55 protein-coding genes and 1 tRNA gene (2 of these 56 running past the window's edge) are annotated in these 57671 nt (G+C 58.0%); 23 read left to right on the plus strand and 33 right to left on the minus strand.

Annotation, left to right across the window (positions count from 1 at the left end; all coding sequences use genetic code 11):
- Positions 1-494: the 5' portion of an acyl-homoserine-lactone synthase gene (locus ACR0MS_RS04050; protein ID WP_480568872.1), read on the minus strand. 256 nt of this gene lie to the left of the window's left edge; 494 of the gene's 750 nt are visible here — the first part of the coding sequence; its start codon is at positions 492-494; its stop codon lies off the left edge, out of view.
- Between the two features lie 561 nt (positions 495-1055).
- On the opposite strand from ACR0MS_RS04050, the gene ACR0MS_RS04055 reads away from it, so the two are divergent.
- The 5 genes from ACR0MS_RS04055 to ACR0MS_RS04075 all read left to right on the plus strand — a co-directional run bounded on the left by ACR0MS_RS04055 (position 1056) and on the right by ACR0MS_RS04075 (position 8815).
- The gene (locus ACR0MS_RS04055) at positions 1056-1997 is read left to right on the plus strand and encodes a response regulator (RefSeq protein WP_480568869.1); all 942 of its coding nucleotides are present in this window, start codon (positions 1056-1058) and stop codon (positions 1995-1997) included.
- A gap of 212 nt (positions 1998-2209) precedes the next feature.
- Positions 2210-4132 (plus strand): DUF3604 domain-containing protein, encoded by a 1923-nt coding sequence (locus tag ACR0MS_RS04060; RefSeq protein WP_480568866.1) that lies wholly within the window; start codon positions 2210-2212, stop codon positions 4130-4132.
- 100 nt (positions 4133-4232) lie between these two features.
- Entirely contained in the window at positions 4233-5063 is an 831-nt protein-coding gene (locus ACR0MS_RS04065) for a peptidyl-prolyl cis-trans isomerase (protein ID WP_480568863.1), read from the plus strand.
- Positions 5060-6061 (plus strand): HupE/UreJ family protein, encoded by a 1002-nt coding sequence (locus tag ACR0MS_RS04070; protein WP_480568861.1) that lies wholly within the window; start codon positions 5060-5062, stop codon positions 6059-6061. Before ACR0MS_RS04065 ends, ACR0MS_RS04070 begins: the two co-directional genes overlap by 4 nt.
- A gap of 111 nt (positions 6062-6172) precedes the next feature.
- The gene (locus tag ACR0MS_RS04075; RefSeq protein WP_480568858.1) at positions 6173-8815 is read left to right on the plus strand and encodes an AsmA family protein; all 2643 of its coding nucleotides are present in this window, start codon (positions 6173-6175) and stop codon (positions 8813-8815) included.
- 35 nt (positions 8816-8850) lie between these two features.
- Here the strand turns inward: ACR0MS_RS04075 and ACR0MS_RS04080 are convergent, their stop codons facing one another.
- From ACR0MS_RS04080 to ACR0MS_RS04105, 6 genes are all read right to left on the minus strand, one after another.
- The gene (locus tag ACR0MS_RS04080) at positions 8851-9771 is read right to left on the minus strand and encodes a hypothetical protein (RefSeq protein WP_480568856.1); all 921 of its coding nucleotides are present in this window, start codon (positions 9769-9771) and stop codon (positions 8851-8853) included.
- 6 nt (positions 9772-9777) lie between these two features.
- Positions 9778-11091, minus strand: a complete 1314-nt coding sequence (locus tag ACR0MS_RS04085; RefSeq protein WP_480568853.1) for a TRAP transporter large permease — start codon at positions 11089-11091, stop codon at positions 9778-9780.
- A gap of 4 nt (positions 11092-11095) precedes the next feature.
- The gene (locus tag ACR0MS_RS04090) at positions 11096-11629 is read right to left on the minus strand and encodes a TRAP transporter small permease (protein WP_480568850.1); all 534 of its coding nucleotides are present in this window, start codon (positions 11627-11629) and stop codon (positions 11096-11098) included.
- 68 nt (positions 11630-11697) lie between these two features.
- Positions 11698-12672 (minus strand): TRAP transporter substrate-binding protein, encoded by a 975-nt coding sequence (locus tag ACR0MS_RS04095; protein ID WP_480568847.1) that lies wholly within the window; start codon positions 12670-12672, stop codon positions 11698-11700.
- A 47-nt stretch (positions 12673-12719) separates the two neighbouring features.
- Positions 12720-13973, minus strand: coding sequence for an NAD(P)/FAD-dependent oxidoreductase (locus tag ACR0MS_RS04100; protein ID WP_480568844.1), 1254 nt, complete (start codon positions 13971-13973; stop codon positions 12720-12722).
- On the minus strand, positions 13970-15103 hold the full coding sequence (locus ACR0MS_RS04105) for an enolase C-terminal domain-like protein (protein ID WP_480568841.1): 1134 nt from the start codon (positions 15101-15103) through the stop codon (positions 13970-13972). Before ACR0MS_RS04105 ends, ACR0MS_RS04100 begins: the two co-directional genes overlap by 4 nt.
- A gap of 97 nt (positions 15104-15200) precedes the next feature.
- Here ACR0MS_RS04105 and ACR0MS_RS04110 point away from each other — a divergent pair, with 97 nt between their 5' ends.
- Complete coding sequence (locus ACR0MS_RS04110) at positions 15201-16121, plus strand: LysR family transcriptional regulator (protein WP_480568838.1); 921 nt, start codon at positions 15201-15203, stop codon at positions 16119-16121.
- Here the strand turns inward: ACR0MS_RS04110 and ACR0MS_RS04115 are convergent.
- Positions 16082-17776 (minus strand): thiamine pyrophosphate-binding protein, encoded by a 1695-nt coding sequence (locus ACR0MS_RS04115; protein ID WP_480568835.1) that lies wholly within the window; start codon positions 17774-17776, stop codon positions 16082-16084. The two genes, ACR0MS_RS04110 and ACR0MS_RS04115, sit on opposite strands and share 40 nt — an antisense overlap.
- A 105-nt stretch (positions 17777-17881) precedes the next feature.
- On the opposite strand from ACR0MS_RS04115, the gene ACR0MS_RS04120 reads away from it, so the two are divergent.
- The 6 genes from ACR0MS_RS04120 to ACR0MS_RS04145 all read left to right on the plus strand — a co-directional run bounded on the left by ACR0MS_RS04120 (position 17882) and on the right by ACR0MS_RS04145 (position 25054).
- Entirely contained in the window at positions 17882-18580 is a 699-nt protein-coding gene (locus tag ACR0MS_RS04120; protein ID WP_480568832.1) for a GntR family transcriptional regulator, read from the plus strand.
- Between the two features lie 3 nt (positions 18581-18583).
- A complete protein-coding gene (locus ACR0MS_RS04125) occupies positions 18584-19294 on the plus strand; it encodes an aspartate/glutamate racemase family protein (protein WP_480568829.1) in 711 nt (236 codons plus the stop codon).
- 225 nt (positions 19295-19519) lie between these two features.
- Entirely contained in the window at positions 19520-21610 is a 2091-nt protein-coding gene (locus tag ACR0MS_RS04130; RefSeq protein ID WP_480568826.1) for a hydantoinase/oxoprolinase family protein, read from the plus strand.
- Positions 21610-23256 (plus strand): hydantoinase B/oxoprolinase family protein, encoded by a 1647-nt coding sequence (locus ACR0MS_RS04135; protein WP_480568823.1) that lies wholly within the window; start codon positions 21610-21612, stop codon positions 23254-23256. Before ACR0MS_RS04130 ends, ACR0MS_RS04135 begins: the two co-directional genes overlap by 1 nt.
- The gene (locus tag ACR0MS_RS04140) at positions 23253-24320 is read left to right on the plus strand and encodes a pyridoxal phosphate-dependent aminotransferase (RefSeq protein ID WP_480568820.1); all 1068 of its coding nucleotides are present in this window, start codon (positions 23253-23255) and stop codon (positions 24318-24320) included. Before ACR0MS_RS04135 ends, ACR0MS_RS04140 begins: the two co-directional genes overlap by 4 nt.
- Entirely contained in the window at positions 24317-25054 is a 738-nt protein-coding gene (locus tag ACR0MS_RS04145) for a maleate cis-trans isomerase family protein (RefSeq protein WP_480568817.1), read from the plus strand. Before ACR0MS_RS04140 ends, ACR0MS_RS04145 begins: the two co-directional genes overlap by 4 nt.
- 29 nt (positions 25055-25083) lie before the next feature.
- On the opposite strand, the gene ACR0MS_RS04150 is transcribed toward ACR0MS_RS04145, so the two are convergent.
- The gene (locus tag ACR0MS_RS04150; protein ID WP_480568814.1) at positions 25084-25803 is read right to left on the minus strand and encodes a hypothetical protein; all 720 of its coding nucleotides are present in this window, start codon (positions 25801-25803) and stop codon (positions 25084-25086) included.
- 294 nt (positions 25804-26097) lie between these two features.
- Positions 26098-26187: transfer RNA gene (locus tag ACR0MS_RS04155), tRNA-Ser, on the minus strand.
- Between the two features lie 199 nt (positions 26188-26386).
- Here ACR0MS_RS04155 and ACR0MS_RS04160 point away from each other — a divergent pair.
- The 8 genes from ACR0MS_RS04160 to ACR0MS_RS04195 all read left to right on the plus strand — a co-directional run bounded on the left by ACR0MS_RS04160 (position 26387) and on the right by ACR0MS_RS04195 (position 33864).
- Positions 26387-27559, plus strand: coding sequence for an SPOR domain-containing protein (locus tag ACR0MS_RS04160; RefSeq protein ID WP_480568811.1), 1173 nt, complete (start codon positions 26387-26389; stop codon positions 27557-27559).
- Positions 27560-27575: 16 nt separating this feature from the next.
- Positions 27576-28751: a D-alanyl-D-alanine carboxypeptidase family protein gene (locus ACR0MS_RS04165; RefSeq protein ID WP_480568808.1), complete on the plus strand. Its 1176-nt coding sequence runs from the start codon at positions 27576-27578 to the stop codon at positions 28749-28751.
- A complete protein-coding gene (tmk, locus tag ACR0MS_RS04170) occupies positions 28748-29374 on the plus strand; it encodes a dTMP kinase (protein WP_480568805.1) in 627 nt (208 codons plus the stop codon). Before ACR0MS_RS04165 ends, tmk begins: the two co-directional genes overlap by 4 nt.
- 7 nt (positions 29375-29381) lie before the next feature.
- Complete coding sequence (locus ACR0MS_RS04175) at positions 29382-30503, plus strand: DNA polymerase III subunit delta' (RefSeq protein ID WP_480568801.1); 1122 nt, start codon at positions 29382-29384, stop codon at positions 30501-30503.
- Positions 30500-31306: a TatD family hydrolase gene (locus ACR0MS_RS04180; protein ID WP_480568798.1), complete on the plus strand. Its 807-nt coding sequence runs from the start codon at positions 30500-30502 to the stop codon at positions 31304-31306. The genes ACR0MS_RS04175 and ACR0MS_RS04180 overlap by 4 nt, the downstream gene beginning before the upstream one ends.
- On the plus strand, positions 31303-32100 hold the full coding sequence (locus ACR0MS_RS04185; protein ID WP_480568795.1) for an MBL fold metallo-hydrolase: 798 nt from the start codon (positions 31303-31305) through the stop codon (positions 32098-32100). Before ACR0MS_RS04180 ends, ACR0MS_RS04185 begins: the two co-directional genes overlap by 4 nt.
- Positions 32101-32161: 61 nt before the next feature.
- Entirely contained in the window at positions 32162-33094 is a 933-nt protein-coding gene (locus ACR0MS_RS04190) for an AEC family transporter (RefSeq protein ID WP_480568792.1), read from the plus strand.
- 71 nt (positions 33095-33165) lie between these two features.
- A complete protein-coding gene (locus ACR0MS_RS04195; RefSeq protein ID WP_480568790.1) occupies positions 33166-33864 on the plus strand; it encodes a sirohydrochlorin chelatase in 699 nt (232 codons plus the stop codon).
- Positions 33865-33869: 5 nt separating this feature from the next.
- Here ACR0MS_RS04195 and ACR0MS_RS04200 read toward each other — a convergent pair whose 3' ends face one another.
- The 5 genes from ACR0MS_RS04200 to ACR0MS_RS04220 all read right to left on the minus strand — a co-directional run bounded on the left by ACR0MS_RS04200 (position 33870) and on the right by ACR0MS_RS04220 (position 38300).
- On the minus strand, positions 33870-34865 hold the full coding sequence (locus ACR0MS_RS04200; protein ID WP_480568787.1) for a diguanylate cyclase: 996 nt from the start codon (positions 34863-34865) through the stop codon (positions 33870-33872).
- A gap of 47 nt (positions 34866-34912) precedes the next feature.
- A complete protein-coding gene (locus ACR0MS_RS04205; RefSeq protein WP_480568784.1) occupies positions 34913-35497 on the minus strand; it encodes a heme NO-binding domain-containing protein in 585 nt (194 codons plus the stop codon).
- Between the two features lie 120 nt (positions 35498-35617).
- The gene (locus ACR0MS_RS04210; RefSeq protein WP_480568781.1) at positions 35618-37177 is read right to left on the minus strand and encodes a trimethylamine methyltransferase family protein; all 1560 of its coding nucleotides are present in this window, start codon (positions 37175-37177) and stop codon (positions 35618-35620) included.
- A 121-nt stretch (positions 37178-37298) separates the two neighbouring features.
- Positions 37299-37991, minus strand: a complete 693-nt coding sequence (locus tag ACR0MS_RS04215) for an HAD family hydrolase (RefSeq protein WP_480568778.1) — start codon at positions 37989-37991, stop codon at positions 37299-37301.
- Positions 37992-38015: 24 nt separating this feature from the next.
- Positions 38016-38300: a DUF3572 domain-containing protein gene (locus tag ACR0MS_RS04220; RefSeq protein ID WP_480568775.1), complete on the minus strand. Its 285-nt coding sequence runs from the start codon at positions 38298-38300 to the stop codon at positions 38016-38018.
- 87 nt (positions 38301-38387) lie between these two features.
- Between ACR0MS_RS04220 and ACR0MS_RS04225 the strand changes: the two genes are divergently transcribed.
- Positions 38388-39770, plus strand: coding sequence for a diguanylate cyclase (locus ACR0MS_RS04225; protein WP_480568772.1), 1383 nt, complete (start codon positions 38388-38390; stop codon positions 39768-39770).
- 5 nt (positions 39771-39775) lie between these two features.
- On the opposite strand, the gene ACR0MS_RS04230 is transcribed toward ACR0MS_RS04225, so the two are convergent.
- From ACR0MS_RS04230 to ACR0MS_RS04245, 4 genes are read right to left on the minus strand one after another with little or no spacing between them, the layout of a single operon-like run.
- On the minus strand, positions 39776-40249 hold the full coding sequence (locus ACR0MS_RS04230) for a periplasmic heavy metal sensor (RefSeq protein ID WP_480568769.1): 474 nt from the start codon (positions 40247-40249) through the stop codon (positions 39776-39778).
- Positions 40246-40593 carry a hypothetical protein gene (locus tag ACR0MS_RS04235; protein ID WP_480568766.1) on the minus strand — a complete coding sequence of 116 codons (348 nt, stop codon included), beginning with the start codon at positions 40591-40593 and terminating at the stop codon, positions 40246-40248. The genes ACR0MS_RS04230 and ACR0MS_RS04235 overlap by 4 nt, the downstream gene beginning before the upstream one ends.
- The gene (locus tag ACR0MS_RS04240) at positions 40586-41200 is read right to left on the minus strand and encodes an RNA polymerase sigma factor (protein ID WP_480568763.1); all 615 of its coding nucleotides are present in this window, start codon (positions 41198-41200) and stop codon (positions 40586-40588) included. Before ACR0MS_RS04240 ends, ACR0MS_RS04235 begins: the two co-directional genes overlap by 8 nt.
- Before the next feature lie 6 nt (positions 41201-41206).
- A complete protein-coding gene (locus ACR0MS_RS04245) occupies positions 41207-41674 on the minus strand; it encodes an EF-hand domain-containing protein (RefSeq protein WP_480568759.1) in 468 nt (155 codons plus the stop codon).
- A gap of 191 nt (positions 41675-41865) precedes the next feature.
- On the opposite strand from ACR0MS_RS04245, the gene ACR0MS_RS04250 reads away from it, so the two are divergent.
- Complete coding sequence (locus tag ACR0MS_RS04250; protein ID WP_480568756.1) at positions 41866-42264, plus strand: DUF983 domain-containing protein; 399 nt, start codon at positions 41866-41868, stop codon at positions 42262-42264.
- Between the two features lie 25 nt (positions 42265-42289).
- Positions 42290-42982, plus strand: coding sequence for an NUDIX hydrolase (locus tag ACR0MS_RS04255; RefSeq protein WP_480568753.1), 693 nt, complete (start codon positions 42290-42292; stop codon positions 42980-42982).
- A gap of 16 nt (positions 42983-42998) precedes the next feature.
- Here the strand turns inward: ACR0MS_RS04255 and ACR0MS_RS04260 are convergent, their stop codons facing one another.
- The 14 genes from ACR0MS_RS04260 to ACR0MS_RS04325 all read right to left on the minus strand — a co-directional run.
- On the minus strand, positions 42999-44666 hold the full coding sequence (locus ACR0MS_RS04260) for a ribonuclease J (protein WP_480568750.1): 1668 nt from the start codon (positions 44664-44666) through the stop codon (positions 42999-43001).
- A complete protein-coding gene (locus ACR0MS_RS04265; RefSeq protein WP_480568747.1) occupies positions 44663-45442 on the minus strand; it encodes a type III pantothenate kinase in 780 nt (259 codons plus the stop codon). Before ACR0MS_RS04265 ends, ACR0MS_RS04260 begins: the two co-directional genes overlap by 4 nt.
- A gap of 11 nt (positions 45443-45453) precedes the next feature.
- The gene (locus tag ACR0MS_RS04270; RefSeq protein WP_480568744.1) at positions 45454-46203 is read right to left on the minus strand and encodes a biotin--[acetyl-CoA-carboxylase] ligase; all 750 of its coding nucleotides are present in this window, start codon (positions 46201-46203) and stop codon (positions 45454-45456) included.
- Positions 46204-46257: 54 nt separating this feature from the next.
- Entirely contained in the window at positions 46258-47700 is a 1443-nt protein-coding gene (gene nuoN / locus ACR0MS_RS04275) for an NADH-quinone oxidoreductase subunit NuoN (RefSeq protein ID WP_480568741.1), read from the minus strand.
- 15 nt (positions 47701-47715) lie between these two features.
- Entirely contained in the window at positions 47716-49260 is a 1545-nt protein-coding gene (locus tag ACR0MS_RS04280; protein WP_480568738.1) for an NADH-quinone oxidoreductase subunit M, read from the minus strand.
- Positions 49260-51401, minus strand: a complete 2142-nt coding sequence (nuoL, locus tag ACR0MS_RS04285; protein WP_480568735.1) for an NADH-quinone oxidoreductase subunit L — start codon at positions 51399-51401, stop codon at positions 49260-49262. Before nuoL ends, ACR0MS_RS04280 begins: the two co-directional genes overlap by 1 nt.
- A 7-nt stretch (positions 51402-51408) precedes the next feature.
- Positions 51409-51714: an NADH-quinone oxidoreductase subunit NuoK gene (gene nuoK, locus ACR0MS_RS04290; protein ID WP_005984024.1), complete on the minus strand. Its 306-nt coding sequence runs from the start codon at positions 51712-51714 to the stop codon at positions 51409-51411.
- A gap of 565 nt (positions 51715-52279) precedes the next feature.
- On the minus strand, positions 52280-52882 hold the full coding sequence (locus ACR0MS_RS04295; protein WP_008755476.1) for an NADH-quinone oxidoreductase subunit J: 603 nt from the start codon (positions 52880-52882) through the stop codon (positions 52280-52282).
- Entirely contained in the window at positions 52879-53289 is a 411-nt protein-coding gene (locus ACR0MS_RS04300; RefSeq protein ID WP_480568732.1) for a carboxymuconolactone decarboxylase family protein, read from the minus strand. The genes ACR0MS_RS04295 and ACR0MS_RS04300 overlap by 4 nt, the downstream gene beginning before the upstream one ends.
- On the minus strand, positions 53286-53780 hold the full coding sequence (nuoI, locus tag ACR0MS_RS04305) for an NADH-quinone oxidoreductase subunit NuoI (RefSeq protein WP_170331439.1): 495 nt from the start codon (positions 53778-53780) through the stop codon (positions 53286-53288). The genes ACR0MS_RS04300 and nuoI overlap by 4 nt, the downstream gene beginning before the upstream one ends.
- Before the next feature lies 1 nt (position 53781).
- Positions 53782-54819 carry an NADH-quinone oxidoreductase subunit NuoH gene (gene nuoH / locus ACR0MS_RS04310; RefSeq protein ID WP_480568729.1) on the minus strand — a complete coding sequence of 346 codons (1038 nt, stop codon included), beginning with the start codon at positions 54817-54819 and terminating at the stop codon, positions 53782-53784.
- A gap of 204 nt (positions 54820-55023) precedes the next feature.
- The gene (gene nuoG / locus ACR0MS_RS04315; protein WP_480568725.1) at positions 55024-57045 is read right to left on the minus strand and encodes an NADH-quinone oxidoreductase subunit NuoG; all 2022 of its coding nucleotides are present in this window, start codon (positions 57043-57045) and stop codon (positions 55024-55026) included.
- A gap of 3 nt (positions 57046-57048) precedes the next feature.
- Positions 57049-57528 (minus strand): DUF5333 domain-containing protein, encoded by a 480-nt coding sequence (locus ACR0MS_RS04320; RefSeq protein WP_480568722.1) that lies wholly within the window; start codon positions 57526-57528, stop codon positions 57049-57051.
- A protein-coding gene (locus tag ACR0MS_RS04325; RefSeq protein ID WP_480568720.1) for a hypothetical protein crosses the window boundary here: on the minus strand, positions 57525-57671 show its 3' portion. 249 nt of this gene lie beyond the right edge of the window; the window shows 147 of its 396 coding nt (coding positions 250-396); its start codon lies off the right edge, out of view; its stop codon occupies positions 57525-57527. The genes ACR0MS_RS04320 and ACR0MS_RS04325 overlap by 4 nt, the downstream gene beginning before the upstream one ends.

A 57671-nucleotide genomic window follows, 5' to 3' on the forward strand; every position in this document is an offset into this window, starting at 1 on the left:
CACACCTTCGGATTTACCGGAGCCTCAAAAAACAGAACGTCTGTAGGCATGCCCGGAAGGATGCCCTTCTGCGCGTCCCGCAACATATACGTGTACATGCCACAGCGCGCCGATGTCGGCAGCAAGCGCACCCCGCCGATCACCTCGCCAAATTCGTGCAGGATGACCCAGCGGCAGGCCGGAGTATCGTACTGATCAAACTCCATCCCGTCGACTTCACCGATCTGCCATTTCAGGCGGTCTATGAAAATCGCCTTTCTGGTCTCAAGGTACTTTGCAAGCAGAGTGCCGTGCTCGTGCATGTTGCGAAAGTTCAACGTGGTTGCACGAATGCTTCCGAGCTTGCTTTGACGCTCGGACAATCCACGCTTGAGCGCGAACATCTTCTGCCGCGCCGAAACTTTCGGCCCAGCCGGTATATCATTGGCAGGTTCTAGGTCCGGAAGAACGTGTGATGCCGGAATTGCCTGCTCGTACCTGAGTGGTCGGTCCATATTTTACTCTTAATTTTGCCACACTTATGCCAAGAAGCTGAACGGCAAGTCTATGGTTTAGTGCAGCTCTCCTTATGATTGTAGAGCATGTGTGACCAAATCTCCTCCCATACCTTGGGTTGAGCAGACCCAAGATACCTATATGTATTTTTGCCTGAGCATTTTGCGCTCTAGGACCGTGTTTTTAGGACATGATCAGTCTCGCAAGGGATTGACATTCATCCCGTTTTCTTCGGAACGGCCAATTTCAACGTGATTTTCAGGAAACATTAAGGAATACGTCAGAGTCTTGGGGTACGAGGGTACATCATACACAACCTGGAATGCCTGGCTTTGGCGTGGTCAGGCATCCCAAAAGCAACCTGAGGGCATTTTTCGCGTGCTGAAGTGCAACACAGAAAAAATGTAAGGTGAGACACATGCGCGCCTTTCAAGTGTCAATGTTTTGCCGTTTTTGTCCGACAGGCTGTCAGAACCTAAATAATCCACTCGCCAACCGATCTTTGCCAGACGTCTGCAATGCCCAAAGGTCGGTTCGGTGGCAAAACCTGGTGAATAGTTATGCGCATACTTGCTGTAGACGACGATCCAAGCATTCTGGAACTGCTAATTTGCGTTCTGGGTGCGTTTGGCTACGAAGATGTTGTGACGGCGCACAGCGGTCACGAAGCAATTCGAATTTTGTCAGAAGCTGATCAGCCGTTCGACTGCCTGCTGCTTGACGTGCAAATGCCCGAGATGAACGGCATTACATTGTGCGAAGAAGCGCGCAAGTTGCCCGATTACAAGTTTACGCCGATCATCATGGTAACTGCCATGGTTCAAAAGCAGTATATCGACGAGGCATTTGAAGTCGGTGCAACCGATTATGTGACCAAACCCTTCGAATTCGCCGATCTGAAGCAACGGCTTTCCGATGCCTACAGGCTGGCGGCGGAACGACGCGCAGCGATCGAAGTGTTGGAAGCGGATATTTACGCGAACAACGACTCGGAAGTTAACCCGAATTTCAGCCTGACGGACCCGCTCTATTTCGGGGACCTCACAGGCTGCATCGGATTGGCCGAGTTTGAAAACTATGTTGTGCAACTGGCCACGATGCATTCCAGAACCTCCAAGATCGTGGCCATAAAGGTCGCAGATGTAGAAGAGATTTTTGCGTCGAGCCCCTCCAGCGAGTTCCGGGAATTCCTGGCGTCGGCAGGGTCGTCGCTTTTGTCTGTCACACAGGAAGGGCGCAACTTTGCCACCTACTGGGGCAACGGGGTATTCCTTCTTATTCATGACAAGAAAAAGGGAATGGGCGCGCAGCAACTGACGCACCGGCTGTCTCAGCTTCCGGCAGGTGAACCCATGAGCGTGCATTCGCCCACTAACTTCTCGTTCCATGTTGGTGATGACGTCTCTTTGCAGGCCCATTCCAAGATGGAGGCGCTGTTCCTGATCGACAAAGCCGTGGAACTGGCTGACATCCCGCAAGGTCCGATTGCGCGGTTCGGCTAAGCCTAATACACGATCAAAAATCAGGTGCGTTCAGGGTAACTGAGCGCACCTTTTTTGTTCGCAGCGAACATCGCAGCTGCGCGGTTCTGGTTCCGCGCCTCCACCCGTCGCGCCCAAACAAGAATTCATTCGGATATATTAGAAAAATAGAATATCCTTAGGAGAAGGCTGAATCGCCTGTCTTTTTTGACTTTTTTACTGGGGAGATTTCGATGGTCAGACTGCGTTCATGTTTGGTGGCTTTTATTTCGTTGCCCGCTATCTCATTTGCTGATGCTGTTCCAAGCAAGCAAGCCGCCGAAGGCACGTTTGCGGAACGCCCCTTTTCACCCTACGCCAACCGAACGTTTCCCGAGCGCCCCTTGTGGGGGGATACCCATCTTCACACCGGGCTGTCACTGGATGCTGGCGCATTCGGAAACACCCTGCTGCCCGACGAGGCCTGGCGATTTGCAAAAGGAGAGCAGGTCATTTCCTCCACCGGACAACCCGTCCGACTGGCACGGCCCTTGGATTGGATGGTCCTGACCGATCATACTGACCTGATGGGGTTTGCACCCGACCTGCAAGCCGGGAAACCCGGTGTTCTGTCCGATCCGAAAGGGCTGGAATGGTACGAAGGGTACAAGGCAGGTGGTGAGGATGCGGCCAAGGCCGCCTTCGACATCATTACGAATTTTTCGCAGATGACCTTGCCGGAGATCCTGCTTGAATCCTACAGCCCCGGTGCGGATGCCTTTGCATTCACCTGGGAACAGATCGTTTTGGCGGCCGAGCGCCATAATGATCCGGGAAAGTTCACTGCGTTCATAGGCTTTGAATGGACCTCGGTTCCGAAAGGGTTCAACCTGCATCGGAACGTGATGCTGCGCGACGGCCCGATCCGCGCGCTGCAAATGGTCCCGCCGGTTACACAACCGCCCTATGGGGATACCGACCCCAAGGCCTTGTACGCCTGGCTGGAAGAGTATCAGGAAAAAACCGGCGGGCGGGCCGTTGCCTTTGCCCATAACGGAAACCTGTCCAACGGCTGGATGTTCCCGACCGAAGATACCTACCACGGCGGCAAAGTGGACGAAGAATACGTTCAAAACCGCGCAAAGTGGGAACCGCATTACGAAGTCACGCAGATCAAAGGCGATGGCGAGGCGCACCCCTATCTCAGCCCCGATGATCCTTTTGCTGACTATGAAAACTGGGATGTCGGCAATCTGGACATCACCGAACTCAAGACCGAAGACATGCTGGCCGGTGAATACGCGCGCGAGGCGTTGAAGCGCGGCTTGGCACTTGAGGAAAAGTTCGGCGTGAACCCATACAAGTTCGGCATGGGCGGTGCCACGGACAGCCACACCTCACTGACGACGGCGGAAGAGGAAAACTACTTTGGCAAGTCGGTCAGCGCAGAACCTTCGGCGACACGCGTGTTGCATCCCTTTGTGGAAAGTGAGCTGGGCGCATTTGAAGGGCACACCCTTGTCGCGTCCGGGTACACGGCGGTTTGGGCGTCCGATAACACCCGCGCGGCTATTTTTGACGCCTTCAAGCGCCGGGAAACCTATGCCACGACCGGACCGCGCATCGGCCTGCGCTTTTTCGGCGGCTGGGATTTTCAGGACGACGACCTGCTGACGCGGCTGGTCGCGGATGTTGGTTACACCAAGGGCGTGCCCATGGGCAGCGACTTGCGCCCGCGTGAGGGCGACGGCGCGCCGTCTTTCCTGATTGGCGCTCTGCGCGACCCGATCGGCGCAAATCTGGACCGGGTACAGGTCGTAAAGGGCTGGCTGGATGCTGAAGGTGAGCTTCAGGAGAAAGTGTTCAATGTCGCCTGGTCCGGCGATCGCGCATTGGATGCGAATGGCCAGTTGCCTGACGTTGGCAATACCGTCGATCTCGATACCGCGAGCTGGAGCAACACGATCGGGACATCTGAACTTCTGACTGTGTGGACCGACCCCGAGTTCGATCCGAGCCAAAGAGCGTTCTACTATGTCCGGGTGTTGGAAATCCCGACCCCGCGCTGGGTGCTATATGACAAGCTGCGCTTTGGCATTGATCTGCCAGAGGAAGCCCAGTTGGTCCATCAGGAACGCGCCTATTCCTCGCCTATCTGGTACACCCCAAGCGAGTAATGCGCGGGCCGAAGCCGTCAACCGATCAACACCATCAAGTCACCGGAAACAGAGCCGCTGGTCAGCAATGACCACGGCCTCCGCTTCCGAGAAAGAACCCATGCGTATATTGAAAGACCCCCTGCTCCACTTCCTCTTAATCGGGTGCGGAATATTTGGATGGTTCTTCCTTGTTGCCCCGGAGGGTGAAATTGCCCCGCCAGCAGAAACGATAATTGTCGATCAGGATGATGTGGACCTGCTGGTTGCACGTTTCACCGACAGTTGGAAACGGCCACCGACAGACACCGAACGACAGGCGTTGATCGAAGCCCTGATCCGCGAAGAAATCCTTGTCCGCGAGGCGCGCAAACTGGGGCTGGACCGTGGTGATCAGGTGATCCGGGCGCGGCTGGCGCAAAAGATGGATTTTCTAACAGACGCAATCGCGTCGTCGGTAGAGCCGGAAAGCGACGTGCTGCAAGCCTATCTGGAAGAGAACGCAGAACGCTTCACAACACCTCCGCTAATCGCATTGGATCATGTGTTCCTGGGAGAATCTCCGACACAAGCTGACATAGACACCGCGCGCGCGCGGCTAACAGCAGGCGAAGACTGGACCGGCGTCGGAGCGCGCACTTTATTGCCGTTGTCCCTGCCCTTATCGGCGTTACGCTCGGTCGATGCGACCTTTGGATACGGATTCTCCGGAGCTGTAAATCAATTGAACCCCGGTGCGTGGGAAGGCCCCGTTCAATCGGGTTACGGGCTGCATCTGGTTCGGATCACCGACACGCAACCCGCCAAACTGCCCGAATTGGAAGATATCCATGATGCGGTTTTGCTGGAATGGCGGCGGGACACGGGTGAAGAACTCGCGCAGGCGCAGTTCGAGGATTTGGCCGCAACCTATCAGATCATCACTCCGGAAACCGAAAAGGCGCAGGAATGAAGGCTGCGCTGTTTGTGTTGCTGTCCGCTTGGGTCGCGCTTTTGGGCGCGCCTGCGCAAGCCCATGCCTTGGACCCGGGGTATCTGGAGCTGAGGCAATTGGCCCAGAACACATGGCAAGTGCTGTGGCGAAAGCCTGATGTGACAGGCCGACCCATGACGATTGATGCGGTCTTGCCAGAGTCCTGCACGCCCGCGCGCGGACCTGAACCAACCTCTGACGGCGTTGCATGGGTATCGGTCTGGATCGCTGAATGCGCAACCGGCCTTGGGGGAAAACCCGTCAGAATTGATGGGCTGGAAACACAAAGAAATGACGTTCTTTTGCGGCTTCAACCCCTTGATGCACCGACAACAACTCTCAGGTTCACTCCTGACACTGTAGAACTGGAAATTCCCCGGCAACCAACGACGTGGACCGTTTTCTCAAGCTATTTTCGCTTGGGCTTCGAACACATTCTGGAAGGTTGGGATCACTTACTTTTCGTTTTCGCCCTGTTCCTTCTGGTACGTGACAAATGGCGTCTGGTCGGCGCGGTGACTGCGTTTACAGTTGCCCATTCGATCACTCTGGCCCTTGCTACACTGGGCGTGCTGAACGTCCCCGGCCCGCCTGTGGAAGCTGTGATTGCCCTGTCGATCGTTTTCCTCGCGCTCGAGATTCTACGCCGAGAGGACGGGCAATTGCGGTTGTCTGAACAATACCCTTGGGTCGTGTGCTTTTGCTTTGGGCTGCTGCACGGCCTGGGGTTTGCCGGGGCATTGGCCGACATCGGTATCCCGCCTCAGGACGTTTTCACCGCCTTGCTGTCTTTCAATCTGGGTGTTGAAGCGGGTCAGCTTCTGTTTATCGCGGCCCTGTCAGCGGTTTTGATGGCATGGCGTTTCATGACGCCCGCTGGATCGGGGCGACTTGCGACCTATTCCATGCCAGTCGCAGGCTACGCGATCGGTTGCGTGTCGATATATTGGTTGGTTGAGCGCGTCAGCGGGTTTTGATGCTATGGTGCATGCGATGGATCGGATAGATTCCAGCCATTAACACTTGGTCTGGAAGAAGCTTTGTGAACCAAGCAAAAGTGTCTGCGAAAGTGATGGAAAGGGGCTAAAGTGCGAGTTCTGCTACGAGGCGCGCTGATAATCGGCGCAATTATCCTTTTCGTCGTTGCCGCCGCATGGCTGTTGCTGTCATCCCCGTTTCTGTCCGCCCCACGCACCGCCATGGCCCAGCAGGTCCTGACCAGCAAACTTGGCCAGCAAGTGGTTATCAACGACAGCATAAGTGTGGGGCTCGGCTCGCAATTGTCAGTAACGGCCACTGGTGTCGTGCTGCCTTCGGCGTCGCTGGAGGGTACCGATCTCGTCAGGATAGATACGCTCACACTCGAGGCACCCGCCGCCGATCTCGTGAAAGGAAAGCTGTCGATCAGTAAATTGATAGTGGACGGACTCCACCTGAACCTGATTGAAACCGAAAGCGGCGTGGCAAGCTGGTCGAGCGATCGAGAGGAAGGCGGCGCAAGTGCCTCAAAACCAACGAAAAACGCTTTGTCGGAGGTCTTTGCAGACCGCGCCCCCAGCCTAACCAACATCACGGTCCTGTATCAGAGCGCCAAGACCGGTCTCGACTTGGATTTACGCCTACCGGAACTGTCGTTGGCCCGTGGCGACGAGGTCGCGGCTGCTTTGGCCAAGGCACACGGGACATTGAATGGGCAGGCATTTGACCTCAGCGCCCGATTCCCGGGACAGGACCCATTTCAGATAACGGCCGAGTTCGATCAGGTTTCACTTGCCGCAAACGAGGTTCAGGCCGATGCGGGCTTGGCGATTGCAACAACCGCAACGATTGATGAACTTGGACAACTGCTCGACATTCTCAAGCTGAACCGGGTTCTTGAAGGTTCTGGGAGGGCGGAAGCGGTATTGAAGGTCTCGGATGGCGTGTCACGTCTGGACGACCTGAACATACAGGCGCAGTTGGAAGGCGGGCAGAGCCTGGAACTCACCGGTCAGATCGGAGAGCTTGGCAATCCGGAAGATGTGTCCCTGACGACCCGGATTCGATTGTACCCTGTTGGGGCAGAGCCCGCCCCGGCTGCATCGCGTTATGACCTAAAACTGATTTCGGTCGACATGGTCATGGACAGCGTGCCCGGTGAAGTACCGCAGCGGCAGATGGTCATTGAAACCAATGGTTTCACGCTGGACACATCAGGCGAAGGTCCGCCCCCGGTGAAATTCTCGGAAGTGTCCAGAACGCCCGATGGGAAACTGCGGGTCGGCAATGTGAACCTGCGGATCGGTGACCCCGCGAACCCGTTTGTCATTCTAAACGGATCGGTCGGAGACGCGCTGCAGTTGCAGGAGGTCTCAGGCGAAGGCATTCTTGAAATCCCGGCAAGCAGTTTGATTTCCCCCGAACTGTTGGGCGAAGATGATCAACTTGGAAAGTTCTCTGGCGCGTTTTCCCTGACCGGCAGTATCGAGCAGCTTACGCTCTCGGATCTGAACGGAAGCACGAGCGAGACAGATGTCTGGTCACTGGACGTTCATGGCTCTGTCGAGAATGTTCTGAGGTTCGAGAATCTGGACCTTGGTATCGAAATTGACGTCCCATCCGGTGCCGACCTTTTGCAGGCTTTGTCGCTAGAGCCCGTAGATACCGGGCATGCTGGTTTTTCGATCGACCTGCACAGCGATGGTACGGATTGGAACGCGCAGGCGGATGTCACCGTCGCGGATTCTGGTCTGACCTTTTCCGCCACTCTGGACGACGCGACCTCGGACCCCGTTCTCAAGGGGTTAATTGAAAGCGATCTGATCCGTATTGACCAGATCCGCAGCATCGTTCTGGCGACCGCCCAGTTACGAAAACTGGGCGTGGCCGACGAGAATTCCGCAGCGGACACAGACGCACAGGCGGAACCCGGTGCCCTAAGGGACGTGACGCTGAAGCCGATTGGGCGCTCAATCCTGCTGTCCGGAATGAATATGGATGTCGATATCGACCTGCGCCATATCGAAGGCTCGGACGGTATCAGCACATTGCAGAGCGAATTGACGCTGAACGAAAGCGAACTGAAGGCAGGGCCGTTGAAGTTTGAATACGGTGGCGCCCATTTCGACGTCAGTGGTGTTATGGACCTGTCGACCGAAAACCATCTGCTGAACCTCACGGGCCAGGCCGGAGGGTGGCGGCTGGACGACATTCTGCACAACCTGAACTTCAAGAAAGGCGCCAGTGGGACCATTTACGCGGATTTCGACGTCACCGGCGGGATCGAGTCGGCCAAGCATTTCGTCAGGTCCATGAGCGGCAATGCCACCGTATCCATGCGCGACGGGAGCATCGAAACCCAGTTGCTGGACCTTGCTGGTCTTGGGTTGTTGCCTTGGGTCTTTTCGAAGGAAAAACAGAAAGTTGCGCCAATCGTGTGTTTGCGTGCGCCCTTGGCCATCGCAAACGGCAATATCTCGACCAAGCAGACGACGTTAGAGACCGATCAGGTTCAGGTCGTCGTTTTTGGCGCGGTGGATATGAACAGCAAAGCATTGGACCTTAACCTGCAACCTCGCAAAATCGGTGAACCACTGTCCCGTAGCCCATGGCCTGTGACGGCCACCGGTCCGCTGGCAAAGCCAAACATCAAGGTCAAGGACGGGCCGAAACGCCTGAAACGGTCGGACGGGGCCGATCAGATGCCGGCCAAGCGCAAGCTATGCGTGCCGGATATCTTGCAGTTGCAGTAGCCCGCCGACAAAAACACCATTACCGGAGTGCGAGGCTATCCAGCCCGATAAAGCCGCCGCATGACGGTCGGCGTCAGATACATCGGGATTTGATACGCGCCGATGAACACCATCAGAGGCGCAGTAACCTCGGGCGGCAGCGCCACAAAGAAAATGGCGATATTCCGGTTTCCTGCAATCAAGGACATGGCCGTTCTCTTGGCTGCGGATAGCCTGTTGCGAGTCAGGAAATATGTCACCGCCTGAGCGCCAAAATTTGCGAAGCACGCGAAAGCGATCCAAAACAACGCAGTGCCAGGCCGCTCCAGCATCGTGCTGCTGACCGAAGGCATTAACCCTATGACAAAAACGGCCAAGGTGATCGTGCCCAACCCTTCAAGGTTCATCAATGTTTGCTGCGAGGGGGATTTCAGCAGAGTTCGGCGCAAAGCTATCGCGGCAATAGTCACTGCGAAAATCGTCACAAACAGCTTTAGCACAGCCTGCAATACCGTTTGAAAGTCACCAATCTCGGGCATCAGCCAAAAAATTGGAAACACCGTCAGCGGCAATGCGGCGGTCCCGGCCACAAGCAGACGCATCGCGTGTTCCGCCGGGTATCCCATCATCAGGCACAGGTTGGGGCTGCCCGCGATGGACGGTGCGGCGGTCATGATAAGCAAGGCCAGCAGCACGGGTGTCGCGCTCCAGCCAAACAGAAAGCCGACAGCAAGCACAGCCAATGGAATGGCGAATTGAAACCCCAGCACCGTCCCGGATACAAGCCGCCAGTCGCCCATCGACCCCAGAATGGATGACGGCTCCATCCTCAGGACGGTCACAAACAACAGCAGAACCACCAGCGGGGGCAGCAAGGGGCGCATCGGTTCGGCCAGTCCCGGCAGCAGCAACCCGCCAACCAGTCCAGCCACAAGAACAAGCGGGCCGTTGCGCGCGGCCCAATGCAAGGGGTTCAAGACCGGCTACCCGCCCGGGCTCTGACGCAGGTTGTCCGGAAGCCAAGTGGCCAGTTCCGGGAACCAGATCAGCACGAAGACCATCAAAACCATGATCAGGAACATCGGAATCGCGGCGCGGGCAATATAGCCCATCTCATGATTGGTCATGCCCTGCATGACGAACAGGTTGAAACCGATCGGCGGGGTGATCTGCGCCATCTCAACCACGACAACGATGAAAATTCCGAACCAGATCAGGTCGATACCGGCCTCTCGGATCATTGGCTCCACAACGGCCATGGTCAGAACGACCGACGAGATGCCGTCAAGGAAACAACCCAGAATGATGTAAAAGACCAAAAGCACCATGAGCAGTTCAAATCGCGTCAGCTCCAACCCTGCGATCAGGTCGGCCAGACCGCGCGGCAATCCCGTAAAGCCCATCGACAGCGACAGAAAGGCTGCCCCCGCAAGGATCAACGCAATCATGGCACTTGTGCGGGTTGCCCCCATCAGGCTTTCCGTAAAGGTCTTCCAGTTCAGCGATCCCTGCCCCGCCGCAAGCAGAAGTCCCCCGATCACCCCAAAAGCCGCGGCTTCGGTGGCAGTTGCATAGCCGAGATACATTGAGCCAATCACGACCATGATCAGCAGGATGACGGGCAACAGAAAGCGGGAGTTCCTGATCTTCTCGGAAAAACTGAGCTTGCCTTCGTCGTTCGGGTTCCAGTCTTTGCCCAGCTTTGAATAGATCGCGACATAGCCCATGAACATGGCGGCCAGAACCAGACCCGGAAGGATGCCGGCAAAGAACAGCTTGGTAATGGATTCGTTTATCGTCACGCCGTAGACGATCAGGGTCAGGGATGGCGGGATCATCAAGCCAAGCGTCGCCGCCCCCGTCAGGGTGCCGATGATCATGCGCTCGGGGTAGTTGCGTTTGCGCAGCTCGGGGATCGACATCTTGCCGACGGTCGTCAGGGTCGCGGCGGACGATCCAGACACCGCGGCAAACACGGTGCAACCCACGATATTCGTGTGCACCAATCCGCCGGGCAGCGGGGCCATCCACGGGGAAAGCCCCTTGAACATGTCCTCGGATAATCGCGTTCGATAGAGGATTTCCCCCATCCAGATGAACATGGGCAAGGCGGTCAAGGTCCACGAGGACGAGGCTGACCAGATCGTGGTGATCATCACATCGCCAACCGGTCGGGTGGTGAACAATTCCATCCCAACCCAAGCCACGCCCATCAGGGCAAGGCCGACCCATACGCCCGTGCCGAGCAAGGTGAACAGAACGAAAAGAAAAAGAATGATGACTGAGATATTTTCCATGCCGTCACTCCCCGTGGCTCTGATCTGCGAGATCACGGGTGATGCGGTGATCACCTTTCACGATGACATGGATCAGGTGATCCGTCAGGGCGATTGCAAGGATCACCGCTCCGATCAGCATGGATGACTGGGGGATCCAAAGGGCGGTCTTGTCCTGCCCCTGACTTACGTCGTTGAATTTCCAACTCCAGTAGACAAAGCGATAGGCATACCAGCAAAAGTACCACATCACGGCAGCACCGACCGCAAAGCACCAGATCTCAAGCACCCTGCGCACACCGCTGGGAACGGCGTTCAGCAGGATCGACACGCGAATATGGCTGCCCCGGTTCAATGCGTTTGCAAAGGCCAGAAAGGACGCAGCGGCCATGGCATATCCGGCATAGTCAGGGGCACCGGGAAAAACTTCGCCCGTCCAGCGGGCCAGCATCTGCACCACAATCAGCAACAAGATGGCGATCAGGCTCAGCGCGGCCAGAACGCCTGCGGCCTGATAAATGAAATCCAATACGGACCGAAGCCCTCGCAATGCTGCCATACCGTCCCCGCGATGTTATGATTGGTCAGACAAAGGGCGGCAGGATACCCCGCCGCCCGTTTGAGGGATTATTGCGACTGGAACGCGTCGACGATGGCCTTGCCTTCGTCCCCTGCAGCCTCAAGCCACTCGTTTGTCATGGTCACGCCGATCTCTTTCAGCTCGTTGACCATCTGATCAGAGGCCGGACCAACGGTCATACCACCATCACGCAAGCCCTGAAGGGTGAAACCAGTATATTCCTTAGCACGCCAGTTACCGGCATACTCGGCCAGTTCCGCGCAGGCTTTGATGACGTTTTTGTTGGCGTCAGACACACCACCCCAGACATCTGAGTTGACCATCACATAGTTGCGCGGCAGCCAGGCATCCACTTCGTAGAAATAGTTCAGGCTTTCCCAGACCTTGCGGTCATATCCGGTGGACCCCGACGACACCATCGAGTCGGCCACGCCGGTTGCGAAAGCCTGACTGATTTCTGCAGCTTCGATCGTGACTGGCAGCATCCCGGTCAGCTCTGCAAGGCGCGAGGTCGCGTTGTTGTAGGAACGGAACTTGATGCCTTCCATATCCGCGACCGAGTTCACCTCGTTCTTGAAATAGAGACCCTGCGGCGGCCATGGCACCGCGTAAAGCAGCGTCAGGTTCTGTTCGGCCAGCAGGTTTTCAATGGATGGCTTGGCCGCTTCCCACAACTTGGCGCTGTCATCGAATGACGTTGCAAGGAATGGGATCGAGTCAAAGCCAAACAGCGCGTTCTCGTTCTGATGACCCGACAACAGGCGTTCCCCGATCGGGGCCTGTCCGGTCTGAATTGCGCGTTTGATATCCGCGCCCTTGAACAAAGATCCAGACGGATGGGTTACGATCTCAATCTCACCGCCAGTTCCGGTGGTGACGCATTTAGCAAACTCGGCCCCCGTAGCGGAATGAAAGTTGGACGCAGAATATGCCATGGGCATATCCCATTTTTCCGCCACGGCCGGAGCGACCGAAGCGGCTGTCAAAGCGGTTGCCGCCAAAAGACTTGTCAGTTTCTTCATCGTATTCTCCCTATTGAATATCGAACCGCCGGTGTTTCTCACCGACCTTATTGTGTTGTGTATCGTGAGGGCGCGTAGACGCTCACATCCGTGTTCGGAGTTCTGTCCGCGATCATCTGCGCCAACAGGCGCCCGGTTTTCGGCCCGCCCGTCAAACCGATATGATGGTGCCCAAAGCCAAGATAGGCGCCTTTGATATCAGGCACTTTGCCGATGATCGGGATCGAATCCGCCGGGGCGGGCCTGTGCCCCATCCATTCAACTTCCTCCTTCCATGTTACACCCGGAAAGGCAGCTCGGGCGTTTTTTCTCAGCAATTCGAACGGCGCGCGTGACGGCGCCGCATCCAGCCCTCCAAACTCGACGATACCCGCCAAACGAATTCGCCCATCCATCGGAGTGGCCACAAACTTGCCCGAAGCCACCATCACCGGGCTACGCGGCATTGCAGAAGGCTCTATCAATTCAAGATGATAGCCGCGTTCGCTTTCCAAAGGAACAGAAACCCCCAGACGCTTGGCCAAGGGGCCGGACCAGACACCCGCAGTGATCAGGGCTGTGTCACAGGCGATGGTCTCGCCACCCGCCCGCACACCGACCACCTGACCGTTTTCATAGGCGATGTCCTGGGCGGTGGCGCGGATCATTTGACCGCCCTGCGTTTCGACATGCGCCGCAAGGTCTTTCACATATCGCCCCGGATCGGTGATGTGCCCGTGACCCGGCAGCTTCGCCGCAAATCCGATGTCCTGAGCAAAAACCGGGTCGTAGGCATGAAACGCCTCGCCCTCCAGTTCCTCCCATTGGAACCCGTGCTTTCGACGTATCGCCCACCCGAATGCGTCACCCTCGAAATGTGCCCGGTTTTCATAAAGAAACAGGTAGTCAGACGGCACGATCCACTTTTCGGCCCCCGTTCCTTTGGCAAGGGCTTCGTGATCATTCAGACTGTCCCCAACGATCGGGGTCAGGGCGGCCGCGATACGTTCGACATCATCAGCATTTGCGTGTTTGAGATATTGCGTAAGCCAAGGCAGAAGCTTGGGCATATACCCCCATTTCATGAACAACGGCTGAGAGGCGCTAAACAGCATTTTCGGTGCTTTTCGAAGCAGCCCCGGAACGGTAACCGGCACGATTGAGCACGACGCCAAAACCCCGCCATTACCGTATGAGGTGCCTTCGCCCGGACCCGCCTTGTCGATCAGGATCACCCGGTGCCCATCGCGCTGAAGCCAGATTGCAGAGGAGACGCCGACAATACCGGCCCCGATGATCGCGATGGTTTTTGCCCCGCTCATGCCGCCACCGCCTTGGTAATTGCATAGTGATTTAGTTTCCCAAGGTCAGGACAACCGCCCAACCCCGGACCATCGGGAACGATCACGTTGCCGTCGGCCACGCGGAATGGTTCTTGCAGAATGTCTTCGGCAAGGAAGTATGAAGATTGGTAGAACTCGCAGCCCAGAGCTATCTCGGGCGTTGCCGCAATCATGTGAGTGCCCGCCAGATGCGCCAGCCCTGCCTCAAACATGTCTCCACCATAGGCGCTCAAACCGTGGGCGGCAGCGATACGCGCAACGGTCTGGGCGCGGTGTAACCCGCCGGACTTCATGATTTTCACCGAAACACCGTCGCAAATGTTTTCGCGCGCGGCGCGCTCCATGTCTGCGGGGCCAAAAACGCTTTCATCTGCCAGCAGCGGCACATCAATCATCTGCCGCAGTCGCGCCATCATGCCATAGTGATGCGCCCGGACAGGTTGTTCGATGAAATCCGGCGCAAATTGCGCGACGTCCCGCACCCGTGTAGCGGCTTCCGTAACTTCAAGACCTTGATTGTAGTCCACCCTGACCGACATATCCGGGTAATTCTGCGCCAGATATTCCAGCCGCATTATGTCAAAGGCATGGTCCTTGAACCCTGTTTTCAGTTTGACGATCCGGACACCGTCCTCCCGCAGTCGATCCAACAGGTCCTTGTCCTGCGCGAAGTCCGGGTTGGCGATCGAACAGCTTAACGGAATGGTGTCCCGGCACCGTCCCCCCAACAAAGCCCACACGGGCACGCCGCTGATCCAACCGGTCAAGTCAAGCAGAGCGCTGTCCAGCGCGGCCTTTGCTTCGGTGCAATGCGCGACCGCGCGGGACGCCTGTTCCATGATAGCCGCGCGGTCCGCAACGCGTGAGCCGATCACCAGCGGTCGGACATACCGGTCCAAAGCGGCATAGGTGGCCTCGGGCGTTCCGGTGAATACCGACCAGGGTGAAGCCTCGCCAAACCCATGACACCCGTCTTCGGATGTCAGGCGCAAGACGACAACTTCGCAAGTTCCTTCGACGGTGCCTATTCCATGATCACGGCGGGACGTGACCGGCAGTTCCAGATGCCAAAGGTCGTACCCGATAATTTTCTGAAACAAGTCGCCCATGCCGCATCCCCTGATGAGAAGAAGCCTGCCTTGACCCGTATATCATTTCAAATACTATGTTTTCGAAACTCCATCAGAAAAAATGATAGGGTAAGTAATGTCTCTGCGCTTTCGCCAATTGCAGGCGTTTCATGCCATCATGGAAACCGGAACGGTCACTGGCGCGGCGTCTGTGCTGGGAATTTCGCAGCCGGGTATCAGCAATCTTCTGGCCCAGCTTGAACGCGAGGCCCGGCTGCCTCTGTTTGAACGCAGCAAAGGTCGGTTATTACCCACGCCCGAGGCCGAGTTGCTGTACCGTGAGGTTGACACTGTCGTGCGCGGTCTGGACCACGTCGCCCAAGCGGTCTCGGACCTGCAAAACAAGCATCCCGGCCAGCTTCAGATCGCGGCCCCTCACCTGCTGTCCTTCGGCTTTATCCCGCGCGAGGTTGCTCGTTTTGCCAAAACACGGCCAAACCTGTCCGTCAGTTTTCAATCGCAATATTCGTCAAAAATACAGGAATGGGTGACCTCGGGCCTGTTCGAGATCGGGGTCGTCGAGATGCCTATTCTTCACGATACGCTGAACTATCAGGTGTTCTGCTTCGAAACTCTGGCCACGTTTCCCGAAGGCAGCCCGCTGGCCGCCCACGACGTCATGACGCCTGCGTTGCTGGAGAACGAGCCATTCATTGTCATGGGCCCAGAACATCAAACGCACCGACGCACCCGGGATGCGTTTCAAGCGCAGGGGCGCACGTGGCGCACGCAAATCCACACGCACCTGTTCGAGAACTTGCTGAGTTTCGTCAAACAAGGCTTGGGCGTTGCCCTGATTGACCCTTTCACAGTGACGTTCGATGACGAGACAGGCTATCAGACGCGCCCCTTCCGGCCTGCCGTGATGCTGGATCTTGCGATCATAACGGCCAAGGGGCGGCCTCTCTCGACCGTTGCACAGGACTTTCTGACCCAACTCACATCGTCAATTGCGTCTTATGCCACCCATTCGGACACCGGCGCAGCGGCCTCGTGAAGGGGTTGGGAATGTATGTCCACCAAGGTTGGCCCGTCATGCTCGACGGCCATCGCCAATACCCTGCGCAGTTCGCTTGGGTCTTTCACGGTCCATGGCTTGACCCCAAAGGCAGAGGCAACCGCTGCATGATCGGTGCGATCAAAGTCGACATTGTAATAACGCTGACCGAACCCGGCATTCTGACCTGCCTTGATCCACCCAAAGACCGAGTTTGAGAACACGATCGAGGTGATCGGCATTTTGTGCCGCACCATCGTTTCAAACTCACCACATGTGAACCCGAAAGAGCCATCTCCCATGACGGCCAGCGTTTTGACGGACGGACGGCCGACATGCGCACCCATGGCGGCCCCTAACGAATACCCCAAGGCACCATGCGCCCGGTTTGTGATGAAGTGACGCCCAGCGCTTTGCCACCGGTAATGCGCGCTAAAATAGGGGCACGGCGTCCCGGGATCCGCGACTACGATGGCATCGTCATCAAGGATATCCATAAGTGCCGCCATAACCGCCTCGGGGCGGATTGGTGCTTCGCTGCTTGCGGCAAGTGGGGAAAATGCAGCGGTTTTGGCGGCCCAGGCAGCCTTGGCCTTGGCAGCGCCGCCCTGACCGGGCAGATCATCATATCCCTCAAGCACGTCCGCCAACGCTTCCAGCGCCAGCCGCGCGTCGGCGCAAATCGCCACCTCGGTCTGATAGTTCGCGCCGATCACCATCGGGTCGCTGTCGATGTGAATGATCGTTGTGTTTCGGCCCGGACTTCTCCAGCGTTCGGTTGTAACCGACCCTGCGCGACAACCGATAAACAGAACCACGTCCGCCTGATCGACGACCGCCCGAGTCGCTGGCACGCCCCCGTTTGACCCCACAACGCCCAGCGCCAATGGTTCGGTCTCGGCCAGTGCGCCCTGACCTGACACCGTTGTTGCCACAGGCATGTCCAAAGCCGTTGCCACCCGGCGCAGCGCGTCGCTGGCCCCCGACAGAACCGGCCCGCCGCCGCAGACGGCCACCGCCGATTTTGCTTTTGCCAATATCTCTGCCGCCGCGTCTATCGCGTCAGGATCGGGCCCTGCCCGTTCAGCCGGATAGCTGCGATGGCGCGCATCTGCCCAGATTTCAGTTTCGTCAACCGAAGCCTTTTGAACGTCAAAGGGCAGCGCTAGATGCGCCGCGCCGGGGGTTCCGGTTGTCATTGCCCGGAACGCCGCCCGCATCATTGCCGGCAACCGCGAGGCATCGTCGATCGAGGCGTTCCACTTCGCCAGCGGCTTGAACAAAGCTGGCTGATCCAGTTCCGTCAGCGGATATTTCCCACGGCTGGTTGTCGCAACATCCGAGGTGATCGCCAGAATCGGCACCGAGCTTTCGTTGGCCTCGACCACACCCGGCAAAATATAGGTCGCTCCGCCGCCGGATGGCCCTTCGCAAATTCCGGGTTTGCCTGTAACGCGGGCGTAGCCGTCGGCCATATAAGCCGCGTGACGTTCGTCGCGGGTCAAAATGTGCTGAATGCCGTGATCCATCCGCGCCAAGGCATCATAGAACGGCAGGGTCGTATCCCCACACAATCCAAACATGTGTTTCACGCCATGGGCTTCGAGCATTCGCACCATCGCCTCGGCCCCTGTCAGGTAGTTAACGCCCGTCATCTTTGCCCTCGCACTGACTGAATACATAGCTGTATACAGTATTGCATATTGAATTCAAGATCGACCTGTGGCACCCCTGAGAAGAAGCTGAGAAAGGCAGATTGAATGGCGGGTCCGCGAGTCGATGACATTTACGATCAGGTGAAGGCGATGGCGGTGTCATTTCGTCTGCGCCCCGGTGATCGCCTGAACGAAGTCGCGCTTTCCAAAGATCTCGGCGTGAGCCGGACCCCCCTGCGCGAGGCGCTAAACCGTCTGGTCGCCGAGCGCCTATTCGACTTTCGCCCCGGTCAGGGGTTCTTTTGCAGGCCGCTGGACGCCCAGAGCGTGTACGATCTGTTCGAACTGCGCCAGATCATAGAAGTGGCCGCAGTGCGCGCAGCCTGCGCCAAAGCGACGGATGAAGAACTGAAGGCGCTTGAACAGGAACTATACGACACAGGCATCGACATAACTGGCCTCACGGTCGAAGAAGCCGTGGCCCGCGATGAGGCATTTCATATCGGAATCGCGCGGCTGTCGGGCAATCGCGAGCTGCTGCAAACCCTAAGCCGGATCAATGACCGTATCCGGTACATGCGGTGGGTTTCGATGAACGCGGACCGGATTCATCGCTCGAAAGATCAACACAAGGGTGTGATGAGCGCCCTGCGCGAGCGAAACGCAGATGAAGCCGCCCGGATTTTGGAGGGTCACATTTCCAGGCGGATGGATCAGGTGCAAGATGCTGTACGTCAGGGGATTTCCAGCATCTACATGGAAGGGCCAGATGAGATCGCAACCCGGATCATTGAGGAGGCATAAGGGATGATCGCGCAAGGTGGAAAATCCATTTACGGTGCCTCGGTGGGCATTCTTATGCTGGATGCCCAATTTCCACGAATTCCCGGAGATATGGGAAACGCGCTGACATGGCCCTTTCCTGTGCTCTACCGAATAGTGCGTGATGCATCACCGGACAAAGTCGTTCGCCAGAAGGCCGACGGCATGTTGGGCGCGTTTGTCGATGCAGCGCTGGATTTGGTCAAGGACGGGGCAGACGGCATCACCACGAATTGCGGCTTTCTATCAGTCTTTCAAAAGGAACTGACCGAGGCCATTCCCGTCCCCGTCGCGACCTCTTCCCTGATGCAAGTGGAGATGGTAAACCGTACCCTTCCTGCGGGCAAACGTGCAGGCATCCTGACGATTTCAGCGTCAACCCTGACCGACGCGCATCTGTCTGGCGCTCATGTTCCGCTGGGCACTCCGATCGGAACAACCGAAGGGGGGGCCGAGTTCACTCGTGCCATTCTTGACAATGAACTAGAGATGGATGTGGACAAGGCCCGTGCCGACAATATCGACGCTGCGATGTCCCTGAAGGCGGAAAACCCTGACTTGGGCGCGATCGTTCTGGAATGCACCAACATGTGTCCCTATGCGGTTGACATCCAACGGGCGACGAACCTGCCTGTCTTTTCGATGGTCACCTTCGTCAATTGGTTTCAGGCCGGGCTCAACCCGCCGCGCTATTGAGGCCTCCCCGAAAACTACGCGTTTTGATGTCGCTTACATGCAACCACGTCGCATTTCCGCTAGTAAGGCTCCCAGTGCGCCTGCAACCTTTCGGTATGCGTATGGCTTGTATTTCTCATCCGATGAACCGTCGCGCGACGGGCTGTGATCTGGTGGTTGCCGCCTGAGCCAGGGGCTTTGTGCCCTTTGCGACGGATTGCGATTACTCTGACTTCGGACGACAGAATGACCCCTGATGCGCTGCGCCTTGCCATTGATATTGGCGGCACTTTTACCGACACTGTTCTGTTCTCGGGTGAGGACACGATCCTTGCATCCGCTAAGACGCTGACCACTCACCAAAACCCCGCTGACGGCGCGATGGACGGTGCGCGGCGGGTCATCCGGCAATCGGGACACATGTTGTCTGACGTCTCCGGCTTTATTCACGGAACAACGCTGGCCACCAACGCCCTGATCGAGCGGCGCGGGGCCAAGGTTGCAACGATCACGACCGAAGGCTTCCGCGACATTCTCGAAATCGCCTATGAGCGGCGCTATGCGCAATACGATATCAACCTGGAAAAACCCGACCTGCTGGTGCCTCGGGAAAGGGCGTTTACTGTGCGTGAGCGTATGTCGGTGGACGGTGACGTTCTGATCGCGTTGGAGCAGTCCGCAATCGACACAGTGCTGGAAGAGATCGACTCAAGCGGCGCGGACGCGGTCGCCATTTGCCTTTTGCACGCTTACACCAACCCCGCACACGAACAGCAGTTGCGCGAGGTGTTGGCTCAAAAACGCCCCAAACTGGCCATCTCGATCTCGTCCGAGGTCAGCCCCGAGGCGCGTGAGTTTGATCGCCTCTGCACCACGGTTGCAAACGCCTATATCCAGCCCTTGATGCAGACATACCTGACGCGCTTCGCGGACCGGTTCCGCGACGAAGGTCTTGCCTGCCCGATCCTGATGATGACGGCTGGTGGCGGAATGTGCACCCTAAACACCGCAGCGCAATTCCCCATCCGTCTTGTCGAATCCGGCCCGGCCGGGGGTGCCATTCTTGCCGCCCGGATCGCCGCACGCGCGGGTCTGGATCAGGTTCTGTCCTTTGACATGGGCGGAACGACGGCCAAGCTCTGCCTGATCGACAATGCGCGACCCCAGACCTCGCGTCAGTTCGAAATCGCGCGTGCGGCCCGGTTCATCAAAGGCTCGGGCATGCCCGTGCGCATTCCCGTGATCGAAATGATCGAAATCGGAGCGGGCGGTGGCTCGATTGCCGGGGTGGATCGGTTGGGGCGATTGACCGTTGGGCCGCAATCGGCTGGCTCGGAACCCGGTCCCGTTGCGTTCCTGCGTGGCGGCACGGAACCAACGGTCACAGACAGCGATATCGCATTGGGTTACATCACCCCCGAAACCTTTGCCGAAGGACACATCGCGATTGATCCCGAGGCTGCAAATCTCGCTTTGGATCAAGTGATCGGGACCAAGCTCGATCTGACCGCAACCGGTGCCGCAGATGGCGTGAGTCGCATCGTCGACGAAAGCATGGCCAGCGCCGGACGCATGCACGCCGTTGAAAGCGGCAAGGAACTGGGCACCCGCACCATGATCGCGTTTGGCGGCAATGGCCCCCTGCATGCAACACGGGTTGCCCGGTCTGCCGGGGTCAACCGGATCGTAATCCCGCCGAATCCCGGCGTTGGTTCGGCTGTTGGATTTCTGTTTGCACCGGTCAGTTTTGAGATCGTGCGGTCACGGTATTCCATGTTGGAAAGCATCGAAACTGACGCCATCAACACGCTGTTCGACGCGATGATATCCGAGGCGGAGCTGGTGGTTTCCCAAGGCGCGGGCGATGCGCCAACTCAGCGGCACCGTACCGCCTTCATGCGTTACAGCGGTCAAGGTCACGAAATCGAAATCCCCCTACCCGACCGTCCCCTTTCCGACACAGACATTGCCCCCCTGACCCATGCGTTTGAGGAGGAATATCGCAAACAGTTCTCGCGCCCGGTGCCGGGGATGCAGATCGAAATCCTCAACTGGTCAGTGCGCGTTGCGACTTTCGGGAGCGAAGCGACCACCTCTGCGGATACGCCGATAACTCGTCCAGAAATGCCGCCACAGACGCGCCCCATCACCTGCGACTTGACCGGAGGAACCGTACAGGCCGCATTGATCGCCCGCCCCGACCTCCGCGCGGGGAACTATGTCCCTGGACCCGCGTTGATTATCGAGCCACAGACGACCACGCTGGTTTCCTCCGACTTCTCAGCCCGTGTGGACGCGATCGGGAACCTTGTTCTTACCCGGAAAGGAACAGAATGATGACCCACTCTCCTGCCCGACTTCAAGTTATGTGGAACCGTCTTCTGGCGGTTGTCGAAGAACAGGGGCAAACCCTGATCCGGGCGGCCTTTAGCCCGATCGTGCGCGAGTGCGGGGATATTTCCGCCGGTATATTTGATGCGAATGGGCGCATGCTGGCGCAGGCCGTCACTGGCACGCCCGGACATATCAACACAATGGCCGAAGCGGTTCAGCATCTGCGCGCGGCCTTCCCGGTTCAGGACATGAAACCGGGTGATATCTATATGACCAATGACCCATGGCTGGCCTCTGGGCATTTGAACGACTTCCTTCTGATGATGCCCGCCTTCAAGAACGGACAGGTCGTGGGCTTTACCTCGTGCACCTCTCATCTGGTGGATTTGGGCGGGCTTGGCATGGGGCCAGAGGGGTCCGACATCTATGACGAGGGGCTGTTGATCCCGCCCTGCAAACTGGTCGATCAAGGCGTGCCAAACGCTTTGCTTCTTGACATCATCCGCGCCAATTCCCGTGAACCCATAGCAAATGAGGGTGATATCTATGCGCTGATCGCCTGTTGCGAGGCCGGGGTCGATCGTCTGCTGAGCATGATGGACGAATTCAACCTCGATGATCTGGATACGCTGGGCGCTTATATCATCGACACCTCGCGCCGCGGGACGCAGGCTGCAATCGCCGAGGTTCCTGATGGTGTCTATAAGAACGTCCTGAAAATGGATGGGTATGAGAATGAACTGGAACTTCACGCCACTCTGACTGTCCATCAGGACAGGATGCATGTGGATTTCTCTGGCACCTCGGGGTGTTCTCGTAAAGGGATCAACGTACCGCTGAATTATGCCACAGCCTACACCGTATTTGCGCTGCGCTGCATCGTTGGGTCGGACATACCGAACAACGCAGGATCGCTGGAACCCTTCACCGTTGATGGGCCGAAAGGGTGCATTCTGAACGCACAAAGGCCCGTTCCGGTCGCCATGCGGCACACTCTTGGCCAGGTGACGCCTGACTTGGTTCTGGGGTGTCTGCATCAAGCCCTGCCTGATCAAGTGCCGGCAGAGGGCGCAAGCTGCATGTTTGACCTGCCTATGCGTCACGCGCCCGAAGTGGCCCGCGACGGCGGACGGGAGTTTGCGATCGAACCCGTGCATAATGGCGGAACAGGCGCGCGGCCTCATGCGGATGGCTTGTCGGCAACGGCTTATCCGTCCGGTGTTTTTGGCAGTCAGGTCGAAATCACCGAAAGCGTCGCGCCCGTGACGATCTGGCGGCGCGAACTTAGGCCGGATTCCGGCGGCGCGGGGCAATATCGCGGCGGGCTGGGTCAGCGCATAGAAATTACGTCGTCCAATGACGCACCTTTTGTTGTGTTCCTTTCGGTTGAACGGCTGAAATTCCCCGCTCTTGGCAGGATGGGTGGTGGTGCCGGAAGCCCCGGCCGCATTCACTTTCGCAACTCTGCCGAGGACATTCCGGGCAAGGGTGAGCTGCGCGTTGAACCGGGCGATTACCTGATCTTTGAGACGCCCGGCGGCGGTGGGTTCGGAGATCCAAGACTGCGAGACCCCCTGTCCCTCGACCTCGATCTGAAACGCGGTCTGGTTACCCCAGATGGCGCAAAGGCTTACGGAGGTGACACATGATCCGCCCAAACGCATATGTCGCTGACATGGCGGCCTATGCCCTTGCCGATCTGGGCGGGGCGCAGACGATCTCGATGGCGCAGAATGAAAGCGCGTTTCCCGCCAGCCCCGCCGCGGTTCGTGCTGGGCAAACGGCAGCGGCTGACCTGACGCTATACCCCGACCCAGAATGGACCGAACTGCGCGCAGCCATCGCGGACGTGCACCGCCTGAACCCCGCGCGCATCTTGTGTGGGGCCGGGTCGATGGAGCTGATTGGCTGCCTGATCCGCGCATATGCAGGACCCGGTGATCAGGTTTTGGGCACGCAATACGGATATGCATTTGTGGCATCGGCGACCGCGCAAGCGCAGGCGGATTATAGGACGGCACCCGAGGTTGATCTGACGGTCAGTGTTGACGAGGTCCTTGCCGGGGTAGCGCCTGCGACACGCATTGTTTTCGTATGTAATCCGGGCAACCCGACCGGAACACTCATTCCGAACTCTGACATCCTGAGGCTGCGCACCGAGTTGCCGGACGACGTGCTGTTGGTTGTTGATCAAGCTTATGCCGAGTTTTCGGATGCGAACAATAACCCCGCAGACATCTTCGCGCTGGTGGACCGAGGTGACACCGTCGTCACCCGGACCTTCTCCAAAGCCTATGGGTTGGCCAGTGCCCGTGTCGGATGGGGGTATTTTCCACCGGGCATTGCTGGCGAGATGCGTAAACTTTTGAATCCAAACAACATATCTTCAGCGTCGCAAGCGGCAGCGACCGCCGCCATGCGTGATCAATCCCACAGGCGCGATGTGGTCGGTCAAACGGCTACCCTTCGCGACCAGTTTGCCCAGGACTGCCGCGCGCTTGGGCTGGCCGTACCGGACAGCCACACGAATTTTGTCCTGCTCCGCTTTGCTTCAACGCGTGACGCTCAGGCCACCGATGCCGCGTTGCGGAACGAAAACCTGCTGATGCGCGGGATGGCGGGCTATGGCCTGCCGGACTGTCTGCGCGCAACGGTTTGCGCCCCTGCGATTATGGACAAAGCCTTGAGCGTGTTGAAAGGAGTATTGGCATGACCGAGACGAGAACCGCAGCCAAGATCGGCGTGCTTGTCCCCTACACGAACTCCAATCTCGAACCTGATATGCAGATGTTGCGTCCGCCGAATACCACGGTTCATTTCCAACGCATGGGTGGCTACGACGTGGATGAGGTTCCGGGGTCTGAACAGATGGCAGGTTTGGGTGCCTCGGATATCAGCCATGACTTGCGAATGATTGCGGGCGTTCGACCGGACATTGTGCTGTACGGTTGCACCTCTGCCACTCTGACACATGGGCCTGCATTCGATGCGGACCTTGCGCGGCAGATAAAAGCCCAATCAGGTGCCCCATCCCTGACAGCAGCCGGGTCATTGATCGCTGGCACCAAAGCTCTGGGCGCAACAAAGGTTGGGTTTTCCTCGCCTTATCTCGGCGAGATCAACACGCAGGCCGTGGAGTTTCTGTCACACAACGGGATTGAAACCGTGCACTGCGCCGATATCGGGCGCGAATTGGGGAATTACGGACAAGGCGAACTGACCCCAGATGAGGTGTTTGATCTGGCTTGCCAAGCGGACCACCCGGATGCGCAGGCAATCGTCCTGAGTTGCACCGACATGCGCGCGGTCGAGGTCATCGACAGAATTGAGGCGCATCTGGGAAAGCCTGTTGTCTCCTCTAACCAAGCCATGGTTTTTTGCATGATCCAAATGTTGAAACTAGACCGCCACGCCTCTCTGCCCGGTCGCTTGTTTGACCACATTTGAGCCCTTTTGCGTGATGGGTGCCAGACGCCCTATCCCAAGGGTGATTGGTCCGTCTGTCGCAAAAGGGAAATCTGCCGCAACAGAGCATATCCGAAGATCACCATTCCAAGCATCTCAAAGCTCTCTTCGATCGTCGCCAGCAAGAAGAACCTCCAACCCCGGTCGTCATTGTAGAAATCCACCCAACCGCCCAGAGTTTCGATCATCAACGCACCGAACAGGTAAGTGGCGCCTGCAAGAACCATCAGGCTGGATACAGCCCGTGGCAGGCGCAAGAGAAAGGGCAAATAGACCCCGGCCACGACAAGGGCAAAAAAGGCCCCGATCGGCGTCCAGGAAAAATGCCACAGCGGGTTTTCCGGCAGAATAGACCGCATGGGCTGCGTAAATTTCTCATGCACTTGGGCCGCTTCGTCATACCCCATCAGAAACATGACCACCGCGAGGATCAGCCAATAGATCGAGTCGCGATCATTTTGGGTTCGTTTCGCCAGAAATATGTACGTAAGCAGACCGAAATTCGAGACGAGCAGAAAGTAGTTGTAAATCGTTGGAACACTTTGCTCGACATCATGGTTAAAACGCCAGGCAAAGAATTTCAGAACCCGGTTGTCCGTGCTCTCGAGGATCAGAATCGACATCATCGACAGGGCAAATAAGCCAATAATAATCAATGAATTGACACGAAAGTACTTCGAACAAACTGTTTCGTTTTGGCCAAGAGGAACGGCAAATTCTTCTCCCGGCATTTTGGGCCTCCTGCACTCGTTAACACAATAGCTGACCACGCCTCGGCGTTGTCACAAAAATGAAATAATACACCGTTTTAACCCGGCGCTTACTTTAAGTAAACAAGGCCACACGCCAAGGGCACCTGCGCGCGAGGAGTCCAGAACGGTCTCAGGCAGGCTCCATCTCGCGCAGACTGGCGATCACATGGTCAGAACAGCGGCACACCCCGCAGGGCTCGACCTTTACCTGTCCCTGCTCCGCTCCGGGTTGGGAAACGAGCAGTGGCAAAAACTGGAACTTGGGTGGGTGAGTGGCGGGGAGACAGGGATTCGAACCCTGGGAACGCTCTCACGTTCAACGGTTTTCAAGACCGCCGCATTCGACCACTCTGCCACCTCCCCGCGTGACGCCGGGTCTACGGCGAACCGAAACCGGTGGCAAGACCAAATAGGGAAATCTTGCCGAAGCGTGTGCAGCGGTCTTTCCATGACACCTTGCGCAGGTTATGATCCAATGGAAAGACCGTAACAGGCCGGCAAGTCAGAACCGGCAATCGGCAGGGCTCGGGAAACGAGGCCCTTTCAGGCAAGGGATGACAAAATGAATCGAGCGACCCAGACACGCGCAAAACCGCGAGCGTTGGCAGTTCTGGCCGTGTTTACCGCAGCCCTCGCAGGCTGTGATGAAGCACTTTCCCCTGACAATGCGTCATCCGAGGCAGCAGAAGAAAGCCTTCAGGACGACAGCAAGGTCGAGCTTTTCCCGGACGCGACCGGAAATCCGCGCGACGATGTCGAAGCGCCTGAGGTCTTTGAAGTCACAGAGGCTGGTTTGTGGGATGGGCGCCCATCGCTGGGTGGAATTTGGGTCGCGCACCCGGATGTCACGCAACCCGAACGGGTGCGGATCAAGAACGCCAGCAACAACAAGACCGTAACTGGCGCGCTGTTCCGTCGGGAAAGAAACCTGCCGGGGCCTGCCCTGCAGCTTTCCTCGGCCGCCGCTGCAGAATTGGGCATTCTGGCAGGGTCCCCGACCAAGGTTCAGGTCGTTGCACTGCGCCGCAAACCCGCCGAACCCCCGAAGCCCGAACCTGAAGAAACTCCGGCGGAAGCGACCGAGGACGCCCCTGCGCCACAGGACGACGAAACACAGTCCGCATCCGTAGACGCCGCAGAGGAAGGCACCGAAAAGCCTGCCAAGCGGAAATGGTGGCAAAAGAAAGAGACCGCCGCAGTCGCGGCCGGTGCAGCAGGCGCCGCTGCGGTCGCGGCAGATACGGCCGCCGACACAGCGACCGAAGCTGCCGCGGAAACCATTGAAGCTGCCGCTGAAGCCGCGCCAACGGCCACACTGAGCGACCCGGAGGTGACTCCACCCAGTGATCAACCCGCGAAGCGGAAATGGTGGCAGAAGAAGCCTGCAGACGAAATCACGGAAACGCCGCTTGATCCGATCGCAGGCGCCGCTGCCGCGATCGAGGCCTCGGAACCGACACCTGCAAGCACGGCAAGCCAGCCGGAACAGTCTTCTGGTTCGTTGTCCAAGCCTTACGTTCAGGTCGGGACCTTTGGGGTTGAAGCCAATGCCAAAAGCGCGGCCGAAAAGATCCGCCGCAACGGACTGCCTGCCGAAGTGCGCGAGCTTGCAACCGACGATGATTCCGTCTGGAGGGTTCTTGTGGGCCCTGCTTCAACCCGAGGAGAGCGCACCGCCCTTCAAAGCGACGTAAAAGACCTGGGCTTCACCGATGCCTTCCTGGTCAAGAACTGAAACAAAGGGGGCCCTGATGCTGACCTCATTGCGATCTTCTGTTTTGTCCCTGGGGCTGGCCCTGTTTGCCCTGCCTGCCCAGGCGTTCGATACAACGGCCCGCGCAGCCTATGTGATGGACCAGACAACAGGCACGGTTCTGCTGTCCAAAGACGCGGACCAGCCGTTGCCCCCGGCGTCGATGTCGAAACTCATGACCCTGTATGTTGCGTTCGAAGCACTGCGGGATGGTCGCCTGACGCTGGACGAAGAACTGCCCGTTTCGGAACACGCGATGAGTTATGGCGGCTCGACCATGTTCCTGAATACGCAGGACCGGGTCCGGGTCGAGGATTTGTTGCGGGGCATAATCGTATTGTCCGGCAATGACGCCTGCGTGGTGATTGCAGAGGCACTCAGCCCGGATGGAACCGAAGCCGGGTTCGCACGTTACATGACACAGCGTGCCGAACAGATGGGAATGAACAGTTCGAATTTCGCCAACTCAAACGGCTGGCCTGCGGCGGGGCACATGATGTCCGTGCATGATCTGGCGGTTCTTGCGGATCGTCTGATCACCGATTTCCCCGAATACTATCCCCTGTTCGCCGAGGAAGAGTTTGAATTCGATGGTCGCGCGCCGTCGAACTCGCGCAACCGCAACCCCCTACTCAAACTGGGAATTGGGGCAGACGGGTTAAAGACCGGCCACACGCAAGAAGCGGGATACGGTCTAGTCGGGTCAGCCAAACAGGGCGACCGCAGGGTGATCTTTGTCCTGTCCGGTCTCGACAGCACCGCCCGCCGCGCAGAGGAGGCTGAGGCCGTGGTTAACTGGTCGTTTCGCAATTTTGTCGAGAGGACAATTGCCGACGCCGAAGCGCCGATAGCCGAAGCCAAAGTCTGGATGGGTGCGGAAAAGACGGTTGGACTGGTCCCCGAGGGCGATCTAACAATTCTTCTTCCGGTTCTGGGCGACAAGGATGTTCAGGCCGAAGTGGTCTATGATGGGCCCGTCGATGCATCGAAAGAGCCGATCAGAAAGGGTCAGAAGCTGGCTGAACTGGTCATCAAGCCCGAGGGTTTGCCGGAAATTCGTCGCCCTCTGGTGGCCGCGAATGACGTTGCAACCGGTGGGTTTGTTGTGCGGATGATGACCGTAGGCAGCATCGTATTGACTGACGTTATCGGCAATCCGTTGGACGCATTGTGACAAACACCGGGTTATTCCTGACATTCGAAGGCATTGATGGGTCGGGCAAGTCATCGCAAGCGCGCTTGCTGGCCGATCACCTGCGCGGCATGGGTCGCGATGTCGTCCTGACCCGCGAACCCGGCGGATCTGCCGGGGCTGAGGAAATCCGCAGGCTCGTGCTTGAAGGTGACCCCGACCGGTGGTCCGCCGAAACGGAAATTTTGCTGTTCACCGCAGCGCGCCGCGACCACTTGGAGCGCACAATCGAACCCGCTCTGGCCGCTGGCAAAGTGGTGATATGTGATCGTTTTGCCGACAGCACCCGCATGTATCAGGGCCTTTCCCGCGGCGACCTGCGCGGATTGGTGGATCAGTTGCACAATCTGATGATTGGTCGTGAACCTGATCTGACCCTGCTGATCGACATGGACCCCCAGACCGGTCTGGACCGGGCAAAGGGGCGTCAGGGGACAGAAGAAAGGTTCGAAGATTTCGGCCTGGACCTGCAACTCAAGATGAGAGCCGGATTCCTGGCCCTTGCCGATGAGTTTTCAGAACGATTTCGCGTGATCGACGGCAACCGGGACATGGACAGTGTTGCCAGCGATGTGACAGATATCGTTAAGCAAGCTTTGCGGTAAACCTTTGATGAGCGATGAACCCCCTCCCCCGGATCAGGCACCCGGCGCCCCACACCCGCGTGAAACCCGGCAGCTATTCGGGCAGGCCGAGGCCGAAAACGCCTTTCTGACGGCCTACAATTCGGAACGACTGCACCACGGCTGGTTGCTGACCGGACCGCGCGGAGTGGGGAAATCGACCTTGGCTTGGCGCATCGCACGGTTCTTGGTGGCGACACCTCCAGCCGAAGAAGATGGCCTGTTCGGAGCGCCTCCACCCCCTGAAACGCTGGATATTGACGAGGATCACCCGGTCTCTCATCGCATTCTGGCCGGGGCCGAACCCGGTCTTGCCTCGGTCACCCGGTCCGAGAACGACCGCGGCAGGATGCGAAACGAAATCGTGGTCGAAGATATTCGTAGGCTGGGCAAGTTTTTTGGACTTTCCTCAGCCGATGGTGGCCGACGCGTTGTCATCGTGGACTCTGCGGATGAGATGAATGTCAACGCAGCAAATGCCCTGTTGAAAATGCTCGAAGAGCCCCCTGCCCGCACTACGCTTTTGTTGGTCTCGCACCAACCGTCGCGGCTGTTGCCGACAATCCGGTCGCGGTGCCGAACGCTCAGGCTGTCACCGCTGGGCACCGAAGATATGATGACGGCCTTGGCTCAAACTGGGGCAGAACCGCCAAGCAACCCGGATCATCTGGCGGCGCTCGCTGCTGGTTCTGTGGGCAGTGCCGTCCGCTTGATCAACCTTGGTGGCCTGGACATTTACGCAGAGCTCATCGCCATTTTGGGCACGGTTCCAAGAATGGACCGTCAACGCGCATTGGCTCTGGCCGAAGCCGCAGCCCAACGCGGCGCGGCCGAGCGTTTTGAGTTGCTGCTGACATTGATAGACATTGCTTTGTCGCGGCTTGCCCTAACGGGCGCAACTGGTGCCCCTCCAATGCCAGAAGCCGCGCCGGGCGAGGCGGAAATCCTGTCGCGCTTGTCCGCTTCCCCTCATCAAGCCCGCCAATGGGCAGATACGGCAGCCCTGATCACGGCCCGCGCGCGACATGGTCAGGCGGTGAACCTTGACCCTGCCGCGCTGGTCCTAGATACGGTGTTCAAGATACAGGAAACCGCCGGTCAGAGCAGATGAGCGATACGCCCCAAATCACCGATAGCCATTGTCATCTGGACTTCCCTGATTTCGATGGCCAGTTGCACGAGGTCGTGGCCCGCGCAACCGAAGCAGGCGTGACACGGATGGTCACAATCTGCACCCGTTTGCGCAACGAACCCACCATCCGCGCGATCGCAGAGGCGCATGCACCGGTCTTCTACGCCGCTGGCACGCACCCCATGAGCGCCGCGGATGAGCCGATGGCAACTGTTGATGAACTGGTCCGTCTATCTCAACACCCCAAATTCGTGGGTATTGGGGAAACCGGGCTCGACTATCATTACACTGCCGACAGTGCCGAGGTGCAAAAGCAATCCCTGCGCATCCACATCGAAGCCGCCCAGCGGACAGGCTTGCCGCTGATCATCCACGCCCGCGCCGCTGACGATGATATGGCAAGAATTCTGAGCGATGAGCATCGCAACGCCCCTTATTCCTGCGTGATGCACTGCTTCTCGTCTTCGGCGGAACTGGCCACGGCCGCATTGGACCTGGGATTTTACCTTTCCATGTCCGGCATCGCTGCTTTCCCCAAAAGCCAGGACCTTCGCGACATTTTCGCCAGCGCCCCGGTTGATCGCATCCTTGTCGAGACCGACGCGCCATATCTGGCGCCACCACCGTTCCGCGGCAAGCGTAACGAACCAGCTTATACGGCCCATACCGCCCGAAAAGGGGCCGAGGTTTTTGGGATGGACTACCCTGAATTCGCGGCTCAGACGCAGGCGAATTTTGACCGCCTGTTCACAAAAGCTGCAACCTATCAGGCGGCCGCATGACCGAGCTGCGCTGTACGATCCTTGGCTGCGGGTCCTCTGGCGGCGTCCCACGACTGGGTGGTCACTGGGGCGCATGTGATCCCGACAATCCACGCAACATCCGTCGCCGCTGCTCGATGCTGGTGGAACGCGACGGGCCCGAGGGGACGACTTCGGTTCTGATCGACACGACCCCGGATATGCGCAGTCAATTGCTGGATACAGGCACGGGCCGTCTGGACGGGGTGGTCTATACCCATTCCCATGCCGACCACGTGCACGGCATCGACGACCTGCGCATGATCGTCTTCAACATGCGCGAACGTGTGCCTGTCTGGGCGGATGGAGATACTCAGAACGATCTTCTAGGTCGTTTCGGATATGCCTTTATTCAGCCTGAAAATTCGCCCTACCCGCCTATTCTTGACCTGAAAACCATTAATGGCCCGTTCGAGGTTACAGGCCCCGGCGGTCCGATCCCCTTTCATCCGTTCAAAGTGAATCATGGGTCGATTGACGCATTGGGTTTCCGAATGGGCAATCTTGTCTACCTGCCCGACGTAGCCGAGATGTACGACGATGCATGGACGATGCTGGAAGGGCTGGACTGTCTGGTTATCGACGCGTTGCGTCGGTCCCCGCATCCCACCCACGCCCATCTGGAAAAAACGCTGGGGTGGATCGAAAAGCTGCAGCCCAAGAGGGCGGTCCTGACCAACATGCATATCGACCTCGACTATGCGACGGTCGACGCGGAAACCGCGGATCACATCACGCCAGCCTACGACGGCATGGTGATCCATCAGGCGCTTTGAAGCCCTGACGACCTGCTCTGCCATATCCTCGCCCCGGCTGGCGACTCCGGTGGAGCCTTAGATGCTGCAATCCCTGATCGACGTCATCCTACCGGTATTCCTGGTAATCGGAGCTGGCTACGCAGCCACTCGGTTTGGGTATTTCAAAGAGGTCCATGTCGACGGGCTGATGAAGTTCACCCAAGGGTTTGCGATCCCCTGCCTGCTGTTTCTAGCCATTTCCAATCTTGACCTCAGCGCCAGTTTCGACCCGCGCCTGCTGGCCAGTTTCTATGCGGCGGCCGCGCTTTGTTTTTGCGTCGGGCTGTTCGGCGCGCGGCTGATATTCAACAGGGATTGGGAAGACTGCGTCGCCATCGGGTTTTGTTGCCTGTTCTCGAATTCAGTCCTGTTGGGCCTGCCAATTACCGAGCGAGCCTATGGCCCCGAGAACCTGACCGGAAATTACGCGATTATCGCGTTTCACTCCCCATTTTGCTATTGCGTGGGCATCACGGTGATGGAGTTCATCCGTAATCGTGGGCACGGCGGAACCCTCATGGTGCGCTCGGTTCTGTCGGCGATGTTTCGAAACGCCCTGATCTTGGGGATCGCGTTGGGGTTCGTCGTCAACTTGTCCGGGATCGGCGTACCTGCCGTTGTGGATGAAGCCCTTGGCCTTGTGACCCGCGCGGCCCTTCCGGGGGCACTATTCGCGTTGGGCGGAGTTCTGGTCAAGTACAAACCCGAAGGCGACCTGCGCACGATTGCTTTTGTGTGCGGCGTGTCACTGATGCTGCACCCCAGTCTTGTCTGGCTATTCGGCTCTTCCGTCGGCCTACCGCAGGACTTGTTTCGATCAGGCGTTCTAAACGCGGCAATGGCGCCCGGGTTCAATGCCTATATCTTTGCCAATATGTATGGGCGGGCCAAAAGAGTCGCCGCATCCTCGGTTTTGGTTGGAACCGGGGTGTCTATACTCACGGTCTGGTTCTGGCTCATGCTTTTGGGCTAACCCGTTCGAAAGGCACGTTGACTTTGCCCCGGCAGGATACACCTTTCGGTAAACCAAACAGGAAGGCTCAGATGCCCCACGCCCTAATCGTTGCACATGGTCAGCCGTCTGATCCAACCCCGGCAGAAGCCGCGCTTGCCCGATATGCCGCCGAAGTGGGCGGAATGTGTGCGGGAGTTTCAGTAACGTCAGCAACTTTGGCGGCACCCGGTGCGCTTGAGGCGAAACTGCAGGACTTGCCCGACGACACGGTGGTTTTTCCGTTGTTCATGGCAAAAGGGTGGTTTGTCACAAGCGCCCTACCCAAACGCCTTGGGGCAAAGCCGCTGCGCGTTCTTGACCCTTTGGGCACGGACGCCATCTTGCCATCGCTGGTCGCAGACACGCTGCGCGAAACGGTTGTGGATCTAAAATGGACGTCTTCAAGCACCAATGTTGTATTGGCCGCGCATGGCTCGGGACGCAGTCGTAATCCGTCAGAAGTTACCCAAGCTTTTGCCAAGAACCTGGAGGCGTTGACGGATTTTCGCTCTATCCGGGTCGGGTTCGTGGAAGAACCGCCGTCTATCTCAGAGGCGGCGGACGGCGCAGGGGCAACAGCCCTCTGCCTGCCGTTCTTTGCCTGTACCGGAGGTCACGTTCTTGAGGATATCCCACAAGAGTTAGATCGCGCTGCATTCAAAGGTCGGGTTCTGCCCGTTGTCGGTGAACTTCCCCGCGTAAAGCGTCAGATTGCAAACGTACTTTCGCAAGCCTTCGAGGGCTCCTAATCATTTCACCCAGAGACATCGGGACGCTGCTGCGGCGCGTCCTGCAATTTTGCGGGATCGCCCACTGACCCTCTTGATGGTGAGAAAAAACTATAGCGGGACCTGCCAGACCGTTTTGCATCGTACAAGGCCTGGTCAGCCGCGTTGAGGATTTCTGCGGCCTTCAAAGTGTTGAACTGGGTCGACAGCGCTATTCCGACGCTTGCGGATACCCTGCAGGTTTCGTTTTCAAATACCGTCGGTTCGCTTAGCCTGTCTATCAAGCGGCCAGAAATTGAGGACAACACCCGGTCATCCACTAAGCCTTTGACAATTATTACAAACTCATCCCCACCGACGCGCGCAACCATGTCGTCGCTGCGGGTCTCTTCCTCCATGATGCGAGCCGCCTGTTGCAGGACAAAATCACCTGCCGCATGCCCAAGCCGGTCGTTCACGGACTTGAAGAAATCCAGATCCAGATGCATCAGCGCAAACGGCGCATGGCCAGACGCCATATGTCCCAGAAGGACGTCCATGGCCCTGCGGTTCTTCAACCCGGTGAGCGTATCCGTGAAAGCCTGCTCCTCGGCCGCAAGCATGGCACCCTGCAACCGCAGGTTCAGGGAACGGGACGCCTCCATCGCGGCTGACTTCGCTTCGACCAGGTACAGCAATTCAATGGCAAGATCGGTGCCCGAAAAATCGGCGCTGGTCAGGGCATAGTCTCGCACGGCATCCAGAATCGAAATTCCAAAGGATAGGTTGATAATCGCGCCCTTATTCTCTGGCAGCGGTGCGACCAATCCCTTCAACGCGGTACGCGGTTCGTCCCTGAGCTTTAGGTGCAGTTTGGCACCGGCCAACGACAATAATGCAGCGGTCGTGGTGATTGCGCGCGGACGAACCAATTCGAACAGGTCCAAAAAATTCTGGCCCTGCATGGGCTGTTCGGGGCGAAGTTTCTGTATGGTGGGACCAACGCTTGTTATTTGTCCCTGTTCGTCAACAAGCACGAACATGGGGCACAATAGTCCCAGCAGTGATGAAAGATCTGATGTCTCCAACTTTAACCACGCGCCCCCAGATCGAATTGTCGCCCTTCGGCAAACGCGCTTTCAATCAGAACGATTGAAATAATCTCGACATCCCCATCAGCGCCAGCATGGGACAAAATTGCCAAGGCACCATAGTCATCGGCGATGGCGCGCAAGATCCCGACCATGACGCTCGAATACCCCTTCAGGCCGGGGTAGCAGTAGAGTTGGAATTCCGCAGGCGACACCTCTCTCAACTCGAGCACGGGCAAACTCAGATCGCTGACGGCCAGACGAACGCGGTCGGACAAATCATCGAGTGAGTGCAGAAACTCGACATAGGTTTCACCGCCAAATCGAAGAAGCCGGCGCAGCCCCTCCATGTTGGGATGCGAGACCAGATAAGTGCCCAGGTCTTCAAGGAGTTCCCCGCGCGACCGTTTTAGGTTCGCGCATAATATGTCCAGAACGCGCAAGGTCATTTCGTCGTCATAGACCAGCATGGCCTCAAACTCGGAAAATCCCAGTTCCGCCGCTTCGGTCACCTTTATCCAGCACGATTGTCCGTAAGTCGCGCAAACAAATGACTGTACCGCCCGATTAATCAGACCATGCATGAGATGCCCCAATGTGGTTACATGCTCAGTCTGATCCGAGAATCCTTAACAAAAAGCCAAGATGACCAGCCCGATAGTTAGAATTGGGCCTAGTCTCTCTGCGATACGTGCGCCCTGCCCCTAGAAGTCTGTCGGCGCGCCACCCTCAGCCTTGCGACGTGTGACGAACTCGGCCAGCTCCTCCCGAATGCCTTCGTCCATTGCAGGCGGTTCAAAACTGGTGATGATCTCTTTGAACATGTGATGGGCACGCTCGGCCGTCCAGATACCGCCGGCGACGTTCCAGCCTTCATAGTTCTTCCAGTCACTCAGGAAGGGTTGGTAAAATGCGGTCGTGTACCGATCCTGTGTGTGTTGAATGCCAAAGAAATGGCCGTCATTTCCGACTGCTTTTATTGCGTCCAACGCTATTTCGTCAGGCCCCGTCGCCGTGATCTCTGGCTGCATATACCTTTGGATTTGCTGCAAAACTTCACAATCCATAATGAATTTCTCGGGGCTGGCGATCAGCCCGCCCTCCAGCCAGCCCGCGGCGTGGTAAACCATGTTCGTTCCGGATTGCACGGCCGCCCACAATGAGTTCGACGTCTCCCAAACGGATTGACCGTCGGGCACGTTTGCGGCGCACACGCCCGAGGACCGCATGGGAAGGCCGTAGTACCGGGCCATCTGCCCTGTCATCTGAGTGGAGCGCATGTATTCCGGGGTTCCGAATGCGGGCGCGCCGGATTTCATGTCGACGTTCGAGGTAAACGTGCCGATGACGCAAGGAATGCCCGGCCTGACGTATTGGAACAGAGCAATCGCACACAGCGCCTCGGCCAGAGATTGCGCCACGGCCCCTGCCATCGTCACAGGTGCCATGGCCCCCGCCAATGTAAACGGAGTAACGACGATCGCCTGACCGCGCCGGGCCAGCCGCAAGCATCCGTCAATCATCGGGTGATCATGTTTCAGCGGCGAGGTCGAGTTGATGTTGGTGTACATCCGAGGTTCGGCCTCGAATTCTTCATGGGTCAGGCCACCTGCGATACGGACCATCTCCATGACATCCTCGACCCGCTCCTTGCCCAGCGAATAGGCGTGCATGGCTTTATCTGTCAGGGTCAGCTTGTCATACAACACATCCAGATGCCGGACACTGGCATGGATATCAACCGGTTCCACCGGGTATCCCCCGGCAAAGTGAATGCAGTTGAAATACTGCGTTAGCTTCAACAAATTTCGGCACATTTCGCGGTTCCCCGGAACCTTGGTTCCGATCTCCATGTCCCAGTAATTTGGCGGAGAGGACACGTTGCCAAACAGCATATTCCGCCCCCCGATTTCGATCTTACGATCAGGGTTGCGCGGCGTGATCGAGAAGGAAGACGGTGCTTTTCCCACCATCTCCATCACAAAATCCCGACCCATTCGGACGTTGTCGCCGTCAATTGTACATCCCGCTTCACGTAGGATGCCGATGGCTTCTTCGTTGTAGAACTCGACCCCGATCTCTTCAAGGATACGCATGGCGCCTTCGTGGATCGCCCCGATCCCGGCCGCGTCCAGCGGTTCGGTCGGGTTGTCGATATTGACCGGCGGGTTCCAGGGCATCTGGTCGATCACGGCGGTGCCTCTGCGCTCGGCTGCACCTGCACGTCCACCACTGCGACGTCTGCGCGTTTTTGTGTCGGCCATTGGACCCTCCCGAAACTGGTGTTGCTTTAAGCAAGCCCCGAAGACGGGAGGCTGGCCGCTCTGTCTGCGACAAGCTATGTCGGTTTCAACACCCAGACCGGCGATTTTGACCGTGGTTTATTCAGTCCTTGGCCAGCCAGCCCGGGATATGCCCGATATTGGGCAATACAACATCTGCAAAAGGTGCCAAAGTCTCGGCCGGGGCCAATCCGGTCAGCACCCCGATTGTGGTCATTCCCGCAGCACGCCCGGCCTGTAGATCGTGCAGACTGTCGCCAACCATCGCGACCCGTTCAGGGGCGACATCAACATGCGCGGCAAAGGCCAAAAGCTGACCTGGTCCGGGCTTGAACCCATGTCCACTGTCATACCCTGCAACAAAATCGAAATGATCTCTTATCCCGGCTGACGCCAGGTGTTCCAAGGCAGGCATCTCGCCGTCATTCGTGGCCACACCCAATTTCAACCCAGCCTCGCGCAATCCGTTCAGGAAAGGCGCCAACGGAACTGCAGGAGCCTGCGGCGCCGAGGCGGATTCGACGTTCAGTAAATCAATCAGCGCTTCGTGTTCCATATCGGGAAGATGCGGGACCAAGACCTCGGCTACCTCTTCCACGGTTCCGGCGATCACGATGCTGTCTTCGGAATAGGTTACGGCGTCCAGATCAAACCCGATGATGCGGCCCAATTCCGTCGCGTGCTGATGGTTTCCATCTGCCAACCGCAGCAACACATTGCGCCCGAAAGCGCCCCATGTATTGGCAAAATCAAACAGAGTGCCGTCCTTGTCGAACAGAATCGCGTGAATGGGCATTACGTGCTCCCGCAGGGAAAAGCTTTAGGTCCAGTGCATGTCCGCACAACCAGACAGAACGGCACGGGCCTGGCCGGGCAGTTCGTAAGGTACGGAATTGGCGTCACAAAAGGACATCACCCACGAATCGTCAAGCACAAGAAAATCAAGGACCGACCCAAGGAAATCCGGGTCCTGAGTCCTGTCTTTGAGATCCTGAACGGATGCGCCGGTCGATCCCAGAAAAACCGGCAGCAATTCCTCGTTCCCAACGAGCCAACCCAATACGTTCAGGGCCAAAGTTTCAGCGGATTGGGCAGAGATTACCATTAAATTGCCCCGGATCAGACATTGGAAAGGGTTTGTTAACCAGACTCATAAACACTTTGGCAACGCATGCAATCAACGGTGACACAAATGTCAGTTCAGGGAACCATCCTTGTCCTAGACGGGACCTCGACCAATCGCATCATGCTGAAGGTTCAGCTGACGGCGGCCTGGTATCACGTTGTGCAGGGCGAGAAGCTGGAGGGTCTGGCGGGGCTGTTGCGGCGCACACGTCCCGACCTTGTCCTGACTGCGCAATCCTTGCCGGATGGCACCGCTGCAGAGGTCAAAAAGCTGGTGGTGGCCGATCCCGACCTCGCCGACGTGCCGGTGGTGGCGATTGCTGCTCAGAATGACAAGGCGGCCAGACTGAAGGCACTTGCGGATGGGTTGGACGATGTCCTTGCGCCGCCTTTCAAGGACACGCTCCTGCTTGCCCGAGTCCGCAGCCTTTTGCGCGCACGCGCCGAGACACAGGAGCTCAAAATGGGAAGTGGGTCACAACCGATAGGCTTTGCCGAGCCTGCGACTGGCTTCACACCCCCCCAAAAGTCCGCCCGTGTCGCTGTTCTGGCTCAACTCACCAAAACAAGTGCATTGTGGCACAAGGCGTTGTCTGGGAGAACGCGGCATGCATTGACCGCGCATACTTCTTCGAATTTGCAGGGGCTTTTGTCGGGCCCCCGACCTGATGCAATTGTCATAGAAATCAACGCGAAGACCTTGAATACCCTTGCAGACTTGCGATCGAGGGTCGGCACAAGGCGAACGGTGATCGTTGGCATTTTGTCTCAGGAACACGCACAGCTTGCCGCCGATGCGCTTGATCGCGGGGTGGACGCGATTTGCCTGGGTGGTTTCTGCACGGACGAAGTGGTGCTGCGGCTTGAAAACCAAATCGCCCGGAAATCCCGGTTGGATCAGATGCGCGCATCGCTTTACCGGGGGATCGCTGAATCCTGGATCGACCCTCTGACCGGGCTTCACAATCGCAGGTATGCCATGCACGCCATGGATCAAATTGCGCGCAGGTCCTCACAGGCCAACAAGGGATTTGCGGTGATGCTGGCGGACTTGGACCATTTCAAGTCGATCAATGACCGTTTCGGCCACGTCGCAGGTGATTTTGTGCTGACCGAAGCTGGCAAACGTATGGAACGCGCGATTGGATCAGCCGGTTTCGTAGCCCGCATCGGCGGAGAGGAGTTTCTGATTGGCCTGCCAGAAACAAATCAGTCAGGTGCCCTGTCCATGGCCCGAACCTTGTGTGACTGCATCCGCCAATCCCCCTTTTCGCCGCCAGACAATCAAAAATTGGTGCAGGTCACCATCAGTATCGGGCTAATCGCAACCGGACCTCACAAGTCCCAAGTCGCTCCGGTGGATGGCTTGATCAGGTCTGCGGATACCGCCCTATACGCCGCAAAGAAAGCCGGAAGAAATCAGGTGCGGGTCAGGCAATGCGCCGCCTGAAACCCTTAGTCCTTTTTCTTGCGTCCGTGTGGCCCGCGCCGAACCACCTCTTCCAGACGGTCCGCATAAATCTCGCGCTCGTCACTTGTCATTGCCGTGACGCGGTCAAGCCACTGCTCCTGAAGTGCCACTTGCAGATCCGCCATGGACTGCGCCTGCCGGGATAGCAGTGTCTGAACCGCGGCGGGATCAAAGGGGTCGGCGCGCAACGCCTCATTCAGCGTTGCAAAATCCTGAGAGCGGCTGCTTGACCCTTTTCTGTGCCGATCCGACAAATCACCACGCAGAGCCTTGCGGTCATCCTTTGGCAAGGCGCGATAAAGTGCAGAACCAAACCCGGGCGGTGCTTTGGCGTGATCATTGCCTTTGACCCGCAATACGGTTCCGACAGCCATTCCGACGATCAACAGATTGAGTGCAAGGGACAGGGCCAACAGGATTGGCATCCACCGACGCTTGCGTTGCGGACTATCGCTCATTCGGTGTCCTCCAGAAATGATGTATCCAGGTCGGCGAGTACAAAGCTCGTTTCCTGCCCGTAAATGTAAGTGGCGGGGTCCGGCAAAAAGCCCGGAGCCGCAAAGCCGATCCACACACCCGCTGCGCTGGCCGCGACCAGCCCCCCCATGCCCTGCCAGCCCCCGACGCCATCGACAATCCGCGTCCATAGCGAACGAGCAGGTTTGCCTGCAGGCGTCGTCTGACCCAAGCGCACTTCCTCGGCATCCGTCAGGATGCGTACCGCAAGAGTATCCGGCAACTCTGGTCGAGTCTGACGGGCTTGCGCAAATAACTGATCCAGTTGTTTTTCATCTTCAGTCATCGTCATACCCCAATTCACCACGCCTATCGGACAGGATGGCCATCAAACTCCGTTTTCCGCGCGCGGTCAGACTCTCGACCGCTTCTACGGAAATACCCATGATCCCGGCAATCTCGGGGTTGGGCAACTCTTCTATGTGCCGCAAAACAACGGCTTGCCGCTGGCGCTCGGGCAGTTGCGACAAGGCCAGTTGCAGCGCATCCTTGCGGGCTTCGTCCTGCATGCGCTCTGCAACACTGGCCTGACCATCCTCTGGCTCTGGAACATCGGCCAGACGGTCAGGTTTCTGCTTGCGCAAGTGATCCACACACAGGTTCATCGTGACGCGATACAGCCATGTTGAAACCTTGGCCTGCCCCGGAACCCAATCCGGAGCCATCTTCCACAGGCGCATCATGGCCTCTTGCGTGATATCTTCGGCCTCAGCCCGTGACCCCAGCATTCGCAGGGCGACCGAGTAACTTCGCGGCCCAAGTCGGTCAGTCAGAACACGCGCGGCCATTGCGTCGCCACGGGCGAACTGACCCAGCAAGACATCATCGCCGGGTGTGTCCGCGGTGCAGGTGGCACCGCGAACATCTTTCAATGAAGGGGTCAGATCCTCCATCCCGCATCAGCTGTCGTCAGAACCGCCTTTGTCGCGCTTTTTATGGTGCCGACCCATCTTGTCTTTTGCATCTGCAAATTCCTGCTCCGAAATCGCACCGCTGTTATCCGCATCTATACGGTCAAACATCTTGTCAGCGCGGCGCGGTTTGGGCAACTCGTCCTCGCTCAGAAAGCCGTCATGATTGGCATCGTGCCGCTCAAACATCTTCGAGACGCGTTCGTTCACTTTCTTCTGGCTGGCCGCCTGCATCTCTTCGACGCTGAGTTGACCGTCTCCGTTGGAATCTGCGTCGGTGAATCGCTGGCTTCGGTGGGCCTGCATTTCTTCTAGCGTCACCTGCCCGTCATTGTTGGCATCCAGTTCCTCAAAGGTCACAGGTTCGTGACCGCGCGGACCTGCCGCCAGAACCGAGGTGCCTGTAATCGCGACAGCCGAGAGAACAATCGCCGGGATAAATTTCGCGCTTTTCATATCGGTTTTCCTTTGTTTGTGCGGCGCCTTTGCCGCTGCTCACATAGGTTCAAACGCCACTGCGCGCAGGTTCCGTCGCAGAATTTCAAAAAAATCTTCGATCCCTTTTAGGACACAAAGCGACGCACCCCCCTTTTCTACAGGCCAAAACATGCGCAATATCCCACAAATCGGAACGCGCGAGTATCAAGATGACAGATCAAGCGATCGACGCCACGACCCAGGAAGACCGACCAACCTGGCCAGCTTTGGCCAAGGGTTTTCGTTGCCGTTGCCCAAAATGCGGCGAGGGAAAGCTGCTGCACAGCTATCTGAAGGTGAACGACAGTTGCGCATCCTGCGGGCAAGAGCTGTTCCACCACAGGGCGGATGATGGCCCGGCTTATCTGACGATTCTTCTGGTCGGGCATTTGCTGGCACCGGCGCTGCATATCTCATACGTGCATTGGCGGCCCGAGCCTTTGACGATGTTCCTGGTTTTCGCGATTGGTTGCACAGCCCTGTCCCTGTTCCTGTTGCCGCGTTTGAAGGGTGCTGTTGTCGCCTATCAATGGGCACGCCGTATGCATGGGTTTGAAAAATCGCAATGATTCAGACGATCCAGATGGGCACAGCATGAAGGTTGATAAAACAGCGATCCGTGACGCCGCGACGGTCATCGTTCTGCGCGACCGTATGACAAAGCCGTCTATCCTGATGGGGCAACGCGGTGCCAAAGCCGCGTTCATGCCCAACAAATTCGTGTTTCCCGGTGGCGCGGTCGACAAGGAAGATGCCGAGATCCCTCTGGCCTCTGACATGCCGTCCCTGTGCCAGGAACGTCTGGCGGAGAGGTCCGAACCGAACCTGCAAAACGCGCTGGCCGCCGCTGCAATTCGTGAGTTGTGGGAGGAAACCGGGCTGGTGTTGGGGCACCCAGAAGCATGGCCTACGCCTGCCCCAGTGGATTGGACCGGTTTTGCTGAACTGGGTTTTCGTCCGGCGGCAGAGGCGCTGCAATTTGTCTTCCGCGCGGTGACCCCTCCTGGGCGTCCCCGCCGGTTTGACGCACGGTTTTTCCTTGTCGATGCCTCTGCACTTCAAGGGGATCTGGATGACTTCAGCCGCGCGTCCGACGAATTGTCTCATCTGCAATGGGTTCCGTTGGAACGCGCGCGCGAATTCGACCTTCCTTTCATTACCGAAGTCGTGCTGGCCGAAATCACGGCGCGGGTCACAGACACCTCGCCGCCAACATCTGTCCCCTTCCTGTTGAATCAGGAAGAAGAAAGCCTGTTCCTAAAGCTCAAAGGCTATCCAATGCCTTAAGGCGGTCGACGACCGCTTATTTCATCCTGCTGATAACAGTGGTGACTTCGGGCTTTTTGCCGATCTCCGACTTGGCCGTCTGGCGCACGATCCGGCGCATCGCTTCTTCCAGCTTGTCGTCATCGCGCAGCGTTTTGGCATCGGCGCGCATCAGGAACTGGTTCAGGTCTTCTTCAAGGACTTCAACCAATGCAGCGCGCGAGGACCCGATCTCGGGCAGCCCCATCGTGTCGCACCATGGCTCGCCCAGCGGTTCGTCCTCTTCGTCCAGAATGACTGTCACGGTCACATGACCGTTCAGCGCCATTCGGATGCGGTCACGCACGACGCCATCCAAAGCGCCAACCTTGACGGTGCCGTCCAGATAGGTCCGGCCCGTTTCGACGTAATCCACCACGTTTGGCGCATTGCCGGTCAGGTCCAGCATTGTGCCGTTCACGGCCAGAACACCTGTCCGACCACCGGCTTCGGCAAGTTTCGCGTGTTCGCGCAGGTGTCGATGCTCACCATGCATCGGGATCACGATCTGCGGGTCAATCAGCGCGTGCACTTTCTCAAGATCCGGCCGGTTGGCATGGCCTGACACGTGATACAGACCAGAGCTGTCATCGACCACATCCACGCCTTTTTCGCTGAGCTGGTTGATGATGAAGATCACGCCCCGCTCGTTTCCCGGAATTGTCTTGGACGAGAACAGGAACAGGTCACCCTCTTTGAGCTCGATCCCGCGATATTTGCCACGGGCCAGTTGCGCACTGGCGGCGCGACGCTCGCCCTGGCTGCCGGTCACGATCAGCATCAGGTTCTGGCGCGGCACATCCACCGCCTCTTCCGCGCTGATTACTTTGGGGAAATCAGACAGAATTCCTGTTTCGGTCGCCGCTTCGATCATCCGGCGCATCGCGCGGCCCAGCAAAACGACCGAGCGCCCTGCTTTTTGCCCCGCCTCGGCCAGCGTTTTCACCCGCGCGACATTCGACGCAAAAGTCGTGGCCACGACCATACCGCTGGCATTCTCCACCAGCTTGGTAATTTCAGGCCCGACCTCGGATTCCGATCGCCCGTCATGAGGGGAAAACACGTTTGTACTGTCACACACCAGCGCCTTCACGCCGGGCTTTGCGACTTCGGCCCAGAGGTCCGGGTCGAAAGGTTCGCCCACAACCGGATTGGCATCCAGCTTGAAGTCACCGGAATGCACGATCCGCCCCTCGGGTGTATCAATGACCAACGCAGCGCTTTCAGGGATCGAATGCGAAACCGGCAAGAATCCAACCGTGAAAGGGCCAACTGATATCTGCTCTGGCCAGGCCGAAACCGTCTGCACTGCATCTTCAGGATGGCCACGCTCTTCCATCTTGCGCCGCGCAATGTTCGCGGTGAAGGCGCGGGCGTAGATCGGTGCGCCAAGCGCCTCATAACAATGGGCAACCGCACCTACGTGGTCTTCGTGGGCGTGGGTGACAAACACCGCGTCCAGACGATCTGCGCGCTCTTGCAGCCACGAAATATCGGCGTGGATCAGATCGACGCCCGGCGTGGTGTCCATATCCGGGAACGTCACTCCAAGATCGACGAGGATCAGACGTTCCTGCCCCGGCTTGCCATATCCATAGACATAGGCATTCATGCCGATTTCGCCTGCACCGCCCAGCGGCAGATAGATCAGTCGTTCACTGCTCATGTTGAGCCATTTTCCTTGTTATAGCGATGGATCACGGTCAGGCCGTGCATCGTCAGGTCATCCTCGATCGCGTCAAACCCAACGTCCGCCTGGTCGAACAGGGGCGCAAGTCCACCGGTTCCAACGACCTTCATGGGCATACCGTATTCCACTTTGATGCGGGCGATTAATCCCTCGATCAATCCCGAATAGCCCCAATACACGCCGGATTGAATACAGCCAACCGTATTTGTACCAATCACCTTTTCGGGACGCGTAATGTCGATATGCGGCAGCGCGGCTGCGCCCTGATGCAGTGCCTCAAGGCTGAGGTTGACGCCCGGAGCGATGATCCCACCGACATAGGCCCCATCCGAGGCGACCACGTCAAAATTCGTGGCGGTTCCGAAATCGACCACGACGACATCGCCGCCGTGACGGTCAAACGCGCCAACCGCATTAGCCAGCCTGTCCGGTCCGGGAATAGTGCCCTCGTCAATGCGGGGGGACACGGGCAGCAGGCATTCAGGTTTACCGACCACCAGCGGCCGGCAATTAAAGAACCTGTCTGCAAAAATGCGCAAGTTGAAGACCACGCGCGGCACGGTTGAGGCGATGATCACGTCAGTGATGTCCGCCTCGATGCCATAGTGTTTTACCAGCGTGGAATACCACGTAAAATACGCATCTGCCGTCCGCGAGTGGTGCGTAGACGTGCGCAAAGTACACAGGAAGGTTTCCCCGTCCCAGATGGAAAACACCGTATTCGTATTGCCGCAGTCAATTGCCAGAAGCATTTGAGCCTCCTTCAGAAAAACACATCCGCCGCCGGAATGCTGACGCGGCCTTTGGCGGTGTTTAGGACAAGGTTGCCACCCGCGTCCACTGTTTCAAAGGTTCCCACCGTGTCAGACGCTGCGGTACGGGCGGTGATCACCTCACCCAACCGGGCTGCGCGATCAAGCCAGGCCGTTCTGACCGGCTCGAACCCATAGGTGACAAACTGCGTCTCGTATTTCGAATACGCGGCTGCCAGCTCCGTCAAAAAGTCCTCGGGCGTAACATCGACACCCATTTCCGACAGCAGGGAAACCGGGCGTACGGCACCCGCCTCAACCGCGTGCAAAGGCGGTGCTTCGGACAGGTTTACGCCGATACCGATGGCCAGATGCGATACGCCGTGCCCGTGGCCGGTGCTTTCCAGCAAGATCCCCGCCAGTTTCCCGCCGTTGAGCAACACGTCATTCGGCCACTTCAGGGAAAAACCGCTGGCGCGCCCGGTGACGGCGACACAGGCATCAAACAGCGCAAGCGCCGCGACGAAACTGCGCAGCGCCGCCTGTTCTGGGTTCCCTTCGGGGCGCAATAGCAACGTCGCCGCCAAGTTTCCCTTGGGGTTGGCCCAGGCCCGGCCCCGCCGCCCGCGAGCCGCCGTTTGATGATGAGCCAGAATCCAGACCGGCCCCTGCGCGGTCGGTGCGATCCGGGCCGCCTCATTAAGCGTGCTATCCACCTCCTGCAGAACATGCAGGCCATATCCTTGCGGCCATTGGGTCATTGCAAAAAGGCCCGGCCTGCTGACCGAGCCCCCCAAAAATGTGTGATGCGCGTTTTAGTTGACAAGTGTTGCAGCCGCAGCCGCAGCCGCGCCTTCAATGCCGAACTGATAAACCACCCCGACCAGCATCAGCGCGGCCGACCCCATCAAAGCAGTCCACAACACAGGCGAAGAGTGGGTTTCGACCGGATCATCATTTTCAGCCCCGAAATACATGTAGAACACGATCCGCAGGTAATAGAACGCTCCAATCACCGAAGCGATGGCCGACACGATCACCAACCCGGTCAGACCGGCGCTAACACCGGCCTGCCAGACGCCGAACTTGGCGAAGAATCCCAGCATCGGTGGCACACCTGCAAGGCTGAACATCAGGATCAGAACCGCCAGCGCCTTACCCGGATCACGCTTTGCAAACTGACGCAGCGCGTCGATATCGGTGACGGGTTTGCCGTCACGTTCCATCATCAGGATGAAGGCGAAGGTGCCGATATTCATGGTTACATAGATCGCCAGGTACATCAGCATCGCCTTGATGCCCATTTCCGTACCCGCCGCCAGACCAATCAGCGCATAACCCATATGCGCAATGGACGAAAACGCCATCAGTCGCTTGATGTCCCGCTGCCCAATCGCGGCCACGGCGCCCAACAGCATCGACAGGACCGAGAGCAGGACGATCACCTGCTGCCAATCCTTGACCACGCCACCGAACGCGTCATGCAGCAGCCGCGCAAACAGCGCCATCGCCGCCACTTTCGGCGCGGTGGCAAAGAAGGCAGTGATCGGCGTCGGTGAGCCTTCGTAGACGTCCGGCGTCCACATGTGGAACGGCACCGCCGAGACTTTGAAGGCCAGACCCGAGATCAGGAAGATCAGACCAAACAGCAGCCCGACCGAAACGTCTCCGTGATGGACCGTCTGAATGATACCCGAGAACAGCGTGGTTCCGGTAAAGCCATAAACCAGCGACGCACCGTAAAGCAGCAGGCCCGAGCTGAGCGCGCCCAGAACGAAGTACTTCAGACCAGCCTCGGTCGATTTCGCGCTGTCACGACGCAGGGCGGCCACGACATAAAGCGACAGGGATTGCAGCTCTAGCCCCATATAAAGGGACATCAGGTCGCCTGCACTGACCATCATCATCATACCCACGGCGGCCAGAGCAACCAGCAGCGGGTATTCGAACCGCAGCAAGCCGCGCCGCGCCATATACTCCTGGCTCATGACCAGAACGGCCGCGGCAGACAACAGGATCGCAACCTTAGCAAAGCGCGCGAACCCGTCGTCCACGAACATACCGTTGAAGGCCACGTTGGTACCGTCCCCGTTCGTCGCAATCCAAACTGCGAGCAAGGCCATTAAACCGGCGGTGGCCCATACCAAAGCGGGCGCCAGCCCATCCTTTGACGTATAGACCGCCCCAATCAGCGCCAACATCGCATATACGGCCAGAACGATCTCTGGCAGGATTATCGTCAGATCAGCTTGGATCATGTCTCCAAAGCCTCCTTAATGCGAAGCGGCTGACTGGGTCGCGGCCTCTGCCGCGGCCAGAGCCGTGTCATAGTTCGAAATCAGTGCAGCGGTCGAGTTGCCGATCACGTCGGTCACCAGCGACGGGTAGACGCCCAGCAGGATCGTCATCACGATCAGCGGCGCGAAGATCAGCCGCTCGCGCGAGCTCATGTCGGTCATCGCCTTCAGGCTTTCCTTGATCAGATCGCCAAAGACCACGCGGCGATACAGCCACAGCGCATACCCGGCCGAGAAGATCACACCGGTCGCCGCCACAGCCGTCACCCACGTATTGACCTGAAACGCACCCATCAGGGTCAGGAATTCGCCAACAAAGCCCGAGGTCCCGGGCAGACCGACATTCGCCATCGTGAACAGCATGAAGACCAGCGCGTAAGCGGGCATCCGGATCACCAGACCGCCATAAGCGTCGATGTCGCGGGTATGCATCCGGTCATAGATCACGCCGACACACAGGAACAACGCCGCCGAGATAAACCCGTGGCTGAGCATCTGGAAGATCGCGCCATCAATGCCTTGCTGGTTCGCCGCAAAAATCCCCATGGTCACAAAACCCATATGCGCGACCGAGGAATAGGCGATCAGCTTTTTCATATCCTCCTGCACCAGCGCCACCAGCGAGGTGTAGACAACGGCAATGGCTGACATCCACAGCACCAGATCGGTCATCACCGCTGAACCCACGGGGAACATCGGCAGGCTGAACCGCAGGAAGCCATAGCCGCCCATCTTCAGTAGGATCGCCGCCAGCACGACCGACCCCGCGGTCGGCGCCTGCACGTGTGCATCCGGCAGCCACGTATGAACCGGCCACATCGGCATTTTCACCGCGAAGGATGCAAAGAACGCCAGGAACATCATCGTCTGCATGCCACCGACAATGTAGACACCCATCACGCTGAAGCTTTCAGACGAGAACTGATGGCTCATCAACGCCTCGATATCGGTGGTGCCCGCATCCGCGTACATCGCAACCATCGCCACCAGCATCAGAACCGAGCCGAGGAAGGTATAGAGGAAGAACTTGAAGCTCGCATAAATCCGGTTCGCCCCGCCCCAGATACCGATGATCAGGAACATCGGAATCAGGCCGGCCTCGAAGAACAGGTAGAACAGCACCAGATCCAGCGCCATGAACACGCCCAGCATCAGCGTTTCCAGCAGCAGAAAGGCGATCATGTATTCCTTGACGCGGTCGGTGACATTCCAACTGGCCAGAATGGTCAGGGGCATGATGAACGTCGTCAGCAGCACAAACAGCACGCTGATGCCGTCGACACCCATCTTGTATTTCAGGCCCAGCAGCCACTCACCCTCTTCCACCATCTGGAAGCCGGTGTTGGATGGATCAAAGCCCGTATAGATGCCGATCGAGACAAGGAACGTCACCGTGGTCGCCACCAGCGCGACCCATTTCGCGTTGCGCTGCGCGGCGTCGTCATCTCCGTGCAAGAACAGAGCCAGGATGCCGGCTGCCACTGCGGGGATGAAAGTAACGATCGAGAGGATATTATCCATTAGTGTGCGCCTCCGCCGATCGACATCCAGGTGACAAGGGCTGCTATCCCCAAGACCATCCAGAAGGCATAAGTAAAGATGTAGCCCGTCTGCGCCTTACCTGCGAGGCGGGTGAAGAAGGGAACAACGCCCATGGCGATCCCGTTCAGGAAGCCGTCGATGGTGTTGCCATCACCGCGTTTCCACAGGAACCGGCCAAGCGCCACGGTGGGTTTGACGAAGATCACGTTGTAGATCTCATCAAAGTACCATTTGTTCAGCAGGAACAGGTAGAGCGGCCGCTGGTTCTGCGCCAGACGTCCCGGCAGGGATGGATTCACGATGTAGAACCAATAGGCCACGACAAAGCCCAGCAGCATCGCCACAAAGGGCGAGACCTTGACCCATTTCGGAGCCGCATGCGCATCGTCGAGAATGTGATTGTCCGGCGCCATATACAGCGCGCCCTCGCCCGGCTCACCCGCGAAAACATAGTGATGATCGCCATGCGCATCTTTTTTACCATGACCGTCATCCGCGTGGTCGTCACCGTGGCCATCATCTGCGTGGCTGTCATCGCCATGCCCGTCGGCCTTACCGTGATCGCCAGCCTCGGCATGTTCCGACGCCTCAGCCACCGGGATACCGTAGAATTTGCCGACCTTATCCGCATGGCCAAAGAAGTTGCCGTACCAGATCATCCCCGCAAAGACCGCGCCCAGCGACAGAACGCCCAGAGGCACCAGCATGACCATCGGGCTTTCATGCGCATGATCATGCGTATGCTTGTCGCCGCGCGGCGTGCCGTAGAAGGTCAGGAAGATCAGACGCCAGCTGTAGAATGATGTAAACGCCGCCGCCACGACCAGCAGCCAGAAACCATAGGAGGAGCCGCCTGCATAGGCGCTCTCGATGATGGCGTCTTTCGACAAGAAGCCTGCGAAACCGAAGGTCGTCAGCGGAATGCCAACGCCCGTGATGGCCAGCGTGCCGATCATCATCGCCCAAAACGTATAGGGGATCTTTTTGCGCAGCCCGCCATATTCAGTCATCTCTTGTTCGTGGTGCATGGCGTGGATCACGGACCCCGCGCCAAGGAACAACAGCGCCTTGAAGAAGGCGTGTGTGAACAGGTGGAACATCGCCGCCGAATACATACCGACACCAGCGGCCACAAACATGTACCCCAACTGCGAACAGGTCGAATAAGCAATGACGCGCTTGATGTCGGTCTGAACCAGACCCACGGTCGCGGCAAAAAACGCGGTCGACGCGCCCAGCACGGTGATGAACCCGGTCGCACCCGGCGCGAACTCCATCAGCGGCGACATGCGGCACACCAGGAACACACCCGCCGTCACCATGGTCGCGGCGTGGATCAGGGCCGACACAGGCGTCGGGCCTTCCATCGCGTCGGGCAACCATGTGTGCAGGATCAACTGCGCCGATTTCCCCATCGCTCCGATGAACAGCAGCACGCAGATCACCTCAATCGCGGTCCACTCCCCCCACAGGAAGTGCAGTTTCTCTTCCGCCAAAGCAGGGGCCGAGGCAAAAATGTCCGAGAAATTGATGCTGTCGGTCAGGAAGAACAGCGCGAAAATCCCCAGCGCAAAGCCAAAGTCACCCACACGGTTCACGATGAACGCTTTCATCGCTGCGGCATTCGCCGAAGGCTTACGGTAGTAGAACCCGATCAGCAGGTAGGATGCGACGCCCACGCCCTCCCAGCCAAAGAACATCTGCACCAGATTGTCTGCCGTCACCAGCATCAGCATCGCAAAGGTGAAGAAGGACAGATAGGCGAAGAACCTCGGCTTATAGCTCTCGCCCTCGCGCCATTGCGGGTCGTGATCCATGTAGCCGAAGGAATAGAGGTGCACCAAAGCCGACACGGTCGTCACGACGATCAGCATGATCGCCGTCAGCCGGTCCAGACGGATGGCCCAGCTTGTCGACAGCGAGCCGCTCTCGATCCAGCGCATGATCTCGATCTGCTGTGTCACCCCGTCGAAGGCAAAGAACACAATCCACGACAGCAGACAGGCCAGAAACAGCAAGCCGGTTGCCGTCCACATGGCGGCTTTCTCACCAATGAACCGCCAGCCGAAACCGCAGATCAGCGCGCCCACCAGCGGGGCAAAGAGGATGGTGGTTTCCATAGTTCTCTTAGCCCTTCATCATATTGACGTCTTCAACCGCGATGGTGCCACGGTTGCGGAAGAAGCAGACCAGAATGGCCAGACCAATCGCCGCCTCTGCCGCCGCAACGGTCAAGACAAACAGCGTAAACACCTGCCCGACCAGATCGCCGAGGAAACTGGAAAACGCCACGAGGTTGATATTCACCGCCAACAGCATCAACTCGATGCTCATCAGCAGGATGATGACGTTCTTGCGGTTCAGGAAGAGACCGAAGATGCCGATGACGAACAGCGTCGCCGCGACCGTAAGATAGTGTTCAAGTCCGATCATAGCTTCGCTCCTGGCGAGTCGGGATAGTAGAGTTTGCAGCCGCAGAACGGGTTAACGCTGTTTTTTCCTAGGGGTCTGCTCAAGTAGTTTTCAGCATCGGTCCAATGGCCGTAATTCGCCAATTGAGACACATGCACCAAGTCTTTGACTGTAGTTTGTGAATCAAGACGCAGCTTCCCAAGCGGTGAAAAAAGAAGGTCTGCCGAGTAACTCCCTAAAGAGAACTGTTTGTCTGGGTCAGGAGGAGCGCAAACGCCGCGTATTTTGATGAACTCTTGGGTATTGCAATCCACGACTACAATACTCTCGCTATGAACACATGCGACATTTGCAACCCAGCGCTGCCCAACCCGGCCTCCGCCAATATCTGTGGCCGCTTCGCCAGAGATGAAAATGCTCCATCCGTTACCAGCGTCCGAAAAACTGCAATCATCAGCTACTTTGGTGCGCTTATCGAAATGTATTAGCGGCTTGCTAATACTGCAATGTCCCGTACGGCACTCTGCTATAGCCGATCCCGAATTAATCGTCAGTAAAGCTAACGCAGTTATGACCACTCTACAGCTCACAACCCCTGCCCCGGTTTCACGTCCTTCAGCTCCATCGCCTTGGCCGGGTCGCGCATCATCTGGCCGATGATGTCCTGACGCTTGATGTCCTGACGGTGGCGCAGCGTCAAAACAATGGCGCCGATCATCGCCACCAGCAGGATCAGACCCGCCAGTTGGAACAAAAGGAAGTATTGATCGTAAAGAATGACACCCAGCGCCTCGGTGTTGTGACGGTCCGTCGGGACCGGCTGGGCAAGGTTAGCCGCCGCACCCTGCGCGCTGTCCCATGCGCCAAAGGCCATGACAAACTGCATCAGGATGACCAGACCGATCAGCAGGGCCAGCGGCATATAGCGCGCCATCTCCGCCTTCAACTCGGCAAAGTCCACGTCCAGCATCATCACCACGAAGAGGAACAGCACCGCGACCGCGCCGACATAGACGATGATCAGCAGCATCGCCACGAACTCGGCCCCCAGCAGCACGAACAGCCCCGCCGAAGACAGGAAGGACAGGATAAGCCACAGCACCGAGTGCACCGGCTGGCGGCTGATCACCGTGAACAGCCCGCCGGTGATGGCGCTGATGGCAAACAGGTAGAAGGCAAAGACGGTCATTGATCCTCATCCTCGTTATCGCCCATGACCTCTTGCGCCAGTTCCAGCGCGCGGGTCATGGCCGGGATGCCGGCAAAAACCGACATCTGACCGATCGTTTCCACGATCTCTTGTTTCTTTGCGCCCGCCTCCAGCGCGTGGCGCACGGTCTGGCGTACGGCGGTGTCGGCCTGCGCACCCTGGCAGGTCAGCCCAGCCAATGTCAGCAGCAGGCGGGTCTTGGCATCCAGCCCGTCGGTGTTGACGGTGTTGCCGAACATCATCTCCATGACCTCTTTGGGCATGGTCGGCCACAGCGCCTCGAACCCTTTGGGCGAAAAATTTTCCATCGCCGGGTTCATCGCCTTGGCCATGTCGTGAGCCTGCTTCATCATCAGCTCGAACGGATTTGTCGGGCTGTCAGTCATCGGTACGGCGCGTCCATTTCCAGATTGCGGGCGATCTCGGCTTCCCAGCGTTCACCGTTATCCAGCAGTTTTTCCTTGTCGTAGAACAGTTCTTCGCGGGTCTCCGTGGCGAATTCGAAGTTGGGGCCTTCGACGATGGCATCAACCGGGCACGCCTCTTGGCAGAAGCCGCAATAGATGCATTTGGTCATGTCGATGTCATAGCGCGTCGTGCGGCGGCTGCCGTCTTCGCGCGGTTCGGCGTCGATGGTGATGGCTTGCGCGGGACACACGGCCTCGCAGAGTTTACAAGCGATGCAGCGTTCCTCGCCGTTGGGGTAGCGGCGCAGGGCGTGTTCGCCGCGGAACCGCGGGGACAGAGGGCCCTTTTCATGCGGATAGTTGACGGTGGCCTTGGGAGCGAAGAAATACTTCAGCCCCAGCTTCATGCCGACCCAAAAGTCCTGCAGAAGGAAGTATTTGGCAGCGCGGGTGTAGTCGATTTGGGTCATATCAGCCTCCTACGCTCCAACGGGCAAACGCGCCCCAGAACCAGTCGAACTTTGCAGCGAAGGCCACGAAGACCACCCAGACCAGTGAGAACGGCAGGAACACTTTCCAGCCCAGCCGCATCAACTGGTCATAGCGGTAGCGAGGCGTGATTGCCTTGACCATCGCAAACAGGAAGAAAAAGAACGCCATCTTCGCGACCATCCACAGAACGCCATCCGGCAGACCGGGGATCGGTGACAGCCAGCCACCAAAGAACAGCAGCGAGGTCAGCGCGCACATCAGGAAAATGGCGATGTATTCACCGGCCATGAACAGAAGGAAGGGCGTGGCCGAATATTCGACCTGATAGCCTGCAACCAGTTCCGATTCCGCCTCGGGCAAATCGAACGGCGGACGGTTGGTTTCAGCCAGAGCCGAGATGAAGAACAGGAAGACCATCGGGAAATGCGGCAGCCAGTACCAGCTGAAGAACCCGAACGAGCCATCCTGCGCGCGGACGATATCGCCAAAGTTCATCGACCCGGTCGAAATGATGATCCCAATGATGATAAGGCCGATGGACACCTCGTAAGAAATCATCTGCGCTGCCGAGCGCAGTGAGCCAAGGAACGGGTACTTTGAGTTCGACGCCCAACCGCCCATGATCACGCCATAAACTTCCAGCGACGACACGGCGAACACATAAAGGATCGCGACGTTCAGATCTGACAGCACCCAGCCGTCGTTGAACGGGATCACCGCCCAGGCGATCATCGCCAGAACGAAAGAGGTCAGCGGAGCAATAATGAAGACCGTGCGGTCGGCACCGGCGGGGATCACCACCTCTTTGACCACGTATTTCAGGGCATCGGCCACCGATTGCAGCAGACCATAGACGCCGACCACGTTGGGACCTCGGCGCATCTGGACGGCCGCCCAGATTTTACGGTCGCCATAGACAAGGAACAACAGCGAGATCATCACAAAGGCAACGACGGCCAGCACCTGCGCCAGAATGATGAGGGCGATGCCGCCGGGGGTGTTAAAGAATTCAGCCATTGGTCCTCACACCGTGGGTATTCCGTTTTCCGCGCGCGATGCTTAGGCCAGATGCCTGCGCATTCTGCGGCTGGGTCGGCGCGTTGGTGTAAACAGCATCTGCTGTCTTGGCGCTACCCAAAATAATCGTGTTCACAGGCAAACCTGACGCTGCCAACGGCCAAAGGACGTCGGTGCTGTTGCGCGATATGAAGCGGTTCCGGTTCATTCTGCCGCGATCTTCTTGGACTTTCGGGCCTGTGCTTGCGCCGACAGTTCCGCCATCAATTGTGACGCGCGTGCAATCGGATTTGTCAGGTAGAAGTCCTTGATTGCCGTGCGGAACGTCGCCTTGCCCATAGGCCCGGCCTCAAGTAGTTGACTTTCATTTTCAATCACTTCGTCGATCCGTGCCAAATGGGGCACTGCCTCGATCAAGGCCGTGCGCAGTTGCGCCAGAGAGTCAAATGGCAGCGTCGCGCCCACCTCAGCCGAAAGCGCGCGCAGAACGGCCCAATTCTCTTTCGCTTCTCCGGGTGCGAACCCGGCTCGCATCGCCAGTTGCGGGCGGCCTTCGGTGTTCACGAACAAGCCGTTTTCCTCGGTATACACAGCGCCCGGCAGGATAATATCGGCGCGATGGGCACCGCGATCGCCGTGGCTGCCCTGATAGATGACAAAAGCGCCTTCGCCGATCTCAACCTCATCTGCGCCAAGATTGTAGATCACATCCGCCGCGTTGACGGCATCCATGCCACCGGCGTTGGTCGCATCTACGTCCATGGCCCCCACACGAGAGGCAGCCGTATGTAGAATAATCAGGCCGCTTTCCGTGTTTGCGGCAATCGACTGCGCGGCGGCAAGGACCGCAGCGCCATCAGCCTCTTGCAGGGCACCCTGTCCGACGATGACCAGCGAAGCCTTGCTTTTGATGGCGTCATCGCCCCCCATAACGACGACCTTCTGCAACGCCGCGCGGTCATCCCCCAAATGGACATAGTCATAGGTCAAGTCCGCAGCCGGACCAACCAGAGCTACTTCTGCCCCATGCGCCCAGGCCTTGCGGATGCGCGCGTTCAGAACCGGAGCTTCATCCCGCGGGTTGGTTCCGATCAGCAAGATACGTTCGGCCATGTCGATATCTTCGATGGCAGCAGTTCCGGCATAGGCACCCCGATTACCCGCAGGCAGCTTGGCCCCGTCGGTGCGGCATTCGACAACGCCGCCCTGCCCTTCAATCAACTGCTTCAGCGCGAATGCAGCCTCAACCGGAACCAGGTCACCAACGATACCGGCGGGCTTTTCAGCGCCTTTGAGTGCTTCGGCAGCCTTGGTCAGCGCTTCGGGCCATGTGGCCGGGCGCAGCTTGCCGTTTTCGCGCACATAGGGCTTGTCCAGACGCTGACGCCGCAAGCCGTCCCAAACGAACCGGGTCTTGTCGCTGATCCATTCCTCATTCACGCCGTCATGGTTACGTGGCAGGAACCGCATCACCTCACGCCCCTTGGTATCCACGCGGATATTCGACCCCAAGGCATCCATCACGTCGATGCTCTCGGTCTTGGTCAATTCCCAAGGGCGGGCGGTAAAGGCATAGGGCTTCGAGGTCAGCGCCCCAACCGGGCACAGGTCGATGATGTTGCCCTGCAGGTTCGATTGCAGCGTCTCATTCAGGTACGAGGTGATCTCGGCATCTTCACCGCGCCCGGTTTGGCCCATCTGAGTGATCCCGGCCACCTCGGTCGTGAAGCGCACACAACGGGTGCAACTGATGCAGCGGGTCATCGCGGTGCCGACCAACGGCCCCAGATCCAGATCATCAACCGCACGTTTGGCTTCGCGGAAACGCGAGCCCGAGACACCATAGGCCATCGCCTGATCCTGCAGGTCACACTCGCCGCCCTGATCGCAGATCGGACAGTCCAGCGGGTGGTTGATCAGCAGAAACTCCATCACGCCCTCGCGGGCCTTCTTGACCATGGGAGAGTTCGTCTTGACCACAGGCGGCTGGCCTTCCGGTCCCGGACGCAGGTCTCGCACCTGCATCGCGCAGGAGGCCGCAGGTTTCGGCGGGCCGCCGACGACCTCCACCAGACACATCCGGCAGTTCCCGGCAATCGACAGACGTTCGTGATAGCAGAAGCGCGGCACCTCGACCCCGGCCTGCTCACACGCCTGAATCAGGGTCATCGCACCATCGACTTCGATTTCCTGCCCGTCGATATTGATCTTGCGGAGGTCAGACATGGTCTAGTTCGCCCTCAAATAAACGCCAATGGCGCTGTTTCTTTCGATTTCTTTCTGCCCCAGAGCGCAGAATGTTGTGGGGTTGTCATAGGACGCACCGTTCTGCGCCAGAAAAGCTTCGCCTTTTGAGCGCATCCTGTCTTTCTCAGCATCGGATTCCACATAGGCCCGGATTTCCTTGTCCGAGTACCCCAGCTTGTTTGCTTTCGACCGCAAATCCCACATCACTCCGATCGCCTTCAGACGGCGCCCGCTGATCGAAGGGCAAACCTCCGAAATCTCGTTGGCTATCGCGATGTAGTACAGTTCGTTGTCGATCTCTTTGACATCACGCAAAGGCGGCTTGGCATCAGCCAGCACCGGTGACGTAACTACGCATATCGCGGCAATCAGAGTCGCCGCGCGCAATACAAACCCTCGCAGACCTGCCTGCCCCCGGCGTTCAGCGCGTTTGGCTGCGTGATATGCGAAACCGCGTGTCATGGGCGAAGGCATTTTCCTGCGAAAGTCAGTTTGTCATCGGTGATCCGCAGGTTTTGCGGCTCGGTATCCGGCCCGACCTTCCAGTCAATTCGCGAGGACCCGTATTTTGCGATACAAAACTTGGTGCCCTCGTACCTGCCAGC

This window comes from Ruegeria sp. CJ2, assembly GCF_056536745.1.

Coding starts and splice junctions, on each gene's coding strand:
- ACR0MS_RS04055 (WP_480568869.1), top strand. CDS start 1,056: ATGCGCATACTTGCTGTAGACGACGATCCAAGCATTCTGGAACTGCTA.
- ACR0MS_RS04060 (WP_480568866.1), top strand. CDS start 2,210: ATGGTCAGACTGCGTTCATGTTTGGTGGCTTTTATTTCGTTGCCCGCT.
- ACR0MS_RS04065 (WP_480568863.1), top strand. CDS start 4,233: ATGCGTATATTGAAAGACCCCCTGCTCCACTTCCTCTTAATCGGGTGC.
- ACR0MS_RS04070 (WP_480568861.1), top strand. CDS start 5,060: ATGAAGGCTGCGCTGTTTGTGTTGCTGTCCGCTTGGGTCGCGCTTTTG.
- ACR0MS_RS04085 (WP_480568853.1), bottom strand. CDS start 11,091: ATGGAAAATATCTCAGTCATCATTCTTTTTCTTTTCGTTCTGTTCACC.
- ACR0MS_RS04090 (WP_480568850.1), bottom strand. CDS start 11,629: ATGGCAGCATTGCGAGGGCTTCGGTCCGTATTGGATTTCATTTATCAG.
- ACR0MS_RS04095 (WP_480568847.1), bottom strand. CDS start 12,672: ATGAAGAAACTGACAAGTCTTTTGGCGGCAACCGCTTTGACAGCCGCT.
- ACR0MS_RS04100 (WP_480568844.1), bottom strand. CDS start 13,973: ATGAGCGGGGCAAAAACCATCGCGATCATCGGGGCCGGTATTGTCGGC.
- ACR0MS_RS04105 (WP_480568841.1), bottom strand. CDS start 15,103: ATGGGCGACTTGTTTCAGAAAATTATCGGGTACGACCTTTGGCATCTG.
- ACR0MS_RS04110 (WP_480568838.1), top strand. CDS start 15,201: ATGTCTCTGCGCTTTCGCCAATTGCAGGCGTTTCATGCCATCATGGAA.
- ACR0MS_RS04115 (WP_480568835.1), bottom strand. CDS start 17,776: ATGACGGGCGTTAACTACCTGACAGGGGCCGAGGCGATGGTGCGAATG.
- ACR0MS_RS04120 (WP_480568832.1), top strand. CDS start 17,882: ATGGCGGGTCCGCGAGTCGATGACATTTACGATCAGGTGAAGGCGATG.
- ACR0MS_RS04125 (WP_480568829.1), top strand. CDS start 18,584: ATGATCGCGCAAGGTGGAAAATCCATTTACGGTGCCTCGGTGGGCATT.
- ACR0MS_RS04130 (WP_480568826.1), top strand. CDS start 19,520: ATGACCCCTGATGCGCTGCGCCTTGCCATTGATATTGGCGGCACTTTT.
- ACR0MS_RS04135 (WP_480568823.1), top strand. CDS start 21,610: ATGACCCACTCTCCTGCCCGACTTCAAGTTATGTGGAACCGTCTTCTG.
- ACR0MS_RS04140 (WP_480568820.1), top strand. CDS start 23,253: ATGATCCGCCCAAACGCATATGTCGCTGACATGGCGGCCTATGCCCTT.
- ACR0MS_RS04145 (WP_480568817.1), top strand. CDS start 24,317: ATGACCGAGACGAGAACCGCAGCCAAGATCGGCGTGCTTGTCCCCTAC.
- ACR0MS_RS04150 (WP_480568814.1), bottom strand. CDS start 25,803: ATGCCGGGAGAAGAATTTGCCGTTCCTCTTGGCCAAAACGAAACAGTT.
- ACR0MS_RS04160 (WP_480568811.1), top strand. CDS start 26,387: ATGAATCGAGCGACCCAGACACGCGCAAAACCGCGAGCGTTGGCAGTT.
- ACR0MS_RS04165 (WP_480568808.1), top strand. CDS start 27,576: ATGCTGACCTCATTGCGATCTTCTGTTTTGTCCCTGGGGCTGGCCCTG.
- ACR0MS_RS04175 (WP_480568801.1), top strand. CDS start 29,382: ATGAGCGATGAACCCCCTCCCCCGGATCAGGCACCCGGCGCCCCACAC.
- ACR0MS_RS04180 (WP_480568798.1), top strand. CDS start 30,500: ATGAGCGATACGCCCCAAATCACCGATAGCCATTGTCATCTGGACTTC.
- ACR0MS_RS04185 (WP_480568795.1), top strand. CDS start 31,303: ATGACCGAGCTGCGCTGTACGATCCTTGGCTGCGGGTCCTCTGGCGGC.
- ACR0MS_RS04190 (WP_480568792.1), top strand. CDS start 32,162: ATGCTGCAATCCCTGATCGACGTCATCCTACCGGTATTCCTGGTAATC.
- ACR0MS_RS04195 (WP_480568790.1), top strand. CDS start 33,166: ATGCCCCACGCCCTAATCGTTGCACATGGTCAGCCGTCTGATCCAACC.
- ACR0MS_RS04200 (WP_480568787.1), bottom strand. CDS start 34,865: ATGTTCGTGCTTGTTGACGAACAGGGACAAATAACAAGCGTTGGTCCC.
- ACR0MS_RS04205 (WP_480568784.1), bottom strand. CDS start 35,497: ATGCATGGTCTGATTAATCGGGCGGTACAGTCATTTGTTTGCGCGACT.
- ACR0MS_RS04210 (WP_480568781.1), bottom strand. CDS start 37,177: ATGGCCGACACAAAAACGCGCAGACGTCGCAGTGGTGGACGTGCAGGT.
- ACR0MS_RS04215 (WP_480568778.1), bottom strand. CDS start 37,991: ATGCCCATTCACGCGATTCTGTTCGACAAGGACGGCACTCTGTTTGAT.
- ACR0MS_RS04220 (WP_480568775.1), bottom strand. CDS start 38,300: ATGGTAATCTCTGCCCAATCCGCTGAAACTTTGGCCCTGAACGTATTG.
- ACR0MS_RS04225 (WP_480568772.1), top strand. CDS start 38,388: ATGTCAGTTCAGGGAACCATCCTTGTCCTAGACGGGACCTCGACCAAT.
- ACR0MS_RS04230 (WP_480568769.1), bottom strand. CDS start 40,249: ATGAGCGATAGTCCGCAACGCAAGCGTCGGTGGATGCCAATCCTGTTG.
- ACR0MS_RS04235 (WP_480568766.1), bottom strand. CDS start 40,593: ATGACTGAAGATGAAAAACAACTGGATCAGTTATTTGCGCAAGCCCGT.
- ACR0MS_RS04240 (WP_480568763.1), bottom strand. CDS start 41,200: ATGGAGGATCTGACCCCTTCATTGAAAGATGTTCGCGGTGCCACCTGC.
- ACR0MS_RS04245 (WP_480568759.1), bottom strand. CDS start 41,674: ATGAAAAGCGCGAAATTTATCCCGGCGATTGTTCTCTCGGCTGTCGCG.
- ACR0MS_RS04250 (WP_480568756.1), top strand. CDS start 41,866: ATGACAGATCAAGCGATCGACGCCACGACCCAGGAAGACCGACCAACC.
- ACR0MS_RS04255 (WP_480568753.1), top strand. CDS start 42,290: ATGAAGGTTGATAAAACAGCGATCCGTGACGCCGCGACGGTCATCGTT.
- ACR0MS_RS04260 (WP_480568750.1), bottom strand. CDS start 44,666: ATGAGCAGTGAACGACTGATCTATCTGCCGCTGGGCGGTGCAGGCGAA.
- ACR0MS_RS04265 (WP_480568747.1), bottom strand. CDS start 45,442: ATGCTTCTGGCAATTGACTGCGGCAATACGAATACGGTGTTTTCCATC.
- ACR0MS_RS04270 (WP_480568744.1), bottom strand. CDS start 46,203: ATGACCCAATGGCCGCAAGGATATGGCCTGCATGTTCTGCAGGAGGTG.
- nuoN (WP_480568741.1), bottom strand. CDS start 47,700: ATGATCCAAGCTGATCTGACGATAATCCTGCCAGAGATCGTTCTGGCC.
- ACR0MS_RS04280 (WP_480568738.1), bottom strand. CDS start 49,260: ATGGATAATATCCTCTCGATCGTTACTTTCATCCCCGCAGTGGCAGCC.
- nuoL (WP_480568735.1), bottom strand. CDS start 51,401: ATGGAAACCACCATCCTCTTTGCCCCGCTGGTGGGCGCGCTGATCTGC.
- nuoK (WP_005984024.1), bottom strand. CDS start 51,714: ATGATCGGACTTGAACACTATCTTACGGTCGCGGCGACGCTGTTCGTC.
- ACR0MS_RS04295 (WP_008755476.1), bottom strand. CDS start 52,882: ATGACCGTCTTTGCCTTCTACCTGTTTGCCATCAGCGCCATCACCGGC.
- ACR0MS_RS04300 (WP_480568732.1), bottom strand. CDS start 53,289: ATGACTGACAGCCCGACAAATCCGTTCGAGCTGATGATGAAGCAGGCT.
- nuoI (WP_170331439.1), bottom strand. CDS start 53,780: ATGACCCAAATCGACTACACCCGCGCTGCCAAATACTTCCTTCTGCAG.
- nuoH (WP_480568729.1), bottom strand. CDS start 54,819: ATGGCTGAATTCTTTAACACCCCCGGCGGCATCGCCCTCATCATTCTG.
- nuoG (WP_480568725.1), bottom strand. CDS start 57,045: ATGTCTGACCTCCGCAAGATCAATATCGACGGGCAGGAAATCGAAGTC.
- ACR0MS_RS04320 (WP_480568722.1), bottom strand. CDS start 57,528: ATGACACGCGGTTTCGCATATCACGCAGCCAAACGCGCTGAACGCCGG.